Raw genomic sequence first — 56,684 nt, 5'->3', positions numbered from 1 at the left:
GTTGACCCACTGGAACAGTGCGGCCTGCATGAATGTCATCGGGCTGCCGACCGATACGCCTTTCTTGATCGAGGCTGCGGTGGCGATCTTGAATGCAAGAAACAAAAGATAGGCGACGCTGACGATTTTCAGAATCGTGTTGGTAACGGGAAACTGGCTAAAGACCTGCGCAAGCCCGGCCCCGACCAGAACAACCATAAAGGCAAATCCCAGCCCGACGCCCAGCATGTGCGGAATGGTGCGCCGGAATCCGAAATTGGCGCCTGACGCCATCAGCATCAGGTTGTTGGGCCCCGGTGTGATCGAGGAAACAAAGCAAAAAGCGGCTAGCGCTGTGAGGATTTCATAGTTCATTGCGCAACTATTAGTCATTTTTTGACGAATTAAGTTGCATAATTCGCGTGGCAGCGTGAAGTTTAGCAACGAATGGCAAAACTTGACCAAATAAACGATCATATATTGCGAGAACTGTCCCGTGATGGACGGATCAGCAATCTGGAGCTGGCGGATCGAGTCGGCCTGTCACCGTCCGCCTGCCTGCGCCGCGTTCAGGATCTGGAACGCGCTGGCGTGATCAAGGGATACCGCGCCGTGCTGGACCGGTCGGCCATGGGCGGTGGTTTCACGGCATATATCGGTGTCGGACTTGGGGTGCATAACAAAGCGGCGCAGGAAGCGTTTGAAAAGGCCGTCGCACACGCGCCCGAGGTGCGGGAATGCCACAACATAACCGGCACGATTGAATATTTGTTGCGCGTCGAATGTGCCGATCTGCCCTCTTACAAGCGGTTCCACACAGACGTTCTGGGCACCTTGCCGCAGGTCAGATCGCTGACATCCTATGTGGTGATGGGATCCCCCAAGGATGAACGCGCCTGATTGCGGGCATGTACCAGCGCAGGGGTTCAGTTTGAATACGGATCCTTGGCAGAGCGATCATCGGACAAAGACCCCTGTCGCTTTGCAACCAGTTCTTCGATTGCGTCGGCAAGGTGCAATTCCTGAATGTTGTAATCGCCCCGCGCAACCCGAATTCTGTGCGCGGCGATCATCACATCCGCATGGCTGTATCCGAACGGCGGCTCGAACCGGTAACAGGCCAGTTCGATCAGCAGACCCAGCGGATCCTTGAAGTAGATCGAATCCATAAAGCCGCGATCCTTCGGGCCGGAATGCTTGATCCCGCGCTGGTCCAGTCGCTCGACCGCTTGAGAAAAACTCGCCTTGCTGACGGCAAAGGCAAGATGGTGAACACATCCCGCATCGGTCGGGGTGCGTTTCGGATCCGGTTTGCGATCTTCGTTGGTAAAGACCGTGATCAGGCGGCCGTCACCGGGATCAAAATACACGTGCCCTTCGTCGGGATTGTCCAGATTGGGCTGGTCAAACACGAACGGCATGCCCAACACACCTTCCCAAAAATCGATCGAGGTTTGACGATCCGCGCCCGTGATTGTGATGTGATGAACGCCTTGCGTCTGGATTTTTCGCATAATCTTGCCCTCTGAGAGTTCGAAAGGATGTCTGATTTTAACGAACACGGCCGAAAATGTCATTTCGGTCCTGCGCACATCTTCTGTGCGTGGCGCGAGCGAAGGCAGATGTTTCAGTTTTCTGCAATGCTTGAGCGCCTCCATGGCCCAACCGTTACAAGATGCGTGCAAAGCCACTAGGAACCACGCTAGTCTCATCACGAAACGATTGCCAAATTCACAAACCCGAGAGAGGGACTGACATGGTTTCGATTATCTTCATAGGTTGTGGACACTGCACACACATCCAAGGATTTTCCGAATGAAACGTTTTTCTTTTGTCGCTGCCGCCATCCTGTCGATGAGCACAGCCGCCTTTGCTGGCGAACAGTATATTGACGAAACCGGCTTTGCGGTTTCCGGCTATGACGTGGTTGCCTATCGCAGCCTGACGCAAAACCCTGTTGGCAGCGCCCAACCCGAAGGTATTCCGGGACGCGCCGATATCACGGCTGAATATAATGGCGCCAAATTCGCCTTTTCATCTGAAGAAAACCGAGACACGTTCTTGGCCGATCCGGCGAAATACGCGCCACAGTATGACGGTCACTGCGCCTTTGGCGTTGCCAAGGGCGGTAAGGTTCCCGGGAACCCCAATCTGTGGCGGATCGTGGATGACAAGCTGTATCTGAACATTACGCAAAATGTCGTCGGATTCTGGGAAGAAGACATTCCCGGCAACCTGGAACTGTCCGAAGGCAACTGGGTCAGTCTGGATCCGCAAGAGGCATCTGACCGAACAGTGCCTGACTTTATGTCTGCGGCCCCTGTTGCCAACTAACACGCCCCAGAATGACCCGAAGGTCAAACATCCGGCGCACCTGTCGCGCCGGATGTTTGGCGTCGGTCTGGTGTCTGCCGCCGCAATTGGCGCGGTCTGGTGGCGTAAAAGAGATCTGGAAGCAAACGCCAGCGTCAAACTGGATGTTCAGGCCGCCCATGACGCGGCGGTGCGCAACGAAATCCTGTTGATCGATATCCGACGACCCGATGAATGGGCGCTAACCGGCATTCCTGCCCCGGCCGTTGCAATAGACATGCGGCGCCCGGATTTTGCGGCGCAATTACAGCGCCTGAATGCCGAATATCCCGATCGCCCCGTCGCTGTGATCTGCGCGCGCGGGGTGCGTTCGCGTCGCCTAGCGGCCAGTTTGATGGAAGCCGGGTTTGCCGGTGTTCTGGATGTGCCGGAAGGTATGCTGGGCTCTGGTGCAGGGCCGGGATGGATGGCCCGCCGATTGCCGGTGCGCCAGATGACGGCGCAGGAAAAGGCGGAAATCTGATGCGGCTTTTGGGCGTTGTTGCAGGACTGGCGATGTCGCTCGGGTTGGCAAACGCCGCCATGGCAGCGTGCAGTACATCGCCGGACCCCTGCGCAATTGCATCCGGTACCTACCATATCGAATTGCCGGAAACCGCCGCCGCGGGGCGGCCTGCGCTGATGTTTATCCATGGCTATGGCAGCACCGGCGAAGGTGCATTGCGCAACCGCGGGATGGTGGATGTGGCACTGTCACGCGGCTATGCCGTCATCGCGCCGGACGGGATGCCGATGACGGGGCGCAACGGGCGCAGCTGGTCCTTTCACCCGCTTAGAACGCAACTGCGGGACGAGGTTTCCTTTTTGCAATCAGTGCGGGATGATGCCGCCGCGCGCCACGGGCTGAATGCCGAAAACATGCTGCTGGCCGGTTTTTCGATCGGCGGTTCCATGACATCTTATCTGGCATGCGCGGTACCTGATGCCTTTGCCGCCTATGCACCTGTTGCGGGGGGCTTCTGGCGGCCGCACCCGACGACCTGCGCCGGCCCCGTCAAATTGTTTCACACCCATGGCTGGACCGACAAGACCGTTCCGCTGGAGGGGCGCGTGCTGCGCGGGGCTGACAGCAATGATCCGGCGGCCCTGATGCAGGGCGATATCTTTCACACAATGGAAATCTGGCGGGTCGCCAACGGATGTTTTCAACTGCGCGGAGACGATTTCACCGTGACAGAAGCGTTCTGGCGGCGCAGCTGGACCCGGTGCAGCGAAGGCACCGCGCTGGAACTGGCGCTGTTTCCCGGTGGGCATGGTGTGCCGCAAGGCTGGGCAGATATGGCCCTGACCTGGTTCGAGGCACAGTAGTCATTATTCCGCGGCAATCTGGGGCGCGTCGCCTGCGTTGAGCAGGGCTGCGTTTATCCTTGCGCGCTGTATGCGGGCCTGTGCAACGATACCGGGTTCGCGGATCGTGTGGGGGCTGTCCAGACGCCATCCTCCACGGGCCGTCTTGGCCAGGTTCACCGCGCTGAACGCCGACAGGGGAACCGCCAGAAGCAGGCTGGCTATGATCGGAAGCAGCCAAAGCGATACCAGCCCCGCCACGATCCCGACCGCCAGCACTGCGCCGATCAGCGTTTCGAACCAGTGAAACGCGAACAGGGTGCGCAGGTTATAGCTGCTTGGCCCGCGCCGCTGTGGCATCCACCCGCCACCCGCACTGAACATGGCGCGCAATACGGCCTGTGTTTGCTGCACCATCAGAATGGGTGCATAGGCAATCGAAGACGCAACTTCGACGCCAAACGCCGTCAGGAACGCGCGGCGCCCACCAAACAGCTTTTGCGCCTTGGGCGACAGGGCGATCATGATTGCACTGGTCATTTTTGGGGTCAGCAGCATCGAGTACATGATCAACAGAAAAACCAGCGAATTTGTCTGATTGATGTCGGGCCACGCCGGAAACATCGGATTGGTTTCGTTGAAATACCTTATCACGTTCGTTTCGGCGCTTTTGCCCAGTAATGCCCAGACAATCAGCAGAATGAACCATGCCGGCGACAACAGATAGCTGACCGCGCCGTGAAACAGGTGAAAACGGGAAACCGGATGAAAACCACGCGTGGCCAGCAGGCGCAGATGTTGCAGATTGCCCCGGCACCAGCGCCGGTCCCGCAATACGTAATCGATCAACGTGGGCGGGGTTTCTTCAAAACTGCCACCGATGCGCGGCAGAAACCGAACACCCCAGCCCGCACGCCGCAGCAAACCGGCCTCGACGAAATCGTGGCTCATGATCAGCTGCTTTTCCCCGCGCAGCCCCTGAAGGTAAGGCAGACCTGCAGAGGCCGCAAAGGCGCGGGTGCGAATGATTGCGTTGTGGCCCCAGTAATTACCTTCGCGCTGGGCCCAAAGCGCCAGCCCTTCGGCCAGAAGCCACCCGTAAGCGATATTGGAAAATTGCTGGATGCGCGCAAACAGGGTTTCGGCCCCGATCAGCGTTGGAAAAGACTGGATCAGCCCTGCTGCCGGATCCGCGGCCAACTCATCCGCCAGCCGCGTTATGGCGTGCCCGCTCATCAGGCTGTCGGCATCCAGAACCAGCATCGCATCATAACCGGCGCCCCAACCGGTGATCCAATCAACCAGATTGCCAACCTTCTTGTCCGTGTTTGCAAGACGCCTGCGGTAGTAAATATTGAAGTTTTCGGGCGCTTGCGCGCGCAACGCTGTCAGGGCGGTTTCTTCTGTGCGCGCAATCGAAATGTCTTGCGTGTCGCTCAGGATAAACAGGCTGTAACTGTGTTTTGAACGTTTGCGGGCCAGATCGTCAATCATGGCGGCGGCGTTGCCAAACACATCGGCCGCGCTTTCGTTATAGATCGGGACCAACAGTGCAACACTAAGCGGTGTGTGTGCAGCGGCTGGCCCCGATGCCGGTTTGGTTGCGCTGCGCAACGTGCCCAGAACGCCGACAATGACCGTACTGACCGACAGGGAAACCCAGACGAACATCGTTCCGATCAGGAACAGCAAACCGTATTCCAGCCACGTCATTCCGGCGCTCGACAGCCAGCCGTGGATGCCGAACAGCAGGGCGGCAGTTGCCAGAAGGGCCGGAATGAAAACGGCCGCCCGCCATGCTGCAACGGGGTGATTGGGCATCGGGGCAACCTGGCTGGCAGACCGGCGGCGCAAATCCTGCACCACCATTTCCAGCGGAGCGCGGGGAGGCATCAACGGCGCGGGGTTTTCAAAAGCGAATGTCATGGTGTCCACCGGTACAACCACACTTCGCTTAGCGGGGTTCCATCGTGGCGCAATTGCACGCGGAATTCCGCCAGTTGTGCCTCTTCAGGTTCAAATGCAAAGGCAAGCCGGGGGCCACCGGTTTCCGGGTTTGTCTGCAAAACGCCCTCGGACACGGTGCCGGCACTGGTGCGGATCAGTTTTTCGATATTGTCCAGATCGTCGGGTACCCGTGCGCCATCTTCGAAATCAATGGCAATGATAAAGCCGAGTTTCGCGTCCGGGCCAAAGGGCGGACGGGCCCCCATGCGTGTGTTCAAAACCCGCAACGGCGCGTCGGGCAGATCGGGTTCAACGCCCCAATCCATGCGATAGGCGAACTGCGCCTCGCCACCTTGTGGAATGGGATCGGACGGGCGCCAATAGGCTACAACGTTGTCATAAATCTCAAGATCGGCAGGTATTTCGACCAAGGTGACAGCCCCACGCCCCCAATCGCCCTTGGGGGTGATCCAAAGGCCGGGGCGGCGGTGATACAGCGCTTCGAGATCGGCAAAATCACCGAACCGGCGTTCGCGCTGTAACAGGCCGAACCCTTGCGGGTTGATATCGGAAAAGGCGCTGATCTGAAGACTGCGCGGATTGGTCAGCGGCCGCCAGATGGTTTCGCCCGCACCGTTGCGGATCAGCATTCCATCGCTGTCATGTACGGCGGGCCGGAAATCGGAAAACCGGTCGCGCATCGTTTCATCAAACAGAAACATCGATGTCAGGGGTGCAATGCCAACATGTGTCAGGTTGGTGCGTGCGAAAATATGTGCCTGCACATCCATTTCCAGAACAGAGCCGTGGCGGATATCGAACCGGTAAACGCCGGTACAGCTTGGTCCTTCCAGCAGGGCGTACATCACCGTGTCGCCCATTTCGGGGGCCGGTCGTTCGATCCAGTATTCGGTAAAGTCGGGAAACTCCTCGCCTTCCGGTTCACCTGTGTTTAATGCGATGCCCCGGGCAGACAGGCCGTAAATCTGCCCGGTGCCGATACCGCGAAAATAGCTGGCCCCCTGAAAGACCGCATATTCCTGAAAGATCCCGGGCTCATTCAGTTCCGCGCGCAGGCGCAAACCTGAAAAGCCCATGTTGCCGTCGACAGGCAAATCGGGAAACTGATCAGTTGTGTCAAACACGGCCATATCAAACAGTACAGGGCGTGCCGCACCGTTTTCGATCACCGATAGCTTGACCGGTTGCGGGAAATAGAGACCGGGCGGAAACACATCAACGCGCAGGGGGGCATCCGTGCCTTCAAACAGCGCATTGCGGCTGTCAAACCAGATGGCGCGGTACTGGTCATAGGTCAGGTCGATCCACGGCTGTGGAACGTTAGCGCGCGGTTCATAGGCCTGCCCGGCCATGGCGCGCGCACGCGCAATCAACGCATCGTGCGAAAACGGCGTGGCGTCACCCACCTGCAAGCCGGGTTCGCTGGCGAATGCGGCGGTGGGTACGGCGGCCAGTGCCGCCAGCGCCTTTAATACGTCACGGCGCAACATCAGCGCACTCCTGCCCGTTGGCGCCAAGGCTGGGATTTGAACCAGCCCGCACCATACGCAACCCCAATCAGCAAGGCAAAACCAAGCATGTTTACAAAAAACATCGATGCGTAGTTGCGGCCCAGAACATCCAGCAACACGCCCAACAGCCGCGCAAGATACATTGACGCGATGAACACCGCCAGAGATTGCTGGCCCACTTTCATGATCACCTTCAGCACGACGCGCCATATCCGCGCGCCCAAGCTATCCTGCGAGGGCGGCAATAAGCGTGCGCCCTTCGGGCCAACCGCGACCCACGCCAGATAGGCCAGCGCGAGGAAATGGACATATCGCAGCAATCCAAAATCCGTCTTGTCGGTAAAGAAACTCAGGCTGTTGCGCACCTCGCGCAGTTCGGGAAACGTGCCCAGCAGGCGGAAATAGGACAGGGGTACAATGACAAGAACCACAGCAGCGGCCAGCATGATCAAACGGCGGTCCACCGGCGGCACCGGCAACCAGCCCGACATCAGCGCAAACCCGGTGAAAAACACCAGTTGCCAGCCAAACGGATTAAAAAACCATTCACGTTCGGACCAGGGTTCCGCCGGCAGCGCCAGCCCGCCCAGATCCGCCGCCGCCCAAACAAGAACGATAAATCCCAAGGCGGCCAGCGGCGCAAAACGGTAAAGTGCGATCACAACCGGCATCATCGCCAGCACAACCAGATACATCGGCAGGATGTCAAAATAGTTGGGCACATATCGCAGCGTGACCAAGGCGGGCAGGTTTGTCATCGGATCCTTGAAGAAAGGATAAAGATTAAGCTGCCCGACATAATCGCGCGAAAACAGTTCCGACGCATTCAACGCTGCCATCGTGACTGCGATGGCGATGAACAGGCAGATATGGGCCCAATACACCTGCCAGCAGCGAAACGCCACGCGGGCCGTGCCCATGGGCAGGCCCTGATCGCGAAACACCTTTCCAAAGGCGATGGCCGAGGCCATGCCGGAACAGAATACAAATACTTCGGTCGCGTCCGAAAATCCGAACCGCGCCGGGATCCACAGGGTCAGCCAGTTGCCAGGCGTGTGCGCGATCAGGATGATGAACATCGTCATGCCGCGAAAGAAATCCAGTCGCGGATCGCGTATGGTAGGCACAGCACCCCCGGGCGCGCTTTTGGCACGGTCGGGGTTCTGGGCCGTCATTTGGATCGGGTCCGCCAAGGTCATTGCCATTCTGGTCCGTTGCATTCGGTGCTGCTATTGCGCCGGAATTCGGCTGGCGTCCAGTCTTGCTGCGTCCAGTGCGGCAAAACGGCTGGCGGCAAAAGCATCTTCGGCGCCGCCGCGCCGCACCAGCCTGTGCGTCAGGATTGCCTCGGTCTGATCGAACTGACCCGCGCGCAGGCCAGCATCAATGGTGATCCGTTCGAACACATCGCGCTGGGCGTGGCTGCCCCCGATGGTTTGCATCTTGGGACGGGCCGCGGCCAGCTGGCGGAACGCTTCGCCGTAATGCCCTTCGGCAAATGCAGTCAGGCCAGATGCGGCTGCGACACCGGGATCGGCCGCGATCTGGTTCATCTCACCGGGCGCTTGTGCGCTGGAGGCAAAGCGCCCCAAAAGGGCCTGGGCATCTGAGGGTCTTTTGTCGCCGGTCAGGGCAAGCATGTAATGAAGATCAGCAAAAACAACACATCCGTCATCGGTTCGCTTTTGTGCCAGATCAGCAAGCTCGCCCCAGCGGTCGCCCACTGCGATGCCTTCCAGTTCCAGCCGCATCAACAGCGATGTTGCATTGGCAATGTCGCGATAATCATCTGTTTTGTCATGCCGGATTTTCTGATCGTAAAGATCAAGCACCTGATCCTGTTCGCCCAGATCAAGGTGCAACAGCGCCTTGTGCCACCAGACATGATACCGGAAATTGTTGCAGTGCAGCCACGCGCTGTCATAATCCTCGATCAGTTTTATGCCGCCTGCGGAACGTCCGGTCATGTCAAAAACATGGGTGACTGCGTGCAGCCCCCATGCGTCGTCCTTTGCATGTTCAAGCCCGATCAGGCCCTGTTTTTCTGCTTTTGCATATTCGCCGGCCTCTTCCAGCGCGAAAGCATGACAGCCAAGCGCATATCCACGGCAGGGGTGTTCTTCACCGTGCGCGGGCAACACCGCTTCGACAGAGCGCAACATGCCGGGACCGTCGCCCAGAATGAACCGGATCGCGTGGCTGACCTTCATTGAAAGCGTGTCAGCGGGGTTTTGGGCCAGAATCTTTTCCATTTCTGAAATGGCGCCGCTGGGTCTGCCTGCCAGCCAGGCCTCCAGCGCGGTGATCCAGCCCCGTTCGCGGAAAGTACGGCCCGAAATGGGGGCAGCATGGCGCGCGGCGCGCAGCGCTGTGCGGGCGGTGTCCATCAACTCGCGTCGCCCCATCATTATCGAAAACAGCCCGCGCGCGGCATGGCCCATTGCAAAATCAGGTTCGCGATCCAGAACGGCAGCCAGCCGAACGGGGGTGTCCGTGCCATGCGCCAGAAAGGCCAGAACCATCGCGTTCCAGTCTTCCAGCGCTTCCGCTTTCGTCAAAGTCACGTCACTATTACAGATGTCTGTGGCCATGCGGCCCTCCTGACAGAATACCAATAGGGTTTGTGTGTACTGTGTTTATGCCGCAAAAAAAGAGATGGTGCGCACCTCACACGCAACCGTGAAGCGGATCGCGGACTTCGTGAATAGGAGTGAACAGATCGGCGTGATTCAGCCGGTTTTATTACGATCTGCCCAGCCTTTAGGCGTCTTTCGGATCAAGCAGACTGTCCAGTATTTCATCCGTATGCTGGCCAAAATGCGGTGGTGCCATCCGGTATTGGACGGGGGTGCGTGAAAATCGCAAGGGATTGCCCAGCAGGCGCACCTGGCCTCCATCAACTCCGGGACAATCCGCGCTGACGACCATTTCGCGTGCTTCTGCCTGATCCGACGTCAATGCCTGCTCTACATTCAGAATCGGGCCTACCGGTACGCCGACAGAGTTCAACCGCTCCAATATCTCGGCCACCGGCAGCTTTTCCAGCGCAGGGTGCAGATGCCCCATCAACGCTTCGCGGTGTTGCAGACGCATCGAATTTGTCGCGTAATCCGGGTTTGCCGAAAGATCGGTAAGACCGATAACATCGCAAAAACGTGCGAACTGGGCATCGTTGCCGACGGCGATCAGAACATGGCCATCCGCCCCTGCAAACGCATCATAGGGCACGATATTTGGATGCGCATTGCCGCGACGTTGCGGCAACTGGCCGGATGCCAGAAAATTCGTACCTTCGTTGATCAGCCAGGCCATCTGCGCATCAACCAGCGACAGATCGATATGTTGGCCTTGTCCTGTTGCGTCCCGGTGGCGCAGCGCAGCCAGTATGCCGACGGTCGCGTACATGCCGCACATCACGTCCGCGATGCCAACGCCCACTTTCATCGGTGGCCCGTCCGGTGCGCCTGTCAGGCTCATGATGCCGCCATAGCCCTGCGCCATCAGATCGTAACCGGGGCGGTTGCGGTTGGGGCCGGTCTGGCCGAACCCGGAAATGGAACAATAGACCAGTCCGGGATGGGCCGCACACAGCGTCCGGTGATCCAGCCCGTATTTCACCAACCCGTCCGGTTTGTAGTTCTCGATCACTACATCAGCGCGTGCGGCCAGCCTGCGCACGGTCTGTTGGCCGTCTTTCGTTGCAATATCGATTGCCACAGATTTTTTGTTGCGGTTCGCGGCCATGAAATAAGCGCTGAGATCGGTGTCTTTTCCGTCCACTCCCGGTGCATAAGGCGGCCCCCAGCCGCGCGTATCATCGCCATCGGTTTTGGGGTTTTCAATCTTGATCACCGTGGCCCCCAGATCGCCCAGCAATTGCGTTGCAGTCGGCCCGGCCAGAATGCGCGTCAGATCAAGCACAATCAGCCCGTCAAGTGCCATCGGTGTGTCAGATACGTCCGTCATAACTGTTCCGTTCGATGATGGCGGCGATCACGGTGAATGTGTCAGCCGATTGCGCGGTTTCCAGTGCCTCGCGCAATTCAGCCCGCGAAGTTACGGTATGACCGGCCCCTCCGAAAGCGGCCCCCATTGCCGCGAAATCGTGATGCCCGAAATCGACACCCTGATTGGACATCTGGCGCGCCCGCTGTTTCATTTCGATCAGGGAAAGGGATGCATCGACAAAGACGACAAATATGGTGTTCAGGCCCAGTTCCGCGGCGGTGCTCAATTCGCCGGCCACCATCAGGAACCCCGCATCGCCGGAAAACGAAACAACCGGCCTGTCCGGTTCCACAAGTGACATGCCCATCGCCAGCGGCAGGGCGCAGCCCATCGTGCACAATGCGGTGGATTGCACCAATCCGCGCGGTTCGTAACATTCCCACATCTGCGACAGCAAAATACGATGCGCGCCGCTGTCCACACTGGCCAGTGTGTCGCGCGGCAGGGTCTTGCGGCATTCGTTGATGATTGCGGCCGGTCCCCAGCCTTCGTCCTGAGGAAAGGCATTGGCCAATTCGGCCTTGACGCGTGCGACTTCTCCGTCTTGCCAGGTGGTTTGCGGCGACACGTTGTCGCCAATCGCGTTCAGCGTTGCCGTACAGTCGGCTATGAAATTCAGTGTCGCCTGATGCATGTAATGGTGATTGGGTTCGGCAATGATATCGATCATGTTGGTGACCGAGGCATCCCAGACATTGCGCCAGCCCGGGCGCATTTCGATCGGATCATAGCCGACACCGATAATCAGATCAGACTGTTCCACCAGTTTCAGCAGGACCGCGTCAGCCTTGGGGGAAAGGCCGGCACCGCCCAGTGCCAGATCGTGGTCTTCCGCGATCAACCCCTTGGCCTTGTATGTGGTGATGACGGGTGCGCCGAATGTCTCGGCAAAGGACAACAGCGCAGTGGCCGCGTTCTGGTTCATTGCATCGACACCGGCCACAACAAGCGGCCTTCTGGCGTTTGCAAGCATGGCGCGGGCCCGTTCCAGATCGGGGCCGCTTGGGGCTGTCGGGGATGCATCTGTACGGCAGGTTGGCACAATGCCGGTCACAAGCGCATCCGCGACTTCGACGGGGACATCTATATGGACCGGTCCGGGTCTGCCTTCTGTGGCGATGGCAACGGCCTTGTCTGCGATCGTGTGTGCGGCCCCCTGGGACAGCGTAAAAGTGGCTTTGGTAATGGCGCGAAACACGCGCGTTTGATCCAGAACCTGATGCGTATAGGTCTGTGCCTCGTCTGCATCAACGCAGCCTGTCAGCACGATCATCGGAACGCGATCCTGATGTGCGTTGGCCACGACATTCAGGCCGTTCAATGCGCCGGGCCCGACTGTGGCCACCAGGATGCCGGGTGCGCCATCGCGATGATAGACACCTTCGGCCATGAACCCGGCGGCATTTTCATGCTTGGCCAGAATGAACCTGATCCCGGCGCGTTGAAGCGCATCAACAAGGGTCAGCACTTCTCCTCCGGGCATACCAAACGCATGGCGGCAACCGGCCTTGTACAACCGTTTGGCAATGGCATCGGCTGCGCGCATTTTTTCAGGTGCGGAATAAGTCAATGTGAACCTCGGGCTGGATTGCGAATTCAACACAGCTTTCTCATGAGGGCCGTTGGGTCGCAACTCCTATTCACGCAGAGGTGTAGAGCGCGGCAATTCAATCAAAAAGCCCGACCCGCATGAAGCAGGCCGGGCTTTTCCGTATTTTCAGCAAAAAGAAGCGGTTGTAACGCGTGTTAGCGTTTACGGTCGCGTCGCGCGCTCATTGGTTGGAAGGCAACGCCGACATGGGCTTCGCAATAGGGCTTGCCGGCTTTGACCGGAAGACCACAGAACCAGAAATCATCTGTCGCAGGATCACCGACAGGCCATTTGCAGGTCCGTTCGGTCAATTCCATCAGCGTCAGCCGTTTGGCCTTTTTTTCGATTTCGCTGACCTTGGCCAGCGCTTCGGGGCTGATTTCATTGGCGGAAGGTTGTGGTGGCAGGGGCTGACCGGCGGGAATGATCTGCTTGCGGATCGGCAGAACGGGCTTGGGCGGTTCGGGTTGTTCTTCGGTCTGCACGTCTGGCTTTGGTGCAGATTTGGGTTTGGCCTCGGCTTTTGCGGCGGGTTTCGCCTTGGGTTCGGCTTTGGCTGTGCCGCCGCTGCCTGCGCGGTTCGACAGCCCCAGACGGTGCACCTTGCCGATAACAGCGTTCCGGGTAACGCCCCCCAGTTCCTTTGCAATCTGGCTTGCGGATTGGCCTTCGCCCCACATCTTCTTGAGTATCTCTACGCGCTCATCTGTCCAGGACATGGGGCTTTCCTTAGCTAAAAAGCGGCCCCGTTGTGGACCGCCCTTAAAAATCGTGTCAGCGACCTATTCTAATCACTGCGGGACGAGTTACAAGGCGTCTTGCACACGCAATGCCGATCAATGCGGTTTTGCCGATGCCGCCGCAATCTCAGACAGACGGGGCATCCGGCGTCATGGGCAATGCAGGTGCGCGTGGCGGTTCCATCGAAACGCGGGCCTGACCCAGCCGGGGATGCAGGCGCGATGCGATGGCCCACGCCCCAAACATGGCCAGACCGCCAACCAAGAAAATGCCGGACGTGGGGGCGACAATCAGCACCAGCCATGCCCCACCCGGCGTCAGAATGCCCGATACGTCGCGAAAACTGGAATAGACGGCGGACATTTCTGTTCGTTCCGACGGCTTGACTGCCATCAGAAATGGCAATCCGCCGCACACATCCAGAACGATCAGAAAGAAAGATCCCAACATCAGCGCAGCCACACTTATGGCAGGCCAACCGGACAAAACCGCAGCCGCGCAAAACGTGATGCCCGCCAGCGCAAATCCGGTCTGAACCGATTGGCGCAATGAACGCCGCAGCATCCAGCGCAGGATCAGCGGGGCTGAAAACAGACAGGCATTGGTTGCCGAAAGCAGGATGCCGCCCAGTTGGTCGCTCAGCCCGTTCTCGATTGCGAAAATCGGCAGGTAAACGACATAAATCCACCAGCCGCATGACCGGATCACCGCAAACAGCCAACCCGCAACCAGCCTTGGTTGCACAAAAAAGCGGGTCAGGAACGCGACGGGATTGGGGGCCGGCGCGCGCGCCCGTGTGATGAGTTTGCCGTTCCCCAGACGCAAGTACCAGAACATTGCCAGCATCGAGGCGCAGGAAAAAGCCGCGATCAGAAACGGCAGGGCGGGCCACCAAGCGTATAACAGAACGCCGATTGCGGGGCCTGCCGTCCAGCCTGCGGCGCTGTAGAGCATCCGCGACGTTTCACATTTTCCAAGATCAATCTTGGCGATGTAATCCAGCACGTAGGCGTTAAAGCAGACAAAAGTGACAACGATGGCGACTGTGTTCAAACCGACCGCGACAACAACGGCTGCGGGCGTGTCCAGAATAGCTATAAGCGATCCGGAAATATACATGACAGCGCCGCATGTATACATCCAGCGGCGTGGCAGAAACCTGATCAGCCATGGCACCATCAAGCCCACAAGAAGCGAAACAACACCAAAGACAAAATAGATGCTGGATACAAGCTGGGCATCCCCAAGCGTGCGATACATCAAGAGCGGAATGACCGAAATCAGAATGCCGCGCGCCACCGCCTCAAGCCCGGCCAGAACCGCAAAACCGCGCACGCTGGGGGCCGGCGCGTGACGCAACCATTCGGGAATACGACGTTCATGCATTGTTCAGGCCTTGGTGTTTTGCGGCCAAAGTGGCGAAATACTGTGCCGAATGCGCCCTTGTTTGCGACAGGCTTGCGACGGCTTTGAACCATCCAAGGGCCACAAAACGCGATCCGGGCATGGGGAAGTCAGGTTCTTTTGCGCCGCAACTGGCTTTCACGCAGCGCCAAAAGCAGCGCACCCGCCAGAATGATCATAGAGCCCAGAACGCTGATGCCGTCCGGTATGACATCAAACACTGCAAAGTCATAAAGCGTTGCAAACACAAGCGTGGCATAGCTGAACGGGGCGACAAAGCTAGCATCCGCACGCGCCATGCCGTTGACGAACAGCGCCTGTGCCGTCGCCATCAAGATGCCAAGTGCGGCCAGCGCGCCCCATTGCGCGGGTGTGGGCACTTGCCAGACAGACACGACGGCGACGGATGCAATGCAGACACCCAGGGTGTTGTTGACCAGCAATATCTGGAACGGGTTTTCGCGGCGTGTCAGTTTCTTGATAAAAATCAGCTCAAGCCCCATGATCATGGCCGCCCCCAATGCCAGCAATGCCGCCGGTTGAAAACTGTCCGGTGCCGGGCGCAGCAGGATCATGGCACCCGCCAGAGCGATGGCCGCAGCAGACCAGCGAATTTGGCCGACGCGTTCGCCCAACAGCGGAATGGCCAGGATCATCGCAAAGGCCGGATTGAGAAATGTGATGGCAGTTGCATCGGATAACGGGATGAAGGCAACCGATGCAAACATAAGCGTGACGCCCAGCCAGCCAGACAGGGTGCGCCCGATATGCAGCCCCCAATGGGGTTTGCCAAGAACCGGGCGCACAGCGGTTGCAATCATGGCAATGCTGACAAATGCGAACAGGAACCGGCCATGGCTGATCTGCAACGGATGCAGGGGTGGTCCCAACGTGTCGGTGCCCAGCATTTTTGCCAACAGGGTCGTGGACGCGATAAAGGCGGTGGCCGCCCCGATCAGGGCCGCCGCCAGCGCCGGATTGTTCTGTTTGGCTGCATACATTGCAGCGCTATGACAAGGCTTTGCACAGCGCGCAAGCCCCGGATTGCAAGGTGGTTTGAGCGGGTAGGGCAGGGTCGTAGTTTTTGCTTTTCACAACGGGCGTGTTGGGCTAGACACGCGCCATGAATGATCTGGTTTCCCTTGCGTTCTTGCGACGCCGAACCACCCGCGCCTGACCCGCGCGCGATCCTGTATGGCGGCTTGCCAGCCGCCCTGTTTGCATAAATATTGATCCAACTGCACGAATACATTCTGTTCGGCCCGACTTTCAAAAGGACAGCCAAAATGATCCCTTCCGTACTTCCGACCTATTCGCGTGCGCCGCTTTCTTTTACCGAAGGCGCCGGTTCCTGGCTGGTCGAGGCGGATGGCCGACGGTTTCTGGATCTGGGTGCGGGTATTGCCGTGAATGCGCTGGGCCATGCCCATCCTGCTCTTGTCGCCGCGCTCACCGATCAGGCACAGAAACTCTGGCACACGGCCAATCTCTACAACATTCCCAACCAGACGGCGCTGGCGGATCTTCTGGTTGCCCATACGTTCGCGGATACCGTTTTTTTCACAAACTCCGGCACCGAGGCTTGCGAACTGGCGGTCAAGATGGTGCGCAAGTACTGGTACGAAAAGGGCCAGCAGGATCGTGTCGACATTATCACCTTCGCCGGGGCTTTTCACGGGCGCTCAGCGGCGGCCATAGCAGCCGCCGGATCCGAAAAGATGACGAAGGGCTTTGGCCCTCTTTTGCCGGGATTTGTGCATCTGGACTGGGCTGATCACGATGCTTTGCGCGCCGCGATCGGCGATACCACCGCCGCGATCCTGATCGAACCGGTGCAGGGCGAAGGCGGCATCCGCCCGCTTCCCGATCAATGCCTCAAGGGCTTGCGTGATCTGTGTGACGAACACGGCATCCTTCTGGTTCTGGATGAGGTGCAATGCGGCGTCGGGCGCACTGGCAAGCTGTTTGCGCATGAATGGGCGGGGATCGAACCCGATATCATGATGGTGGCCAAGGGCATCGGGGGCGGTTTTCCCCTCGGGGCCGTGCTGGCGCGTGAAAATGCGGCCTCGGGGATGACGGCCGGTACGCACGGGTCCACCTATGGCGGAAATCCGTTGGGCTGTGCTGTCGGACGGGCTGTTCTTGAAATCGTTGCAGACCCGGATTTTCTGGCGGATGTCAGCCGCAAGGCGGGTTTCCTGCGGCAAAGGCTCGAAGGTCTGGTGGCAGCGCATCCCGATGTCTTTGACAGCGTGCGCGGTGTCGGTCTGATGATGGGGCTGAAATGCAGGAAAGCGAACACAGATGTGGTGGCGGCTGCATACGATCAAAACCTGCTGACGGTTCCGGCCGCAGACAATGTCGTGCGCCTTCTGCCTGCGCTGAACATTTCAGATCAGGATCTGGCAGAAGCGGTCGATCGACTGGATCGCGCCGCCGCCACACTTTAAGCCGCTTTTGCTTCACTTTTTCACAAATACTTTGGGGGGCCGGGGGTAAAACCCCCGGTCGTACCGGACGAGCAAAGAGACTGATATGAAACATTTTCTGGATATCCACAAAACTGATCCAACCGATCTGCGCACGATGATTGACAGTGCCGCAGCCATGAAAAAGGCGCGCAAGGGGCGGCTTCGGGGGATGCCCGATGACGATCAGCCGCTGGCCGGGCATATCGTGGCGCTGATTTTCGAAAAGCCGTCGACCCGCACCCGGGTGTCTTTTGATGTCGGAACCCGTCAGATGGGGGGCACCACCATGGTTCTGTCCGGCAATGACATGCAGTTGGGCCACGGCGAAACAATCGCTGATACGGCGCGCGTTCTCAGCCGATATGTGGACCTGATCATGATCCGCACCTTTGACGAGGCGGTTTTGACAGAAATGGCAGAATATGCCGATGTTCCGGTGATCAACGGGCTGACGGATCGCACACATCCCTGCCAGATCATGGCCGACATCCAGACGTTTGAAGAACATCGTGGCCCGATCAAGGGCAAAAAGGTTGTCTGGACCGGTGACGGCAACAATGTCTGCGCCTCTTTCATTCATGCAGCGGGCCAGTTCGGTTTCGATCTGACCTTCACCGGCCCGCCGACGCTGGACCCCGAACAGGGTTTCGTCGAGGAGGCGCGCGCAAAGGGCGTGCAAATCGAGATTGAACGCAATCCCGAGATCGCCGTGGCTGGGGCTGATCTGGTCGTGACCGATACCTGGGTATCGATGCATGATGCGCAATCCGCGCGGGAACGGCGCCACAACCAGTTGCGCCCCTATCAGGTCAATGAACGGCTGATGGGCTTTGCCAAACCCGATGCATTGTTCATGCATTGTCTGCCTGCCCACCGAGAGGACGAGGCAACAAGCGCTGTCATGGATGGCCCGCATTCGGTTATTTTCGACGAAGCCGAAAACAGGTTGCATGCGCAAAAGGCGATCATGCGCTGGTGTCTGGGCGTGTAGGGGGCGTACGGGATGAACGGGGCAGAAACACTGGTGCGCACCTTGTTGGAGAACGGGGTAGACACCTGTTTTGCCAATCCCGGTACGTCCGAAATGCATTTTGTGGCGGCGCTGGATGAAAACCCCGACATGCGGTGCATCCTGTGCCTGTTCGAAGGTGGCACGACAGGGGCCGCTGACGGATATGCCCGCATGACGGGCAATGTTGCTGCTACATTGCTGCATCTTGCGCCCGGGTTCGGCAACGCCTTTGCCAATCTGCACAACGCGCGCAAGGGCGGCAGCGGTATTGTCAACATTGTCGGGGACCATGCCAGCTATCATTTGAAATATGAAAGCCCGCTGAAAGGCAATGTCGAAGGGATCAGTGCTGCCGTATCGCACTGGACACGCACCTGTCAGAATGCCCGATCCGTTGCCTTGGACGGGGCGGCTGCCATAACGGCGGCGCGTTCAGGCGGCGGGCAGATAGCGACCTTGATCCTGCCTGCCGATACAGCTTGGGAGCCGGGCGGTGATGTTGCCGTTTGCGCACCCGTTCCGGAACCGCGTTTGCCGGGGGCCGACCGGATTGCGGCAGCGGCCGAGGTTCTGCGCAATCCCGGCGCCTGCCTGATGGTGGGGCGCGATGCGCTTTACGGCCGGTTGCGTCGGATTGCCGGACAGATCGCGCATGAAACTGGGTGTCGGCTGATGTCCGACACGGCTGTGCCTCGGCTCGAGCGCGGCGGCGGATCGGTGCAGATTGAACCGCTGGTCTATCATATCGACGGAAAACTGGGACAGCTTGAACAGGCAAGCCACATTGTATTGTGCGGCCTTCACCGGCCGGTCGCCTTTTTTGCGTACCCCGGAAAACCCAGCCTGCCGGAACCGGCAGATTGTCAGGTCCATTCCCTGTGTGATCCCGGTATGGACATAGCGGGCACGTTGTACGCGCTTGCGCAGACACTCGGCATTTCGGACGATGCGCCGGCGGACATTGTACCGCTGGAATTGCCCGCGCTGCCTGAAGGAACGGTAACACTGGAAAAGGCGGGGGCTGCGATTGCGGCGCTGATGCCGGAAAACAGCATCATCGTGAATGAAAGCGTCACGGCATCGTTTCCGTTGCTCTCCGCCACGCGTACGGCCCGTCCGCATGATCTGCTGGCGACAACCGGTGGCGCAATTGGCCAGTGTTTGCCCTGTGCGACCGGCGCCGCGGTGGCGTGCCCGGATCGTCAGGTCATTGCGCTAAGTGGTGACGGATCGGCGATGTACACGCTGCAATCGCTGTGGACGATGGCGCGTGAACACCTGAACGTGGTTGTTATCGTGATTGCCAATCGCGGTTATCAGATTCTGCACGGAGAATTGAAAGCTGTCGGTGTGGACAGCGTCGGACGCAATGCGCACCGCATGTTCGATCTGGTTGATCCGGATCTGGACTGGGTTGCTCTGGCGCAGGGCCATGGTGTGCCGGCAGCGCGCGCCACGTCGATGGAGGCGTTCAATAATGCCTTGACCAAGGGGTTGGACACCAACGGTCCTTTTCTGATCGAACTGGTGGTTCCTGCGGATTAAGCGGTGATTTCGCGCGCAGGATTGCCGGCGACAGTGGCACCGGCAGCAACATCGCGGGTCACGACACTGCCCGCGCCTATGATGGCTCCATCGCCGATGGATATGCCAGCAGGCAGGATCGCACCACCGCCGATCCAGACATCCTGACCAATCCGCACAGGGCGCGCCACCTCTAGCCCGGCGCGACGTTTTGCAACCTCTTTATGATGTTCGGCGCAATACACATGCACGCCGGGCCCCAGCATGGATCGATCCCCGATGCTGACCGGGCCGGTATCGAGTATGATGCAACCCGCATTCAGGTAAACAGCGTCACCCAAGGTGATGTTGATGCCGTAGGCACAATGAAACGGGGCTTCGATCATTGTATCTTGTCCGACAGAGGCCAGAAGCGCAGCCAGTTCGGGCGCGATCGCGCCGCGTTTTTCGGGGGCGGTTGTATTGTGCCTGTGAACCGCATTTCGTGCGCGGTCACGCATCCGTTCCAGTTCCGGGTCCAGACAGGTGTACCAGTGGCCGTTTTTCATTTTATCAAGCTCTGACCGGCCCATTTTAAACCCTCTCTATGTTCCGCGCGGTTTGGCCCGGGTCGTCGGGGTGGCAACGGTTGGATCTTCGGGCCAGGGGTGGCGCGGATAACGTCCGCGCATGTCCTTGCGCACATCCTGATAGGAACTGGCCCAGAAACCCGGCAGGTCCATCGTGACCTGAACAGGGCGCTGCGCCGGTGACAGCAATGTCATCTTGAGCGGTGTCCCCGCGATGTCCGGGTGGCGGGTAACGCCGAACAGTTCCTGCAGCTTTATCGCAATTTCCGGTTGCCTCGTGCTATAGTCGATCGCGACTTTGCGCCCCAGCGGAGTGATGAAATGTGCCGGCGCCAGCCTGTCCAGCATTTGAAGTTGATCCCAGTTCAACGCGGCCCGCAACGCAGGCAGCAAATCAAACCGTTTCCAGTCATCCGCCGTGCGCACGCCCCCAAGATGCGGCAACAACCAGTCGTCGATGGATGTGATAAGCCCGTCCGGCGACATGTCGGGCAGGGATGTGCCACCGGCGCGCACCAGTTCCACACGCGCAGCAAATTGCGCCGCGGCCCCGTCCAGAACAATGCCCAGGTCACGCACGCCTTGCAGCATTGCCTGTGCAATCTCGCTTTCCGATGCATCGCGCCAAATGCAGTCTTGCAAGACCAGTGCACCGAACTGTTCCTGTTGTCTGGTCAGAACGCGCCGGTCACGGCGGGACCATTCGCAAAGGTTCTGCCAGGTGATCCGGTCTTTGAAACACGCGCGCACCTCGCCTTCGGTGATCGCAATGGCAGCGCGGATGCGGGCCTCGCGCGGGTTGCCATCCAGATCGGGGGCAACAATCAGACGCGTAGACGCCAGCGGGTCGCCTTCGGGCATGACGACCCCTTTGCCACCGGACAGGATATAGCGCGGCGCATCGCCCGCACGGCGCAATCCGACGCGGTCAGGATAGGCCAGCGCGGCCATCTCGGCATCGCTTTTACCACCGTTTTTTGCCACGAACCGTTCCAGCCGTTTGGTATCCTGACGAATGCGCGCCATGACACCCTGCCGGATCTCGTAAGAACGGGATGTGCCGAACCGGCGCGGATCACGCACCGCTTCCAGACGCAGGCCAAGATCGACGGGGGCGTTTTTTAACACGTCCCGTTCAGCCAGAACCGCCGCAATCGGGGCCGCAGCCCTTCCGCTGATCAACAGCATATGTGCCAGTCGTGGATGCAAGGGGACTTCGGCCAGCGCCTTGCCATGGGCCGTGATGCGCCCCGCATCATCCAGCGCGCCCAGCAGGTTCAGCAAGGCCCGCGCTTCGGCATAGCTGCCCGGATTGGGCGCTGTCAGAAAGGCCAGATCGTCCAGCGTGCTTCCCCAGTTGGCCAGTTCCAGAGCGAGCCCGGCAAGATCGGCCACTTCGATTTCGGCGGGGGCAAATGCAGCCAGTGCGCCGTGTTCGCCCTTGGTCCAAAGCCTGTAACAGGTTCCCGCAGCGACACGCCCGGCCCGCCCTGTGCGCTGTATCGCCTCGGCTTGGCTGACCCGTTCGGTAACCAGCCGCGACATGCCGCTGCCCGGATCGAACCGCGTGCGCCGCGCAAGTCCGGCGTCGATCACTACCTGCACGTCCTCGATCGTCAGCGAGGTTTCGGCAATGGATGTGGCCAGTACGATCTTGCGGGTGGTTCTGTCTGGCGAAATGGCTGCACGTTGCGCGGCGAATTCCATCGCGCCGAACAGCGGGCGCACGGTGTATTCCGGCGGGGTACGACCTTTCAGGGTGGCTTCGACCCGGCGGATTTCCCGTTCACCCGGCAAAAAGACCAGAATACCGCCGTCGGTTTCCTGTGTTGCCTGCAGAACGGCATCGGCCACCAGCGATTCCAACCGCATCTTGGGCGCGGCGGGCCGTTCCGCCCAACGGATATCGACCGGAAAGCTTTGCCCTTGTGACGTGATCACCGTGGCATCCATCAAATCCGCGACCGGGCCGGCATCCAGCGTGGCTGACATGACAACAAGATGCAGGTCAGGCCGCAGGGCGCCGGCGATTTCAAGACACAGCGCCAGTCCCAGATCGGCGTTCAGCGAACGTTCGTGGAATTCGTCAAAGATAACGGCGCTCACGCCGGGCAGATCGGGCTGGCTCTGGATCATCCGGGTCAGAATGCCTTCGGTCACGACCTCGACACGGGTGGATGCCGAAACCTTTGACTCACCGCGCACCCGGTAGCCGATGGTTTGGCCGGCTTTTTCACCCAGGGTTTGCGCCATGCGTTCTGCGGCGGCACGTGCCGCCAGACGGCGGGGTTCAAGCATGATGATACGGCCATCACAGAACCCCGCCTGCAAAACAGCCAGAGGCACCCGGGTTGTCTTGCCCGCGCCGGGGGGCGCCTGAAGAACGACGCGTTTGTCGGTGCGAAGGGCGTCGACAACATCGGGCAACACGTCGTCAATGGGCAATCTGTCTTTCATATGCACCTTATCGGGCAGATTGGCGGGCGGGCCAAGTGCAACTGTGTCTGGACATCACGGGTCTGCTGCCGGACAAAAGGGAAACCGCAAAAGCCAATCACGAGGGCATGACGCAAAATGGATATCGCGCAACTGGCAAAAGGGATCATCGCAGGGCAGCGGCGCGCCCTTGCGCGGGGGATTACCCTGATCGAAAGCGGGCGCGCAGATCATCGTGTTGCGGCCGCCACGCTTTTGGAAAAGGTGAACACAACAGGGCGTCAGGCGATGCGGATCGGCCTGTCCGGTACACCGGGGGTGGGCAAATCCACATTTATTGAAACCTTCGGGACAATGCTGACAGGGCAGGGGTTGCGCGTTGCGGTACTGGCTGTTGATCCCAGTTCGGCACGCTCGGGCGGGTCCATATTGGGGGACAAGACCCGGATGGACCGGCTTAGCCGTGATCCCAACGCCTTTATCCGTCCTTCGCCCAGTCAGACCCATCTGGGCGGCGTGGCGCGTCGGACGCGCGAAGCGGTCCAACTGTGCGAAGCTGCCGGATTTGATGTGGTGCTGATCGAAACGGTGGGCGTCGGGCAATCGGAAACGGTTGTGTCCGAAATGACCGATCTGTTCGTCTTGCTGCTGGCCCCGGCAGGTGGTGACGAATTGCAGGGGGTCAAGCGCGGGATCATGGAAATGGCGGACCTGATCCTGATCAACAAGGCGGATGGTGATCTGAAGCAGGCGGCAATGCGCACCTGTGCAGATTATTCCGGCGCCTTGCGGCTGCTGCGCAAGCGCCCGCATGATCCCGACGGTTTTCCAAAGGCCATGATGGTTTCGGCTGTAGAGCAGACCGGTCTGGCCGAAGCCTGGGCCGAAATGGAGCATCTGGCCGAATGGCGCAAAGAGCAGGGGCACTGGCGCAACAGGCGCGCCGCGCAGGCACGGTATTGGTTCGAACAGGATGTACGCCAGAGCCTGCTTGCCGGTCTGGACAGGCCCGAGATTCAGGTGGAAATGAAACGTCTGGGACAGGCGGTGGCAGAAGGTGTCATGCCCGCGCATGAAGCAACGGAACAGGCGCTGGAACGTCTGCAAAGTCGTGCGGGCGAATAGGGCGGGCCGCATTTTTTCAAACCCGGGGCCGGAACACGACCTACCGGCTTGACCCGCGCCGCGATTCCCCCTAAAGCCAGCAAACGATTTTCCACGGACCGCCCTGCGGACCGTATGTTTTGGCTGCAATATCTGCCTGCCAATATTATGACAAAGGACAATGCCATGTCGCGCCGCTGCGAACTGACCGGAAAAGGCCCCATGTCGGGCAACAATGTCAGCCACGCCAAAAACCGCACCCGTCGCCGGTTTTTGCCGAACCTGAATGATGTTACACTGCAATCCGAAATCCTGAACCGGGGTATCAAGCTCAAGATTTCTGCCGCGGCCCTGCGCTCGGTCGATCACCGCGGCGGTCTGGATGCGTATCTGGCGAAAGCCAAGGACGAAGAGCTTTCGGATACTGCACTGAAAGTGAAAAAAGAAATTCGCAAAGCACAGGCAGCCGCCTGACCTTTGCCTGTGTCCGGCGCAAGCTGGGACGTATTGAAGCAGCTCCGCCCCGGCGGGGCTGTTTGTGTTTGTGGGCTGGGATGCCTGCGCCTATATCCTGAACCAAGATGATCATGATCCGCCATTCAATCAGCGCGCTTGTTGTTGCGCTTTTGGTTCTGACCGCGCAGTCGGCGGCTGTGGCGCGCGGGTCTTCCATGATTGCCGGTCAGATTGTGTTGTGCACCGGCACCGGCCCTGTGATCGTCAACACGGATCAGAATGGAACACCAGTCGGGCCGGCCCATATCTGCCCTGATTGCGTCATTTCATTTGGCGTCGACGTATTGCCGGTACTTGCGGCGGCGCAACCCGCATTTGCAGAGCTTGAATTGCACTGGGCCGGTCTGGACGCACTTGCCACGCAGACGGGTGCACCCGCGCACCGCGCGCGCGCTCCTCCGCTGTGTCGGATGTTGCCAAGCGGTTGATTTACAATCAAAACTACTAACTTTTTTGAAAAGGAGAGACATGATGTCTTTCAGAACCAGCGGCCTTGCCGCTCTGTGCGCGACTGCGGTCGCTTTTCCGGCCTTCGCAGGCGATGCGTCGTCGATCAAGATTGAAGACCCTTACGCTCGGGTGTCTTCGGCCTCGGCCAAATCGGGTGCTGCTTTCATGGTGGTCCAGAACACGGGCGCGACCGATGACAGGTTGATCGCGGCCCAAAGCGATGTGGCCAAAAAGACAGAGCTGCACACCCACAAACAAGACGCCAACGGCGTCATGCAGATGATGCATGTCGAAGAAGGCTTTGCCATTCCTGCGGGTGGCATGCACATGCTGGCGCGTGGCGGTGATCATGTCATGCTGATGGGGCTGAACCAGTCTCTTGCGCATGGGGATGTGGTAACTATCACCCTGACGTTCGATCAGGCCGGGGATGTTACTGTTGATATCCCTGTCGATCTGGAACGCAAACCGGATCATGGCGCGATGAACCATTCCGGCAGCAACACAGGCGGCTAAGTCTGTAAAAGACTGGCCACCCATGCTGGAACTGTTTGGGTGGCCAGACCGATATGTGCTGCATCAAAATGCGGCGCGACGTCTGTTTCATTCAGATTGAACGCGATCAGTTGGGCGCCGGAACGTGCCGCTTCCTGCGCAAATCCGGCGGCGGGATAAACCTGTCCCGATGTGCCGATGGCGGCAAAGATATCTGCGTTCTGCAATTGGGTTTCAATCTGGTCCAGCCCATAGGGCATTTCACCGAACCAGACGATATCAGGGCGGACGGAATGCGCCGCGCAGGATGGGCACCTGTCATCGACCGACAGGGATGTGGATGCGGGCCACCTGTGATCACACGCCCCGCACAAGGCGCTGTCGAGTTGTCCGTGCATGTGCAAGACCTGAGGTGATCCCGCCTTTTCATGCAGATTGTCGACGTTTTGTGTGATCAGAAAGACGGTGTGATCGCGCATGCGCTGCAATTTTGCAATCGCACTGTGCGCGGCGTTTGGAAGGACACTGGCAGCCTTGGCGCGTCGCGCATTGTAAAACGCGTGAACGCTGTCCGGATCACGGGCGAACCCTTGGGGCGATGCCACGTCTTCCAGCCGGTATTTTTCCCACAAACCGCCGCTGTCGCGGAACGTGCTAAGACCGCTTTCTGCCGAAACACCGGCGCCTGTCAGAATAACAATGTTGGTCATTTACCGCCCTCCTGATGTGGTTCTGCCCGGCTTTGGTTTTTCCAAATCTGTTCTCTGTTGTTGCCAAAACCCGGACCTGCGGGCTTGCTGTCGCACCGGGTTCGCCGCTTGATAATGTTTTGCACCCTTGAGCATACCATGACGCGCGCAACCTTAGTGACCAGCCATGTCCGACCAACACCGGCTGCGTTTGCGGCCCTAGCCTTCAAGCACCCGCAATTGCGTGCCCAGCCAGGGCAATTGCGCGCGCGAGGGTGTGATCATCTGGTCTTGTACCAGATGCCGGACGGTCTGCGCCACATCGCGCGGCACCTGATCGGCCCAATCCGAATTCGCGAACAGGGATATGGTACGCGAAAACGGTTTGAAGGGCAGCGGATGGACCGACAATTTATCGTGCAGACGTTTTGTTCGCATGAACCCCAGTTGCGTGGTGATCGTCCATCCTGTCTGTCGTGCGACCAGCGACATCAGGGATGGATGGCTGCCGATTTCAAACCGTTCGGCAAAGGTCAGTTTCTGCCGGGCAAGATGGGCTTCGATCTGGCGGCCGATCAGTTGTTGCCTGTCATAGCGAAGCAAAGGCAGACCGGAAAGCGGGGCCAGAATATCGTCGGCCCCGTCAGGGATCACACCTTTCGGCGCGACAAGCACAAAAGGATCACGAACCAGCGGATATTCCGTGACATCGTCGATCACTTCGCCGGTGCTGGCGGACACTGCGATATGAAGGCGGCGGTCTTTCATCGCAGCGTTGATTTCATGGCTGGGGGCGGTGACAAGTTTGAACCGGCATTTGGTCAGGCTGTCGGCAAGAATGCCAACCAGTCGCGGTGTCAGATCATTGTCAAAGTCGTCGATGATCCCAAGGCTGAGGGTGCTGAGATGGGTCAGATCCATCACTGTTAGTTCACTTTGCGCCACCCGCAATTCGCGCAGAACCGCCTCGGTCCGGATCAGAAAGCTGCGCCCCGCGGGCGTCAGGACCATCGGGCGTTTCCCGTGATCGACAAGATCAGCACCCAACGCCTTTTCCAGGTTGCGCAATTGCTGGCTGACCGCAGGCTGGCTCAGCCCTGTTTGTTGCGCCGCAACAGCGACAGAACCGCTTTCGGCCAGGGCTTCGAACACTTCCAGCCCGCGCAAGGTTACGCCCTTCATTACCACGACAGACCCCTTCCTAGTTTTGAAATTTGTGAAACTAAGGCCACCCTACGTCAACCCTCTTGTTTGTGTGAGACTTGAAATGAAACACCTGAAACCAACAACGGGCCTGCCCGATGGGGCCAGTCAGGATACGGCTGACATGGTCCAGATCATGCTGGCCCGCATCGCCGAAGGCGGGGAAGATGTTGCGCGTGAATATGCGCAGAATCTGGACCGGTGGTCAGGACCGATTTGCGTGGGACGCGACGATATAGAAGCTGCCAAGTCCATGATTTCGGACGATTTGCGGGACGCTATCGATTATGCGCACGCCAATATCCTTGCATTTGCGCAGGCGCAGCGTGCCACGTGCACTGAATTTGAAGTTGAATTGCGCCCCGGTCTGGTGGCTGGTCAGCGCCAAATACCGCTGTCCAGTGCCGGCTGTTACGTTCCAGGCGGGCGCTATGCGCATATCGCATCGGCACTAATGACAATCACGACGGCACGTGCGGCGGGTGTCGGGCACGTCACCGCATGCAGCCCGCCCAAACAGGGGCAGGGCATCGCGCCCGCCATTCTTTATGCGATGGACCTTGCCGGCGCCGATACCATACTGGCACTGGGCGGCGTACAGGGCGTGGCAGCGATGGCAAACGGCCTGTTCGGTGCACAGAAAGCGGATATTCTGGTTGGGCCCGGCAACCAGTTCGTTGCAGAAGCCAAACGCCAGCTTTTCGGGCCGACAGGCATCGACATGGTGGCCGGCCCGACCGATTCAATGGTGATTGCGGATAACACGGCTGATCCGTTGACGGTGGCCTGGGATCTGGCGGGGCAGGCAGAGCACGGATATAACTCGCCGGTCTGGCTGGTCACGGATTGCGCGCAACTTGCGCAGCAGGTGCTGGAGCTGGTGCCCACCTGTATCGCTGAGCTGCCCCAACCCAACCGCGACAGTGCCGAGGCAGCCTGGGCTGCGTTGGGCGAAGTCATGCTGTGCGATCATCGCGCGGAAATGGCCGCAACTGCCAATGCATATGCACCGGAACATCTGCATGTTCAGGCGGCGGATCTGACATGGTGGAAAACGGCCCTGACAGCCTACGGTTCGCTGTTTCTGGGGGAAAACAGCACGGTTGCGTTCGGAGACAAGGCGGCCGGCCCAAATCATGTGCTTCCCACATCCGGTGCGGCCCGTTATACGGGCGGCCTGTCGGTGCATAAATTTATCAAGACTGTGACCTGGCAAACTGCCGATCCTGTCGCGATTCCAGATCTGGCGCGTGCGACGGCCACGATTTCCCGTTTCGAGGGAATGGAAGGCCATGCGCGTACAGCGGATATTCGATTATTGAAACATACCGGCCAGTTGAAACTGGCCGCAAGTCACTAGAGGAAAACCCTGATGAACCTTGCCAAATTTCCACGCGTCTCGCTTGCCCATTTGCCGACACCACTGGAATATATGCCGCGCCTGTCTGCCGCACTGGGCGGCCCTGATATCTGGATCAAACGCGATGATTGCACTGGCCTGTCGACAGGTGGCAACAAGACCCGCAAGCTGGAATGGCTGATGGCAGAGGCACAGGAACAAGGCGCGGATGTGGTTCTGACCCAGGGGGCGACCCAATCCAACCACGCGCGCCAGACGGCGGCTGCGGCCGCCAAACTGGGCATGGACTGCCATATCCTGCTTGAGGACCGCACGGGGTATAACCACGAAAACTACCGCTATAACGGCAATGTTCTGCTGGACGTGCTGCATGGCGCATCCATCGAGCACCGCGGGCCGGATCTGGATATGAATGCGGAAATGGAAGCGGTTGCGGACAAGATGCGTGCCGATGGGCGCAACGCCTATACCATTCCCGGTGGCGGATCGAACGCGACAGGTGCGTTGGGATACGTGAACTGTGCGCTGGAACTGTTGAACCAGTTCGTCACGACCGGATTGAACGTGGACCATATCGTACATGCGACGGGCAGTGCGGGCACGCAGGCGGGCCTGATCACCGGATTAAAGGCGATGAACGCAAATATTCCCCTGCTGGGTGTCGGCGTGCGCGCGCCCAAGGCCAAGCAGGAAGAAAACGTTTACAATCTTGCCGTGAAAACCGCTGAAAAACTGGGCTGCGCAGGTGTGGTTGCGCCCGAGGATGTTGTGGCCAATACCGATTATGTCGGGCCCGGCTATGGGATGCCCGCACAGGATACGCTGGATGCGATTGATCTGTTCGCCCGCACCGAGGCTATTTTGCTGGATCCGGTCTATTCCGCCAAAGGCGCCGCGGGGCTGATTGATCTGTGCCGCAAAGGACATTTCAAAAAGGGTGAAACCGTGGTGTTCCTGCATACGGGCGGGGCCATCGGTCTGGCCGGTTATACCCACGAATTCGATATCGCCTCGAAGGTATGAAGCCGGTCGGCATCCTTGGTGGTATGGGGCCGGATGCAACCGTTCTGCTGATGCAGAAAGTGTTGCGTGCTGTCCCAGCCAAAGATGATGCCGATCATATCCCGTTGATCGTGCATCAGAATCCGGCTGTACCCAGCCGGATTGCGGCCTTGATCGATGGTACCGGCGCGGACCCGGCACCGGTGCTGGCACAAATGGCCCGCGATTTGCAGGCCGCCGGCGCAACGGCTTTGGCGATGCCGTGCAATACGGCGCATCATTATGCGGGGGCGATCTGCGATGCGACCGATTTGCCGTTCCTGAATATGCTGGATCTGACAGCGCAGCATCTGGCTCGGGCAGGGGCCAAACGCATCGGGCTGCTGGCCTCGCCTGCGGTGCGGTTGACGGGCGTGTTTGACGCGGCGTTTGCAAAACAGGGACTGACACAGATTTATCCGGTGGACGATGCGCCTGTTCTGGGCCTGATCCGGGCGGTCAAGGCCGGGCATGTTCTGACCGCAGATGCGCTGCGTGCCCCCGCAGCGGCGCTGCTGGATCAGGACGCTGATCACATTCTGATCGCCTGCACCGAACTTTCGCTCTATGCGGGTGGTCTGGGGGCCGATATGGCTTGGAGTGACAGCCTTGATTGTCTGACCGACGCGATTATTCGGGCGGCCCGATCGGACGTGAACTGCCCAGACTAAAGCGCGCGCTGCTTAACGGATTTGGCAGATGGCTTCGGCGGTTTCGCTGTAATTCTTGTATTTTTGCCAGAAAATCTCGTCGCCCGTGCGGTTTGACTGGCGGACGTCCTGCGCCTTTTGCGGGTTGCCATAGAAACTGGCGGCCAAATTCTGGTCTGACTTGGACAATGTGCGATCTGCCGCAGCCTGAATACAGCCGCACAATTGGCTGTTGCGGGATTTGCGATCAGAGGACAGGCAGGCGCGGCTGATAGGGCCGCTGGCCGCGCGTGTCACGACAGAATAATCATTTGTCCCGCGACTGCGGTTCGAATTGGAACAAGCGGTCAAAACAACCGCCAAAATCAGGATGCCTGCCACTTTCATCTGTCGCGCCCCGTTGATTGTCATGCCGGTTTCCGGCGTCTCTGCTGCTTGCGCCGAATATGCCGCAAGAACCGGATGCTTTCAATCGGTCAGATGCAGTTCGTCACGTCCATCTTCCCTTGACGTCCTGATCCTTGTCCTACTTGGCGCGCACAGGCGTTGTACCGGAAAACGCCGCCGCGCAAATGGCCCTTACATACCCATTGACCAACACACCAAAGCAAATCATATCCCCTGTTATGACAGACCTTGCCCATATCCGTAATTTCTCCATCGTCGCGCATATCGACCATGGCAAATCCACCCTTGCCGACCGTCTTATCCAAGAGACGGGGACGGTGTCGGGGCGGGATATGAAAGAACAATTGCTGGACGCGATGGATATCGAACGCGAACGCGGGATTACCATCAAGGCCAATACCGTGCGCATCAGCTACAAGGCAGACAACGGCGAAGCCTATGTTCTGAACCTGATCGACACGCCGGGCCATGTCGATTTCGCGTACGAGGTCAGCCGTTCCATGCGCGCGGTCGAAGGGTCTTTGCTGGTTGTCGATTCTACCCAAGGGGTCGAGGCGCAGACACTGGCCAACGTCTATCAGGCCATTGATGCCAATCATGAAATTGTGCCGATCCTGAACAAGATTGATCTGCCTGCATCCGATTGCGACCGCGTCGCCGAACAAATCGAAGACGTGATTGGCATCGATGCTTCGGGCGCCATTCGGGTCAGCGCGAAAACGGGGCAGGGCATCCACGAAACGCTAGAGGCGATTGTGCAGCATCTGCCCGCCCCCAAGGGCGATCGTGCCGCGCCGCTCAAGGCGATGCTGGTGGACAGTTGGTATGATGCTTATCTGGGCGTGATCGTTCTGGTCCGGATCATGGATGGCGTTCTGAAAAAGGGCGACAAGATCAAGATGATGCAGAACGGATCGATCCATCATGTCGACCGGATCGGTGTGTTCCGCCCCCAGATGGAAACGATCGAAGCGCTGGGGCCGGGCGAAATCGGATTTCTGACCGCGTCGATCAAGCAGGTGCGCGACACGCGTGTGGGGGATACCATCACCCACGAAAAGGGCGGAGTGACGCAGGCACTGCCCGGTTTCAAACCGTCACAACCGGTTGTGTTCTGCGGTCTGTTCCCCGTTGATTCCGCCGAATTCGAAGACCTGCGCGACGCGATCGAAAAGCTGGCGCTGAATGACGCGTCGTTTTCCTATGAAATGGAAACTTCCGCCGCGCTGGGCTTTGGGTTTCGCTGCGGGTTCCTTGGCCTTTTGCATCTTGAGGTGATCCGCGACCGGATTGAACGCGAATATGACATTGATCTGATCACCACTGCGCCCTCGGTGATCTATCATGTGCATATGCGCGACGGTTCGATGATCGAACTGCACAACCCCGCCGACATGCCCGATATGACCCATGTGGACCATATCGAAGAGCCGCGGATCAAGGCGACGATTCTGGTGCCGGATGAATTTCTGGGCGACGTGCTTAAACTGTGTCAGGATCGGCGCGGTATCCAGATGGATCTGACCTATGCGGGCAGCCGCGCAATGGTGGTGTATGATCTGCCCCTAAACGAGGTGGTGTTTGATTTTTACGACCGCCTGAAATCCGTGACCAAGGGCTATGCGTCGTTTGACTATCAGCTGACCGAATACCGGCAGGACAATCTGGTGAAAATGTCCATTCTGGTAAATGACGAACCGGTGGATGCGCTTTCGATGATGGTGCACCGTGATCGCGCCGAGGCGCGCGGACGCGGCATGGTGGAAAAGCTAAAAGATCTGATCCCGCGCCATATGTTCAAAATACCGATCCAGGCCGCCATTGGCGGCAAGGTGATCGCCCGTGAAACCCTGTCTGCGATGCGCAAGGATGTGACCGCCAAATGCTACGGTGGCGACATGACGCGCAAACGCAAGCTGCTGGACAAGCAGAAAAAGGGGAAGAAGAAAATGCGCCAGTTCGGGAAAGTCGATATCCCGCAAGAGGCGTTCATTTCAGCGCTGAAGATGGACAGCTAGGCGCAGTAACGGCACTGGGCCAGTTCGATTTCCCAACGGATCAGTCGACCCCGCGATGTAGTTTTTTTAGGCTGTCGGCAGCGTTTTGGCGCGTCCATGGCACCGCGCGCGCCGGTCAGGCGATTCGGAATCGTCGTCACGCGCGCGCCATATTATGTTAGCGGTACCTTATTTCAACCATAAGGCGAACACAGTCTTGCCACATTGCCTGTGTGATCGGCGCTTTGCTGACACATTTGCCAGACAGGCAGCCGGTGCAAATTCGGTAAATTGGGTCGAAAGTGGCAAAAAAGGCAAGATTTCGCCAAGCGTTAAATAATTGATTAATATTAATTTAATATGAATTCCGCCTTGAAATTGAGCTGGATTTCCCAAACGGAAACAAACCGTTTCAAGAATTCTCCCTTAAAATGTCTTAAAATTGATCGCAACCTATGGATGTCAACAACGACCACTAGGGAAGGAATACAAAATGACTACCAACTACACCACGATCGCCCGCACCCGCCGCCTTGATGCTTTGGATGCACTGAAACGCCGCCAGTCCGATATGAACGGTGGTATGCCGTCCGGCCTGTCTGTTCGTGAATCCGAAGCCAGAATGCAGGCGCAAATCCAGTTCTCGTCCTGCCGCTCTCTCGGCATCTGATCAAGTTACGACCCAAGACCTTACGTTTTTCCCAGTGAACGAATTTCGGGGTTCGCCCCGCAGTTCCGTCGATACCGCCCGAGGCGGAGGCGCAAGCCCCGCCCGACAGGCCCCCGGCCCCTAAGGCCCGATCGACGCTTTACCCGTGTACCCATCAAAATCAATCAAGGCGCGCAACATCCGGAGATGTTTGCAGGACAAGCGCGCATCTGTCCAATCTCACGGGGACCACAAAATGACACATATCAACGTCGCACATATCCAGAACTCCTACTACGACCCACGCATGGACGCACGCAGCTGTGCCAGCAAATTGCGGGGGCGCAAATGCTCTGCCCTGCCGCGCGGATCGGTCCTGTCGACCCAAACGGCCTGGCAGGAGCCGGCATCCTCGCCCGCGTCTGCGTGGGTGGCCACGCACTAAGTCTGCTGTTTCGGGCGTGGGCGCAATGGTCGCCCCGCCCCGGCCCATCGGGCCAGATCACGAACTCAACTATAGCGAATTCTGAACACTTTGCGCTGTATTGGTGATCGCATCACCGGCTTTTTCAATGTCACGGCCCGCCCCTTTGGCGGTTTCGCAGGCACTAAGCCCCAGAATGGCTATACACAACATGGCAGCGCGGATCATTGCATCCTCCGAAGGCATTTTCTGACAGTTCATTTACGCGTTTGCGGGGGCGTGGTGCAAGGCGATCTGTATCCGCAGCTTGACCCAAATCAACGTCAGATACATTCGGCAAGTCTAATATAAGCGAATTCAGAAACCGCGCCGATTTTTTGGTGCAAGGAGGCTTGTCATGTTGCGTCTTGCTTCCATTCTTTATTCGCTCATTGCCACAACGCTTGCCGGCAGCTTTATCATTGCTGTTCTGACAATGGGATATGGCACGTTGCAACCTATTCTGATGGCGGCGGTCGTGGGTGCCATTCTGGCGTTGCCGGTATCTTATCTGGTCGCCAAAAAGATCACAGCCTGACCCGAACTATCACGACAGGAACGTTGACAGCGCCGCCACGAATTCGCGCGGTTTTTCAGCGTGTAACCAATGCCCGGCACCGGGGATTTTGGCAAAGCGCGCATTGGGGAACAGCGCCTTGATACGCGGGCGGTGTTCGGGGGTGACATAATCAGATGTTGCCCCGGACAGGAACAGGGTTGGCCCGGTATAGGTTCCCGCTGTTTCGGGAAATGACATGATGTGCGGCATCTGATCGGCCAGCGCATCAAGGTTCAGACGCCAGCGTTTTTCCGGCACATCCAGTGACTGCGTGAAAAAGCTTTGCAGCGCAGGCTCGACACCCAAATCGCCCAGTTGCGCTTCAGCCTCAGACCGGCGTGTGACACGGGACAGATCAACCGCCTTCATTGCCTTGATAAATTCGATTTGTGAATGGCCATAGGTTACGGGGGCAATGTCCGCGACAACAAGGCGATTTACAAGTTCCGGATGGGACAGAGCCAGCACCATCGCCGCCTTGCCCCCCATCGAATGACCCAGCACATCAATCGGCGGCCCGATATGTGTGGTCACCTGGGCCAGATCACCGGCCAGATCATCGTAAGTGTGGCTGTCGAACCAGTCGCTTTGGCCATGATTGCGCAGATCAACGGTAAACACCTGCCGGGTTTCCGAAAGACGTTTTGCGATCACCCCCCAATTGCGCGCGGATCCGTATAGCCCGTGCACAATCAGCAAGGGCGGCAGCGCAGTGGGGCGCCCGAACTGGATCATGTTCAACATGGGCGGATTGATACCTGTGCGGCGTGTCAAAAACCACCCCCATTGAGGCTGGATGCACGTCATATTATGCTTGGTCAGGGAGAGCGCCAAGTGATTGAAGAAAAAGACCTATCTGAAAAGGCAGCCAGCCTTCAGGCCGAGTTGCAGCGCGCTTTCGGCGTGAAGGCCACCACCTTGGCCAAGGCCTTGCGCAAGACCGGGCGGCGGTTGCCCGCCTCTTTGGCAGAAAAGGCCGAAGCCATCCTGCAGGCGCAAAGCTATGGTGGCCATCCCAAGTTGATGCGCATGGTGGACCCTGGCGAGGTCGAAAAAGCCCATTCAGACATCATGGCCTATCTGGGCGAAATTGATCCGTCAGAAGCGCGGCGAAACCGGTTGCTGAACCTGACGGCCGAGATTGCACTGAAACTTCTGTTCATCATTTCGATGGTGGTTCTGGTGCTGGTCTGGCGGGATCTTATCTAACGCAAAAGCCCCGCGTCAGACGCGGGGCTTTCGTGAATTTCAACACCGAACCTAAAGGTTCGGGTAAAGCGGGAACTGTGCGCACAATTGCGCAACTTCGGCTTTTACCTTGGCTTCGACCGCGCCATTGCCGTCTTCACCATTGGCGGCCAGACCATCCACCACTTCAATGATCCAGTCTGCGATCTGGCGGAACTCGCCTTCGCCGAACCCGCGGGTTGTGCCGGCGGGCGACCCAAGACGGATACCTGACGTCACAGTCGGCTTTTCCGGGTCAAACGGAACACCGTTCTTGTTGCAGGTGATATGCGCGCGCCCCAGTGCTTTTTCCGTGGCGTTGCCTTTTACACCTTTCGGGCGCAGATCAACCAACAACACGTGGGTGTCGGTGCCATGGGTGACGGTATCAAGCCCGCCTTTGATCAACTGATCAGACAGCGCCTGCGCGTTGATCACGACCTGTTTGATATAGTCTTTGAATTCCGGGCGCAGCGCTTCGCCAAAGGCAACAGCCTTGGCCGCGATCACGTGCATCAACGGCCCGCCCTGAATGCCGGGGAAAATCGCCGAATTGAATTTTTTCGCCAGCGCTTCGTCATTGGTCAGGATCATGCCGCCGCGCGGGCCACGCAATGTCTTGTGCGTTGTGGTTGTGGCGACATGGGCGTGCGGGAACGGGCTGGGATGTTCGCCCGCTGCCACCAGACCGGCAAAATGCGCCATATCCACATGCAGATAGGCACCAACCATATCTGCGATTTCGCGCATGCGGGCGAAATCGATCTGGCGCGGGATGGCGGACCCGCCAGCGATGATCATTTTGGGCTGATGCTCTTTCGCCAACGCTTCGACCTGATCGTAATCCAGCAGATTGTCCTCTTTGCGCACACCGTACTGGATCGCATTGAACCACTTGCCCGACTGGTTCGGTGCCGCCCCGTGGGTCAGGTGGCCTCCTGCATCCAAAGACATGCCAAGGATCGTATCGCCCGGTGTCAATAGCGCCTGAAAAACGCCCTGATTGGCCTGCGATCCCGAGTTCGGCTGCACGTTGGCGAAACTGCAATCAAACAGTTTGCAGGCGCGTTCAATCGCGAGGTTTTCCGCGATATCGACATATTGGCATCCGCCATAATAACGACGGCCCGGATAGCCTTCTGCGTATTTGTTCGTCATCACGCTGCCTTGCGCTTCCATCACGGCGGCGGACACGATGTTTTCCGACGCGATCAACTCGATCTCGTCGCGCTGGCGGCCCAGTTCGGATGTGATCGAGGCCGCAATTTCGGGGTCGCGGCTGGACAGGGATTCTGTAAAAAATCCGGTGGTGCGGTGTGGCACGTTCATTTGGGCAAACTCCGTAAGGCTATGGGATATTACTTGAGGCGTTTCGTATAGGAAACCAGCCCCCCAAGAAAGCCTGTAAAGCGACCATTCCACAGATAAGCGCGTCAATGCTGGCAGTGCGCGGGAATATGTGATTGTTTCGGACCCAAAGGGATAAGACAGGAAACCCATAGCCAATGGCCATCAAGATCGCCTTTGCCGCCAGCCCGGCCCCCGTGGCCCAGACAGCGCGCGCTGCGCTGATCGGACGGTACGGCGATTGCCCTGTGGACGAGGCCGAGGTGATTGTTGCCCTGGGGGGCGACGGGTTTATGTTGCAAACCCTGCACAATACCCAGGACATTCCGGCCCCCGTATACGGGATGAACCGGGGAACCATCGGTTTTCTGATGAACGAATACCGCGAAAGCGGATTATTGCGTCGACTGGAGCAGGCTGAAGAAGCCAAGATCAATCCGCTTTACATGCATGCCACCTGCGTCGATGGATCGACGCATAAAGCATTGGCCATAAACGAGGTTTCCCTGCTTCGTGCCGGTCCGCAAGCCGCCAAGCTGCGTATCAGCGTTGACGGACGCCTAAGGATGCAAGAGTTGGTGTGCGATGGCGCGCTGGTTGCAACGCCCGCAGGATCAACCGCCTACAATTATTCTGCGCACGGGCCGATATTGCCCATCGGATCAGATGTATTGGCCCTGACGGCAATGGCGGCGTTCCGGCCGCGACGGTGGCGCGGTGCATTGCTGCCCAAAACGGCAAAGGTGCGGTTTGACGTGTTAGAGGCAGACAAGCGGCCGGTCATGGCAGATGCCGACAGCCGGTCTGTCCTCAATGTGGCATGCGTCGAAATCGGATCGGATCCATTAATCACACATCGTATTCTTTTTGATCCCGGTCACGGGTTGGAAGAGCGCCTGATCAGCGAGCAATTCTCGTAAGCGCCTGCCGGATCTAACTTTTGGCGCCAGCGTACCCGATCTGTTGAAGCGATGCGCGGATTTCATCCAGAATGGCAGGATCGTCGATTGTCGCGGGCATCTTGAAATCTTCGTTGTCCGCAATCTTGACCATGGTCGCCCGCAGGATTTTGCCTGACCGTGTTTTGGGCAAACGATCAACCACCAGCGCCAGTTTGAAGGCCGCAACCGGGCCGATCTTTTCTCGCACCAGTTTTACGCATTCGGATGTGATGTCTTCGTGGGGGCGGTCAACACCATTTGTCAGGCACAAGAACCCCATCGGGGCCTGGCCTTTCAATTGGTCTGTTACACCGATCACGGCACATTCGGCCACATCGGGATGGCTGGCCAGCACTTCTTCCATGGCGCCGGTCGACAATCGGTGGCCCGCGACGTTGATCACATCATCGGTGCGCGCCATGATGTACAGATACCCGTCTTCATCAATCATGCCTGCATCGCCGGTTTCGTAATATCCGGGGTATTGTGTCAGGTAGGATTTGCGAAACCGGTCATTCGCATTCCAAAGCCCGGGCAGGGTACCGGGAGGCAGTGGCAGTTTGATCGCAATCGCGCCCAGTTCGCCCGCTTTCATCGGATGGCCGCCTTCGTCCAGAATACGCACGTCATACCCCGGCATCGCAACAGATGGCGATCCGATTTTGACCGGCAACGGTTCAATCCCCATCGGGTTGGCCGCAATGGAATAGCCTGTTTCGGTTTGCCACCAATGGTCGATCACCGGAACATTCAGGATGTTCTGGGCCCATTCGATGGTATCCGGATCGGCGCGTTCACCGGCCAGATAAAGAGTATTCAGGCATGAAATGTCGTATTTCCGGACATATTCACCTTTCGGGTCCTCGCGTTTGACCGCGCGAATGGCGGTCGGGGCGGTGAAAAACGATTTCACGTTATGTTCGGAAATCACGCGCCAGAACGTGCCGGGATCAGGTGTGCCAACGGGTTTGCCTTCGAACACGATCGTTGTGTTGCCGTGAATTAGCGGGCCATAACAGATGTACGAATGGCCGACGACCCAGCCAACATCCGATGCCGCCCAGAACACATCTCCGGGGTCGACATTGTAGATCGATTTCATTGTCCAGTTCAGCGCAACCAGATGGCCCGCCGTCGCACGGATCACGCCCTTGGGCGCGCCGGTGGTGCCGGATGTGTACAGGATGTAGGCAGGATGATTGCCTTCAACCGGAACGCATTCGGCGTCTTCCACGCCGTATTGAAAGGCGTGCCAGTCAAAATCACGTCCGCTTTCCAGCTTTGCAACTTCTTGATCCCGTTGGAAAATCACGCAGAAATCAGGTTTGTGCTGTGCCATTTCGATAGCGCCGTCCAGCAGCGGTTTGTAATGGACAACCCGCCCCGGCTCTAACCCGCAAGAGGCGGCGATGATTGCCTTTGGCGTGCAATCGTCGATACGCACCGCCAGTTCGTTTGCGGCAAAGCCGCCAAATACAACAGAATGGATCGCGCCCAGTCTTGCGCAGGCCAGCATCGCCTCAAGCGCTTCGGGCACCATCGGCATATAGATGATGACGCGATCACCTTTTTCCACGCCCTTGGCCCGCAGCGCACCCGCCAGCGACGCAACGCGTGCCTGAAGTTCGGCATAGGTGATTTCGTGTTTCGTACCGGTGATCGGACTGTCGTGAATAATGGCGACACGCGCGCCATTGCCGGCTTTCACATGGCGGTCGACCGCATTGTAGCAGGTGTTGACCATGGCATCGGTAAACCATTCATAAAGCGGTGCATTGTCATCATTCAGGGCGCGCGTTGGCGGGGTGTCCCAATCGATGGCCTTGGCCGCATTCATCCAGAATGTTTCGGGGTCGGATTTCCAAGCATTGTAAATCTCGCTATAGGCCATGATCTGTCCCTTAAATTTTTATATCTTTGTACGACTTTATTACGCAGCCCACCGGGACCGGACAAGTCCCGGGTCATGCGCCATAGAGCCACGGTTGGCGGTAACAGCGGGTCTTAGCCGTAATGCGCGACCGGTGTTCCGGCTATGGCGCTCATGTTCAGAATGCCGCGGGCCGTGATAGAAGGCGTCACGATATGGGCGCGGTTTCCCATTCCCATCAGGATAGGGCCAACCTCCAGCCCGCCGCCCTTCATTTTCAGGATGTTGCGCACACCGCTGGCCGCATCCGCATGTGCAAAGATCAGGCCGTTTGCGGCACCTTGCATGCGATTCCCGGGAAAGACGCGGTCGCGCAGCTCGGGATCAAGGGCCGCGTCGATGTTCATTTCGCCTTCATAGGTGAAATCAAGGTCTTGTCCGTCCAGAATTTCGATCGCGGCCCGCAAGCGGCGTCCGGTGTCACAATCCAGATTGCCGAATTGTGATTGCGCGCACAGGGCAATATTGGGGGTCAGCCCGAACCGCCGGATATGGCGCGCGGCCCCGATCACGGTTTGTGCAATCTGTTCGGGGCTGGGTTCTGAACGCACATGCGTATCGGCGATGAACAGCGGGCCGTCTTCCAGAATCATCAGGCTAAGGGCGCCAACTGTATTCCGCCCGTGCCCCAGAACCTGTTCGATGTAATTCAGATGCCAGCGAAACTCACCGAATGTGCCGCAGATCAGGCTGTCGGCTTCGCCCCGTTCGACCATGACCGCGCCGATGGCAGTGGTATTGGTGCGCATGATCGCGCGGGCCAGATCGGGGGTTACGCCACGCCGCGCCATGATGTGATGGTAGGTTTCCCAGTAATCCCGGTAACGCGGGTCGTTTTCCGGGTTCACGATCTGCGCATCCACGCCCAGTTTCAGCGTCAGACCCGCGCGTTCGCAGCGCCGTTCGATCACATCGGGACGACCGATCAGAATGGGCTGTTCGCGGGTTTCTTCCAACATAGCCTGTGCGGCCCGCAAAACGCGTTCGTCCTCGCCTTCGGCAAACACGATCTTGCGTGTGACCATGCGCGCGGCCTCGAACACCGGACGCATCAGAAGGGCAGATTTGAAAACGGATCCGTCAAGTTGCTGTTTATAGGCGTCCATGTCGGCAATCGGGCGGGTGGCGACGCCGGTTTCCATGGCAGCGCGGGCGACAGCAGAGGATACGATTCCAACAAGACGCGGATCAAACGGTTTGGGGATCAGATAGTCTGCGCCAAAGGTCAGCTGTTCGCCCTTGTAGGCGGCCGCGGCTTCGGCACTGGTGGTGATGCGCGCCAGTTCGGCGATGCCTGCAATGCAGGCCAGTTCCATTTCGTCATTGATCTCGGTCGCACCAACATCCAGCGCGCCGCGGAAAATGAAGGGAAAGCACAATACATTGTTGACCTGATTGGGAAAATCGCTGCGACCGGTTGCAATGATGGCGTCAGGGGCGACTTTGCGGGCTTCGTCGGGCAGAATTTCCGGTGTCGGGTTGGCCAGTGCAAATACAATCGGACGCTTTGTCATTTTGGCGACCATATCAGGCGTCAGCACTTTGGGGCCTGACAGGCCCAAAAACATGTCGGCGCCGTCAATCACCTGATCCAGAGTGCGTAAATCGCTGGATTGCGCAAACGCCGCTTTTTGCGGGTTCATATCTTCGGTGCGCCCTTCGTAAACCAGACCGTGAATGTCGCACAGCCAGACGTTTTCGCGGCGAACACCCAGTTTCAGCAACATGTTCAGGCAGGCGATTCCTGCCGCTCCGCCGCCGGTGGACACGATCTTGATGTCTTCGAACGCTTTGCCGGCAACGCGCAACGCATTGGTTGCAGCGGCCCCGACAACAATTGCTGTCCCGTGCTGGTCATCGTGAAAAACCGGAATGTTCATGCGTTCGCGACACAATTGTTCGACGATAAAACAATCCGGCGCTTTTATGTCTTCCAGATTGATCGCACCGAATGTCGGTTCCAGCGAACACACGATGTCGGCCAGTTTTTCGGGATCGCTTTCGTTCACTTCGATATCGAAACAGTCGATATTGGCGAACTTCTTGAACAGAACGGCCTTGCCCTCCATTACCGGTTTTGACGCCAGAGCCCCTATGTTTCCAAGGCCCAGAACCGCACTGCCGTTCGTGACGACCGCAACCAGATTGCCCTTGCTTGTGTAGCGCGCAGCGTTGGCGGCATCTTCCTTGATCTCAAGGCAGGCCTCGGCCACGCCGGGGGAATAGGCGCGCGACAGATCGCGACCGTTTGCCAAAGGCTTGGTCGCCCGTATCTCAAGCTTACCGGGTTTAGGAAACTCGTGATAGTCAAGTGCAGCCTGACGCGCGGACTGGTTGTCGGACATTTGAAACGTTCCTCCCAAATTTAGTTTAGCGTTAAACTAGTTTTATCACGGGCGCAATCTGCGACATGAGCGGGCATTTTTTTGTCACCCGTTGCCGCCTATTATTGCAAATACGAAAGCAAAGGCACACTCTGCATTTTCAATACCGGAGGACACATGCCCGAGATCAAAGCCGAAATGCGCCTGCCAACCCAGGAACTGCGCAAGGACATCCCGTTTTACACCAAGGTTCTTGGGATGCGGATGGACAGTATCTATCCGGCGGATGATCCGAAGGTGGCCGTGTTTTCGGGCCACGGTCTGCGCATACGGATAGAAAAAGACGCGCAAGAATCCCCCGGCACATTGCGCATTCTTTGCGAGGATCCGGCCAGTTTTGCAGACGGGCAGACCCGGCTGACCGCGCCAAACGGAACGATGATCGAAATTGAACCCCTGAACCCGCCGGTTGTGATGCCGCAAACGGTCCATTCTTTTGTCGTGCGCCGCCTTGCAGATCAGGCGCCCTGGATCATTGGGCGCGCGGGCATGCAATACAGGGATCTTATTCCGGACCGGTTGGGTGGCTCCATCATTGCCAGTCATATCCGGATACCGGATGGCGGGCCGGTGCCGGACATGGTGCATTTTCACAAGGTCGGGTTCCAGCTGATCTTTTGTTATCGCGGATGGGTTGATGTGGTGTACGAGGATCAGGGCCCGCCAATGCGGCTGACTGCGGGCGACTGTTTTATTCAGCCGCCCGAAATCCGTCATCGCGTGCTGCTGGCAAGTGACAATGTGGAAGTTATTGAAATCGGTGTGCCGGCCGAGCATGAAACCGAAATTGATCATGAGATGGAACTGCCGACACAGCATTTGCGGCCGGACCGGGAATGGCAGGGGCAGAAATTCGTGTTCAATCAGGCCGCAGGGGCAGACTGGGCCGCAGCGCGCCTTCCGGGGTTCAAAAGCCGCGACACCACGATTGCGCAAAATACCCGGAATGTGGCGGGGGTAAACGTTCTGCGCAAAGGGCAGGGCGCCGCGAAGTGGACGGCCCATGATACAGACATTCTGTTCACCTTTGTGATGGGAGGAAACATGGTTCTGGAAGGGGAAGGGCGCGACCCCCACGCACTTGAAGCAGGCGATGCCTTTGTGATTCCGCCCGGTATGAAAACCAGATATGCCGATGCTTCGGATGATATCGAATTGTTGGAAGTCGCCCTGCCCGGGGCATTTGAGACCGTGATCGGGGATTAAAATGACACTGAAAGCTTTGGCGACCGCCGTGCGCGCGCATGCCTATGCACCTTATTCCAATTTCAAGGTCGGGGCGGCGATCCGCACGGCATCCGGGCAAACCTATGTCGGGTGTAACGTGGAAAACGTGGCCTACCCGGAAGGAACCTGTGCCGAAGCCGGGGCCATTGCTGCAATGATCGCCGGCGGCGACACGCAGATAACCGAGGTTTATGTGATTGCCGACAGTCCGACACCGGTTCCGCCTTGCGGCGGGTGCCGTCAAAAACTGGTGGAATTCGGCGCAAAGGATGTGCCGGTGACACTGGCAACGACCCAAGGTACCGAACAAAAGACGACGCTCGAGGCGTTGTTGCCCGGTGCGTTCGCCAGCACGCATATGTCCGGGACCTGATGCTGTGGATGCACGTGCTATCATTGCCAAGCTGCGCCGCGGACAGGTGCCTGACACAAAGGAACTTGCGTGGTTTTCTCAAGGTCTGGCTGATGGCGGCGTCAGCGATGCGCAAGCCGGTGCCTTTGCCATGGCGATCTGTCTGAACACACTGGGTAATGACGGACGGGTGGCGCTGACCTTGGGTATGCGCGACAGCGGGCGCATTCTTGACTGGGATCTGGACGGTCCGGTGCTGGATAAACATTCCACAGGCGGGATCGGTGATTGCGTATCATTGCTGTTGGCGCCTGCCGTGGCGGCCTGTGGCGGGTATGTTCCAATGATATCGGGCCGCGGTCTGGGCCATACCGGCGGCACACTGGACAAGCTGGAAGCGATCCCCGGCCTGACGACCACGCCGGATGAACAGCGGTTTCGCGAAATTGTTGCCCAGACGGGGTGTGCCATCGTCGGGGCCAGTGCCGATATCGCACCTGCGGACAAACGGCTTTATGCGGTGCGCGATGTCACGGCGACAGTGGAAAGCCTTGACCTGATCACCGCCTCGATCCTGTCAAAAAAGCTGGCGGCCGGGCTGGATGCGCTGGTTCTGGATGTCAAGACCGGCAGCGGCGCCTTTATGAAATCCAAGGCAGAAGCTGCCGCATTGGCGCAGGCTTTGGTGCAGACGGCCAATGCAGCCGGGTGCAAAACCACCGCGATCCTGACAGATATGAGCCAGCCTCTTGTCCCCAGTGTGGGCAACGCATTGGAAGTTGCGGAAATCATGCGGGTCTTGACCGGGCAGGCAATGGGCCCGATTGCCGAGGTCACATGCGCTCTGGGGGGCGTATTGCTGGCTGATGCGGGGCTTGCACCGGATGCAAAAGCCGGTGCCGATGCAATTGATGCGGCTTTGCGTGACGGGCGCGCGGCAGACCGGTTTGGCAGGATGATCGCGGCGATGGGCGGCCCGGTGCAGTTTGTTGACAACTGGTCGCGTTTTCTGCCCGAGGCAACGGTGATCAGCGAAGTGCGCGCCGGCAGCGACGGTTTTGTCCACAGTATGGATGGCGAAGCATTGGGCCTGAGTGTTGTCGCCCTTGGTGGCGGACGGCAGGTGGAAAGCGACAGTGTAGATCCGGCCGTCGGCCTTTCGGATGTTGTGCCGCTTGGCACGGCGGTGCAGCGTGGACAGACCATTGCGCGCGTCCATGCCGCGCGTGAAGATGCGGCGCGTCTGGCTGTTGATACTGTCAGCAAAGCGATCAGCGTAAGCCCCGAAAAACCCGATGTAGCGGCGCTGATACAGGACAGGATCAGCTGATGGCCCGCGCCTTTCTGATCGTTCTGGATTCTGTCGGCATCGGGGGCGCGCCGGATGCAGATCGTTTTTTTAACGGCGATTTGCCCGATACCGGCGCGAACACTGTCGCACATATTGCGCAGGCCTGTGCTGCGGGTCGGGCGCAAGAAGGCCGCGATGGTACGTTGCACGTTCCCAATCTGGCATCGCTGGGTCTTTGGTCCGCTGTCAAGCTTGCGAGCGGCGAAGATCTGGGCCTAAAGACTACCGACATCGTAGGCCGTTGGGGGGCTGCCACCGAACTGTCCAAAGGCAAGGATACCCCGTCTGGTCATTGGGAACTGGCCGGTTTACCGGTGCCGTGGGACTGGCATTACTTTCCCGACACCGAACCCTGTTTTCCCGATGATCTGGTGGCAAGAGTTTGCGCTGCGGCAGGCACGGATGGCATTCTGGGAAATTGCCATGCCCCCGGTACCGCGATCATTGATCGCGAAGGCGCGGCGCATATGCAATCGGGCTGGCCTATTTGTTATACGTCGGCCGACAGTGTGTTCCAGATTGCAGCGCACGAAGAAACCTTTGGTTTGCAGCGATTGCTGGATTTGTGTGAAGCGCTGGCCCCAGAACTACACGCAATGAAGGTTGGCCGGGTCATTGCGCGCCCCTTTGTCGGGGATGCCGGTGGCGGGTTTACCCGCACGGTGAACCGGCACGATTTTGCGATAGTGCCCCCCGAACCGGTTTTGACCAACTGGGTGCAGGATGCAGGCGGGCATGTATACGGCGTTGGAAAGATCAGTGACATTTTTTCGATGCAGGGCATTGATAGCAGTTTCAAAGGATCCGATGCGACGTTGATGGCGCATATGCACGAATTGCTTGAAACCGCACAGGATCATAGCCTGATATTCTCGAATTTTGTCGAGTTTGACAGCCTTTATGGCCACCGGCGGGATGTGTCCGGCTATGCGCGCGCGCTGGAATGGTTTGATACCGAACTGGGGCACATACTGCGCAAATTACGTTCTGATGACCTTTTGATCATTACCGCGGATCATGGCAACGATCCGACGTGGCCCGGAACAGATCATACCCGCGAACGTGTTCCGGTTCTGGTTGCGGGATGCGGTGCCGGAACAATTGGCCAGATCGGGTTTTGCGATGTGGCCGCAAGTATTGCGCATTATCTTGGCGTGCCGTCACAAGGACCGGGGCGGACTTTTTTGGGCTAAGCAACCTTGCGGGCCTGCGTGTATGGGGCCACAAAGGGCCAACTGCCAAAGGAGCCTGCCATGACCGACCATCTGACCGTTGTTAACCACCCGTTGGTACAACACAAGCTGACGCTGATGCGTGAAAAAGATACATCAACTGCTGTTTTCCGCCAGTTGCTGCGCGAAATCAGCCAGTTGCTGGCATACGAAGTGACACGCAATCTGCCAATGACGACAAAGCATATCGAAACGCCGATGCAAGCGATGGATGCGCCTGTTCTGGACGGAAGGAAACTGGCGCTGATTTCCATTCTGCGGGCTGGCAATGGCCTGCTTGACGGCATGTTGGAACTGATCCCGTCCGCCCGCGTCGGTTTTGTCGGCCTTTATCGGGATGAAAAGACCCTGCAACCGGTTCAGTACTATTTCAAAGTGCCGGATGCGCTGGAAGACCGGTTGGTGATTGCCGTTGATCCGATGCTGGCCACCGGAAATTCATCGGTCGCGGCAATTGATCTGTTGAAAAAGTCAGGGGCCAAAAACATCCGGTTTCTGTGTCTGCTGGCCGCCCCCGAAGGGATCGCCCGCATGAAAGAGGCGCACCCGGATGTACCGATTGTGACCGCATCTGTCGATCACGCCCTGAATGACATCGGCTATATCGTGCCGGGGCTGGGCGATGCGGGCGACAGGATGTTTGGCACCAAGTGACAAAACAGGCGCAAGAATCCGCACCGCATTAAGGATTTTCCAATAGTCTTGCTTTACTCGAAAGCAAGAATCCGGCATCCTTGGTCTATATATTGTGGGGGCAATTATGAAAATTACCAGAATTGTTGCTTTATCTCTGGCGGCCTCGGTTTTTAGTCTGACAGGTGTGCATGCGCAAACCACCGCGAACACCGCCGTTCCGGCAGAATTTCCGCCGGCAAGTTTCACGGGCAAACAATACGTTGACAGCAACGGGTGTATTTTCATCCGCGCCGGCGTCAGCGGGAATGTAACATGGGTTCCGCGGGTCGGGCGCGACCGCAAACAGATTTGCGGGTATCAACCCAGCGCGCAGACCAACAGCGCTGCGGCTGTTCCAACACCGCGTGCCGCGGCACCCGCGCCGGTTGAAATCGTTCCGGATGCTGTCCCGGGTGTGGTTGCCACCGCCCCGGCTGCGCCAGCTGCGGCACCGTCAGCTGTGGTTACCCCTGTGGTGACGGCAAGTACGGCCGCGCCTGTTGCGGCACCCAAGACTGTCAAAGCCAGACCGCTTGTCGTTCCGGCCAGTCCAGGGCGCAACACAACAGGCTATATCAAAGCCATCAACGCAAGCACTGGCGAAACAATATTGTTGCCACCCGACACGCGGGTGGTGCCACGCCATGTTTACGAAAACCGTCGCGACAGCAGAAATCTCAAGGTTCCAAAAGGCTACCGTGCAGGCTGGCGGGATGACCGGCTGAACCCTTACCGGGCGGAACAAACGCTGAGGGGACGTGCCCAGATGAACATGGTCTGGACCAATACCGTGCCGCGGCGTCTGGTTGCGGCAGGTACGGAAAACACGGCTTCGGATGTTCCCGTTGTGTATGAAACCGAAACGCGCCGCATCAATCAGGTGACGATGGCGGTTTCGACACAAAGCAACGCGGTGGTACAAAAAACCGTGCCGGGTTCTGTCAAACGTTCCGGAAAAGCGGATAATCTGCGCTGATCACTGTAATTGCGGCGGACGACTGAAAAACGTGACGGTCAGCCGCCGCAAATGTTCTGCAATCTGATCCAGTCGCTGTCTTTCAGCAAAACCGGTGCAACCTGGCCTGCCATCGGGTCAGCCTCGATCAGGCCAAGTACATTTTCGCCCGTAATATCCATGGCATAGGCGTACGGTGTTGACCGGACACTCGCGGCCGAAAAGCCAGCCAGTGTTTCATCCTCGCTTAGCGTCGGGCGCGGCGCGGTCAACAGATGCTGGGCGTAGGCATCCAGTGTTTCGTTGGTTAGCGTGCCGGTAGTGATCAGGTGGAAGCTGGCCATGACGCCGCTGTCGCGCAGCAGCACTTCCAGTGGATCACGTTTTTTGGCTCGCAGCTGTTCCATGATGATAAATCCTGCAACAACATCGGGTTCTTCGAAATCCTCGATCACGGAACGGTTCAGAACGATGATGTTTCCGGGCAGGACCAGCGCATCACGCACGCCGGAACGAACAACAACCAGATCGCGCGCGCCCACTGCAGTGCCCAACCTGGCAAGGGCGACCTGTCCGGCAGGATCATTGCAGGCGGGGCCGGAAACCCGTTCGATCCGTTTCAAAAGCGACCGCCCGATGGTTGCGCGGTTCACATCGGGAACAACGGAAACGGTGTGGCGCAACATGGCCCCCGGCAGCCAGAACACGACAAGCGCGGCAACGGCAGCAACCGACACCAGAACCGAAGCCAAACGCAACCTGCCCGGATGCGGGCGCGAGCGCTCGATCGCGCGTTGCAACTTGGCGATCGCGTCGATCATTTCCTGCGCGTCCGCCGCCAGTTCAAGCGTTTCGCCCGGATCACCATCCGGAAAATAGACTGCCGGTGTCTCGTCGGGGTTTGCCCGTTCGACCGCGGCAAGCGACCAATGCGCCAGCGCCCTGTCGGCCAAATCAGTGATGACCAGCGTCGCTTCGCCAATCGATACAATAACTTCCTTGCGCTGATCATCCGGGCGCGCGCGCCAAAGCCCGCTGGCCTCAAGCCTGTCATATTGGTTCAGCGCGGTCATGCTTTTTAAGTGGGCCTGCTCTGCCTCGTTTGGTTCAATCTAGCATGGTAACACGGCGGCGGGCAATTCAGACATCACCGGTTTTGACGGATACCAGAACGGGCCGTCAGAACCGCACTAAAGTTCGGCCGCCCGTTTGCGCAATTCGAATTTCTGGATCTTGCCGGTCGACGTTTTTGGCAGTTCCTGAAACACGATCCTTTTCGGGGTCTTGAACCCGGCCAGCGTTTGCCGTGTAAAGGCGATCAGGCCGGCCTCGTCCTCGGCTGATCCGGGCTTCAATTCAACAAAGGCGCAAGGCACTTCGCCCCATTTTTCATCGGGTTTCGCCACCACTGCCGCCAGCGAAACGTCGGGATGATCCATCAGGCACGCTTCGACTTCGACAGAGCTTATGTTTTCGCCGCCTGAAATGATGATGTCCTTGGCGCGGTCTGCGATCTGAATGTATCCATCGGGATGCTGCACAGCGATGTCACCGGAATGGAAATACCCGCCCTTGAAAGCCTCTTGCGTGGCCTCGGGGTTTTTCAGATACCCTTTCATCACGGCATTTCCACGCATAACGATCTGGCCCTGCTGCGTTCCGTCCATCGGAATTTGCGTCATGGTTTCGTCCATCACCGTGATGTGTTCCATCATGGGAAAGGCCACGCCCTGCCGGGCCTTGATTTTGGCCCTTTCCGTTGTGCCAAGACCATCCCAGTGTTGGGCTTTCCACAGGCATTCCGTGACATGGCCATATGTTTCTGTCAGGCCATAAACTTGGGTTACGTTAAAACCCAGTTGCTCGATCTTGCTTAGGGTCGCGGGGGCAGGCGGGGCCCCTGCGGTGAATACCTCAACCGGGTGATCAAAGCTTCTGCGCTCGTCCTCGGATGCGTTTACGATCATGTTCAGAACAATCGGGGCGCCGCCGAAAAAGGCCACTTGTTCGTCTGCTATGGCGTCATAGATCGCGCCCGCATTGATATCGCGACAACATACCAATGTGCCGCCAACAAGCGGCATCATCCAGGTATGGTTCCACCCGTTGCAGTGAAACAGGGGCACGATCGCCATGAAAACAGGATGCAACACCATGCGCCAACTGATCACGGTACCCATCGTCATCAAATATGCGCCGCGATGGTGATACACGACGCCTTTGGGGCGCCCAGTTGTGCCGGATGTGTAATTCAGCGCGAGGCTTTCCCATTCATCCTGCGGCATGATCCATTCAAAATAGGGATCACCGGTGGCAAGAACATCCTCGTATTGCGGGTATCGCCCGCTGGCGGGAAAGCCAGCAGTGTTGTCCGGAACTTCGATGATCTGGGGCTGTGCGCCCTGCATCCGCTCGACTGCGGCTTCGGCCAGGGGCAGGAACTGTGAATCGACCAGAACGATTTTGGCTTCGCCATGTTCGAAAATGTAGGAAACCGTATCGATATCCAGCCGCGTGTTGATGGTGTTCAATACGGCCCCGCAGGCCGGTACACCAAAATGCGCTTCGGCCTGGGCTGGAAGGTTCGGGATCAGCGTTGCAACAACATCGCCGGGTTGAACGCCCATGCCCGCCATTGCGGATGCCAGACGGGTACACCGGTCATAATATTCCGCATAGGTTTTGCGATGGGTGCCATAGATGACGGCAGGGTGATCTTCGAACACATGCGCCGCCCTGCGCAAATGCGATAACGGCGTCAATGCTACATGGTTCGCGGCGCATTTTTCCAGCCCGGTTTCATCTGCCATCCAGCCCATTTTCGTCGACCTCCCCGAAGACGGTTCTTGTTTGTTCTGCGATTAAGAGTATTGCAGGAATAACGGTTTTGGAAAGTGAAATGTCAGACAATTGAGCAGGATGTCCATTCCACATGCGCCCAATCAGGCGCTGCTTGCGGCAGGATTGATGGTAATGGCGATGGTCATTATCGGCTTCATCGACAATTTCATTGTAATAATCGCGGGCGAAATCGGCATCTGGCAGTTTCATGTGGTGCGTTCAACCATGGCTTTGGCGTTGATCGCGCTTATGTCGCATTTCGGTATGGGCACATTGCGCCCGGCGCGGTTTTGGGCTGTTGCCGTGCGCAGTGCCCTGATCGGGCTGGGCATGCTGTTTTACTTTGGTGCGCTGGCCTTCATGCCCTTTGCCCAAGCTGTGGCGGGGCTTTTCACCTCGCCGCTTTTCGTGTTGCTGATCACGGTTGCCGTGCTGCGTCATTCCATTGGGCCATGGCGGATTGTGGCTGTCGGCATCGGGTTTGCAGGCATCTTGCTGGTGCTGAACCCGGATGTCGCCAACCTAAGCTGGCTGACCTTCATGCCTGTGGCTGGCGGTCTGTTCTATGCCATGGGGGCGGTCGCGACGCGCGCATTGTGTGAAGGTGAAAGCACCCTGTGCATGCTGTTCGGGATCATGGCGATACAGGGCGTGTTTGGCATTGTCGCCCTCGTTCTTCTGGGCGTTGTCGATCCGCAGATACCCGATGGTGCGGCGGGGTTTCTGTTGCGCGGGTGGGTTTGGCCGATCTGGAATGTGATGCATCTGCTTGTGTTGCAGGCTGTCGGCTCTGTGATCGGTGTGGCTCTGATCATCCGATCCTATCAATTGGGCGAAGCCAGTCAGGTGGCTGTTCTTGAATATACGGCGCTGGTATTCGGGCCGTTCTTTGCGTGGATCCTGCTTGGTCAGTCGATATCGCTTTGGCAGGCTGGCGGCATCGCCATGATCGCCGGTGCCGGGATCATTATTGCGTTGCGCTCGCGCTGATCTAGAATGCCGGGATGATCATCAGCCGCGGTCGCGCCTATATTTTCGTGCATATTCCGAAAACCGGCGGAACATCCGTTGCTCTGGCGCTTGAGGCGCGGGCGATGAAAGATGATATGATGCTGGGTGATACGCCCAAGGCGAAAAAGCGCAGGCGCCGTCTGAAAGATGCGCAAAGCCGTGGACGGCTCTGGAAACACTCGACCTTGTCAGACATTGACGGTCTGATGTCAGTGCCCGAGATTTCGTCGATGTTCACGTTTACACTTGTGCGCAATCCATGGGACAGGGCGGTCAGCTATTACACCTGGTTGCGGGCGCAAAAGTTCGATCATCCCGCAGTGCACATGGCCCGCAGCATGACATTTGACGCATTTGTGGCAGATGAACGGACTTTGGCGTCTTTTCGGGCCACACCGGCGCGGCACTACATGACCTGCGCAGACGGAGCAGAGCGCTGTACCAGTTTCATCCGGATTGAGGCTTTGGAAGAAGATGCCGCTTCACTGGTTGCCCACCTTGGGTTTCCATTGCACCTGCCCATGCACAACCGGTCTGACCGGAAGGCAGATTACCGCAGTTATTATGACGACAAGACGGCTGACCTGCTGGCACAATCCTGCGCTGAAGACATCGCGCGGTTCGGCTATCGCTTTGAGTAAGGCGGGTTCTGTTTCACGCGACCAGAAAATGCAGAACTTTGCCTAAAATTGCAGGCTCAACGCGAAACAATGCCTCAATTGTGCCATTTTAAAGGCATACAACTAACACGGCACTCGCGCCAATTTGATTGACTGTCACGATTCGCATTGCGCGTGTTGCAGTGCAGAAAGGGATTGGACATGACATGTCGGAATGGAACGCAAAATCAGACACATATGTTCACCGCATGGCAGAAACTGGCGGTGCAATGAACAGCGCTTTGGTTGGTATCACGCATGGTCTGGTCGCGGGAACAAATGTTGCATCGAACCTTGGATGGCGCGCGGTTGATGCGCTGAGTGTCGGCGACATGGTTTTGACATTCGACAATGCAATGCAGCCGATTGTCGAAATCCGCCGCGATCTTACATGGCTGGATGCAAAGGATGTGCCGCCCCAGATGTGGCCCGTCACCGTGCCTGCCGGTGCATTGGGAAACCGATGTGAACTGGCGCTTTTGCCGGATCAGGGCATTCTTGTCGAAAGCGAAGCAGCAGCGGATGCGATGGGCGATCCCTTTGCGGTGGTTCAGGCGCTTTCCCTGAATGGCATACGCGGCATCCACCGTGCACCGCCACAACATCAGATCGAAATTGTCACCCTGTTTTTTGCCACTGATGAAGTGGTCTATGTCGAAGGCGGTACGCTGGCGTATTGCCCGCACCTTGGGTGTCTGGTCACCGAGCAGGTGAACTCCACAAGCGCCTTGTATGATGTCCTGTCACTTCACGACGCAGCATTCCTTGTTGAATGCATGTCGGTAGAAGACAACATGAGCGGGGATGGCGATTGGGAGGCATTGGCTGCTTATGTCGCGTAGACATGAAAACGCGGTTGGATGTCCCAGCGTTTAAACTGAATTTTCCTCTGTACTCGGGTCACAAACGATAACCGGATTGACGCCCGATCCCGAAAACCAGAACGGGCGCGCCGGTATCAGAGGAGAACAAGAGGGGCTGTGGGGACAGCCCCTCTTGCATTTTTGACTAGGCCGCTTTGGCGGTCGTTCCAAAGCGGTCATAAAAGCTTTGGTTCTTGTCTGCCATTTCGCGCAGAAGCGCGGGGCAGGCAAAGCGATCACCAAACGCTTCTGTCAGTTGATCACAGCGTTCCGCCGCATAGGGCGCGCCGATCATGTCCAGCCAGCTGAACGGCCCGCCCGACCAAGGCGCAAAGCCCCAGCCCAGAATCGCGCCAACATCACCTTCACGGATATCTTCCAACACGCCTTCTTCCAGTGCACGCACCGCTTCCAGCACTTGGGCGAACAACAGGCGGTGTTGCACCGTGATCAGATCGGGTTGTTCTTCGGCCGTCGGATATTTTGCCGCGATCCCGTCCCAAAGACCCTGGCGTTTGCCCTTTTCGTCGTAGCTGTAGAAGCCGGCGTTTGATTTGCGACCCAGACGGCCTTCGGCTTCCATCCAGAACACAACCTCGTCCACGGCCCCATCGGGATAGGTATCGCCCATCGCCGCCTTTGTTGCGCGGGCGATTTTTGCCCCCAGATCAATCGAGGTTTCATCGACCAGTTGCAGCGGCCCCAAGGGCATGCCCACCAGACGGGCAGCATTTTCCACCAGCGCGGGCGTGACGCCTTCCGCGATCATCCGCATGCCTTCGTTGATATAGGGAATGATACAGCGGTTGGCATAAAAGAACCGCGCATCGTTCACTACAATCGGCGTTTTGCGGATCTGGCGCACATAATCCAGCGCCTTGGCCACGGCCACATCTCCGGTTTCCTTGCCCTTGATGATTTCAACCAGCAGCATTTTTTCAACCGGGCTGAAGAAATGGATGCCGATAAACTGGTCCGGTCGCTTCGAGGCTTTGGCCAGCGAAGTGATCGGCAATGTCGAGGTGTTGGAGGCAAAAATGCAATCCTCGCTGATGACCTCTTCTACCCTGGCCGTCACGTCGGCCTTGATCTTGGGGTCTTCGAACACCGCTTCGATGATCAGATCGCAGCCCTTCAGGGCGGCGTAATCTGTTGTCGCCGTGATCCGGCCCAACAATTCGGCCTTTTTCTCTTCGGTCGCCTTTTTGCGGGCGATGCCCTTGTCCATATAGCTGGCCGTGTAGGCCTTGCCCTTGTCGGCGGCCTCTTGCTTCTGGTCGATCAGTACAACTTCGATACCGGCCTGCGCCGAAACCAGCGTGATACCGGCCCCCATCATGCCCGCGCCCAGAACGCCCACTTTGCGCACCTTCTGGTCCGCAACATCCTTGGGCCGCACCGCGCCTTTTTCCAGCGCCTCCTTGTTGATAAACAAGGACCGGATCATCGCGGCTGATGAGGGGTTCATCAGCACATTTGTGAACCAGCGCGCTTCAACTTTGAGCGCGGTATCAAACGGAACCAGCGCGCCTTCGTAAACCGCGCTCAACAATGCTTTGGCGGCGGGATAAACGCCCTGGGTCTTGCCGTTGACCATTGCGGAAGCGCCGACAAAGGTCATGAAACCTGCGGGGTGATAGGGTGCGCCACCGGGCATCTTGTAGCCTTTCGCGTCCCACACTTTGACAATGTCGGCGTCTTTCGCAATCAAAACCCATTCTTTCGCGGCGGCCACAGGGTCTGCAACAACCTCGTCGATGATACCTGCACGCTTGGCGGCCTGCGGATCGCTCAACTTGCCTTCAAGCAGGAAGGGCGAGGCGGCCATCGCCCCCATCTTGCGCACCAGACGTGTTGTACCGCCCGCGCCGGGAAAAATGCCGACCATGATTTCGGGCAGTCCGATTTTGGCTTTTGGATTGTCAGCGCAGAAAATCCGGTGCGTCGACAGGGGCAGCTCCAACCCGATACCAAGTGCTGTGCCGGGCAGGGCGGTGGCAATCGGCTTGCCGCCTTTCTGGGTCTTGGGGTCCATCCCGGCCAGTTCGATCTTGCGCAGCACGCCGTGCATTTGCATGACACCCTCGAACACACCGCGCGCCGGATCGTCGCCGGCGTCTTCCTTCATCTTGGCAATGACGTTCAGATCCATGCCACCGGCAAAGGTTCCGTCCTTGCCCGATGTCAGAACGATGCCTTTCACGGCCTCATCCGCCAGCGCCTGATCGATCAGATCGCTGAGATCGTTAAACGCCTGCTGGCTCATCACGTTCATGGATTTGCCAACGGTATCCCAAGTGATCAGGGCCACGCCGTCGGCGTCGGTTTTCATGGTAAAATCGCTCATATCCCTGCTCCTTACACGCGTTCGATAATGGTTGCCGCACCCATGCCGGATGCGATGCACAACGTGGCCAGCCCGACTTCTTTGTCGGCGCGTTCCAGTTCGTCCAGCAAGGTGCCGATGATCATCGCGCCGGTGGCCCCCAGCGGGTGGCCCATGGCGATGGAACCGCCATTGACGTTCACCTTGTCACTGTCGACATCAAAGGCCTGCATGAAGCGCAGAACAACGGCGGCAAAGGCCTCGTTGACCTCAAACAGGTCGATGTCTTTGATATCCATGCCGTTATCCGCCAGAATTTTCTGCGTTACAGGTACCGGGCCGGTCAGCATGATCGTCGGATCTGTGCCAATCTTGGAAGTTGCACGAATGCGCGCGCGTGGTTTGATCCCGTGGCGCTCGCCGAATTCCTTGTTGCCGATCAAAACGGCCGCGGCCCCGTCGACGATGCCGGATGAATTGCCCGCATGGTGAATGTGATTGATCCGCTCCAGATGCGGATATTTCATCAACGCCACCTTATCAAAGCCGGGCATCACCTCGCCCATGGCCTGAAACGCGGGGTTCAGCGCGCCCAGAGTTTGCATGTCTGTCTGCGGGCGCATGTATTCATCGTGATCCAGAATGGCCAACCCGTTCTGGTCACGCACGGTGATCACCGATTTGGCGAACCGGTTGTCATCCCATGCAGCTTTGGCGCGGCGCTGGGATTCCATTGCCAGCTGGTCGGCGTCATCGCGGGTAAACCCGTATTCGGTTGCAATGATATCCGCACTGATCCCTTGCGGCACAAAATACTGTTCCATGGCCAGTGTCGGATCGACCGCAATGGCAGCGCCGTCGCTGCCCATCGCAACGCGACCCATCATTTCGACGCCACCCGC

Annotated in this window: 54 protein-coding genes (2 of these 54 only partly in view); 29 read left to right on the top strand and 25 right to left on the bottom strand. The window is 58.2% G+C overall.

Annotated elements, in window-relative coordinates; genetic code table 11:
- Positions 1–354: the 5' portion of a LysE family translocator gene (locus C1J05_RS16255; protein WP_114871160.1), read on the bottom strand. It extends 240 nt beyond the left edge of the window; 354 of the gene's 594 nt are visible here — the first part of the coding sequence; its start codon is at positions 352–354; its stop codon lies beyond the left edge, outside the window.
- Positions 355–426: 72 nt separating this feature from the next.
- Between C1J05_RS16255 and C1J05_RS16250 the strand changes: the two genes are divergently transcribed.
- Positions 427–879 carry an Lrp/AsnC family transcriptional regulator gene (locus tag C1J05_RS16250; protein WP_114871159.1) on the top strand — a complete coding sequence of 151 codons (453 nt, stop codon included), beginning with the start codon at positions 427–429 and terminating at the stop codon, positions 877–879.
- Between the two features lie 26 nt (positions 880–905).
- On the opposite strand, the gene C1J05_RS16245 is transcribed toward C1J05_RS16250, so the two are convergent.
- Positions 906–1,493: a VOC family protein gene (locus C1J05_RS16245; RefSeq protein WP_114872389.1), complete on the bottom strand. Its 588-nt coding sequence runs from the start codon at positions 1,491–1,493 to the stop codon at positions 906–908.
- Between the two features lie 301 nt (positions 1,494–1,794).
- Here C1J05_RS16245 and C1J05_RS16240 point away from each other — a divergent pair, with 301 nt between their 5' ends.
- From C1J05_RS16240 to C1J05_RS16230, 3 genes are read left to right on the top strand one after another with little or no spacing between them, the layout of a single operon-like run.
- A complete protein-coding gene (locus C1J05_RS16240; protein ID WP_114871158.1) occupies positions 1,795–2,313 on the top strand; it encodes a YHS domain-containing (seleno)protein in 519 nt (172 codons plus the stop codon).
- Entirely contained in the window at positions 2,303–2,815 is a 513-nt protein-coding gene (locus C1J05_RS16235) for a rhodanese-like domain-containing protein (protein ID WP_254684628.1), read from the top strand. Before C1J05_RS16240 ends, C1J05_RS16235 begins: the two co-directional genes overlap by 11 nt.
- On the top strand, positions 2,755–3,660 hold the full coding sequence (locus C1J05_RS16230) for an alpha/beta hydrolase family esterase (RefSeq protein WP_254684627.1): 906 nt from the start codon (positions 2,755–2,757) through the stop codon (positions 3,658–3,660). The genes C1J05_RS16235 and C1J05_RS16230 overlap by 61 nt, the downstream gene beginning before the upstream one ends.
- Positions 3,661–3,663: 3 nt before the next feature.
- Here C1J05_RS16230 and mdoH read toward each other — a convergent pair whose 3' ends face one another.
- The 9 genes from mdoH to C1J05_RS16185 all read right to left on the bottom strand — a co-directional run bounded on the left by mdoH (position 3,664) and on the right by C1J05_RS16185 (position 15,863).
- Positions 3,664–5,565 carry a glucans biosynthesis glucosyltransferase MdoH gene (gene mdoH, locus C1J05_RS16225; protein ID WP_114871157.1) on the bottom strand — a complete coding sequence of 634 codons (1,902 nt, stop codon included), beginning with the start codon at positions 5,563–5,565 and terminating at the stop codon, positions 3,664–3,666.
- Positions 5,562–7,097: a glucan biosynthesis protein gene (locus C1J05_RS16220; protein ID WP_114871156.1), complete on the bottom strand. Its 1,536-nt coding sequence runs from the start codon at positions 7,095–7,097 to the stop codon at positions 5,562–5,564. The genes mdoH and C1J05_RS16220 overlap by 4 nt, the downstream gene beginning before the upstream one ends.
- Positions 7,097–8,317: an OpgC family protein gene (locus tag C1J05_RS16215; RefSeq protein ID WP_441351694.1), complete on the bottom strand. Its 1,221-nt coding sequence runs from the start codon at positions 8,315–8,317 to the stop codon at positions 7,097–7,099. Before C1J05_RS16215 ends, C1J05_RS16220 begins: the two co-directional genes overlap by 1 nt.
- Before the next feature lie 30 nt (positions 8,318–8,347).
- Positions 8,348–9,709, bottom strand: coding sequence for a tetratricopeptide repeat protein (locus tag C1J05_RS16210; protein WP_114871155.1), 1,362 nt, complete (start codon positions 9,707–9,709; stop codon positions 8,348–8,350).
- 169 nt (positions 9,710–9,878) lie between these two features.
- Entirely contained in the window at positions 9,879–11,084 is a 1,206-nt protein-coding gene (locus C1J05_RS16205; protein ID WP_114871154.1) for a CaiB/BaiF CoA transferase family protein, read from the bottom strand.
- Positions 11,068–12,672 (bottom strand): thiamine pyrophosphate-binding protein, encoded by a 1,605-nt coding sequence (locus C1J05_RS16200; protein ID WP_114871153.1) that lies wholly within the window; start codon positions 12,670–12,672, stop codon positions 11,068–11,070. The genes C1J05_RS16205 and C1J05_RS16200 overlap by 17 nt, the downstream gene beginning before the upstream one ends.
- A 200-nt stretch (positions 12,673–12,872) precedes the next feature.
- On the bottom strand, positions 12,873–13,436 hold the full coding sequence (locus tag C1J05_RS16195; protein WP_114871152.1) for a GcrA family cell cycle regulator: 564 nt from the start codon (positions 13,434–13,436) through the stop codon (positions 12,873–12,875).
- A 148-nt stretch (positions 13,437–13,584) separates the two neighbouring features.
- Positions 13,585–14,844, bottom strand: coding sequence for an MFS transporter (locus C1J05_RS16190; RefSeq protein ID WP_114871151.1), 1,260 nt, complete (start codon positions 14,842–14,844; stop codon positions 13,585–13,587).
- 128 nt (positions 14,845–14,972) lie between these two features.
- Positions 14,973–15,863: a DMT family transporter gene (locus C1J05_RS16185; RefSeq protein WP_114871150.1), complete on the bottom strand. Its 891-nt coding sequence runs from the start codon at positions 15,861–15,863 to the stop codon at positions 14,973–14,975.
- Between the two features lie 285 nt (positions 15,864–16,148).
- Between C1J05_RS16185 and C1J05_RS16180 the strand changes: the two genes are divergently transcribed.
- From C1J05_RS16180 to C1J05_RS16170, 3 genes are all read left to right on the top strand, one after another.
- A complete protein-coding gene (locus C1J05_RS16180; RefSeq protein WP_114872385.1) occupies positions 16,149–17,315 on the top strand; it encodes an aspartate aminotransferase family protein in 1,167 nt (388 codons plus the stop codon).
- An 85-nt stretch (positions 17,316–17,400) separates the two neighbouring features.
- Entirely contained in the window at positions 17,401–18,327 is a 927-nt protein-coding gene (argF, locus tag C1J05_RS16175; RefSeq protein WP_114871149.1) for an ornithine carbamoyltransferase, read from the top strand.
- A gap of 12 nt (positions 18,328–18,339) precedes the next feature.
- Complete coding sequence (locus C1J05_RS16170) at positions 18,340–19,893, top strand: acetolactate synthase large subunit (protein ID WP_114871148.1); 1,554 nt, start codon at positions 18,340–18,342, stop codon at positions 19,891–19,893.
- On the opposite strand, the gene C1J05_RS16165 is transcribed toward C1J05_RS16170, so the two are convergent.
- Entirely contained in the window at positions 19,890–20,444 is a 555-nt protein-coding gene (locus tag C1J05_RS16165) for a sugar O-acetyltransferase (RefSeq protein WP_114871147.1), read from the bottom strand. The two genes, C1J05_RS16170 and C1J05_RS16165, sit on opposite strands and share 4 nt — an antisense overlap.
- A gap of 12 nt (positions 20,445–20,456) precedes the next feature.
- Positions 20,457–22,898, bottom strand: a complete 2,442-nt coding sequence (gene hrpB / locus C1J05_RS16160; RefSeq protein ID WP_114871146.1) for an ATP-dependent helicase HrpB — start codon at positions 22,896–22,898, stop codon at positions 20,457–20,459.
- Positions 22,899–23,015: 117 nt separating this feature from the next.
- On the opposite strand from hrpB, the gene meaB reads away from it, so the two are divergent.
- The 4 genes from meaB to C1J05_RS16140 all read left to right on the top strand — a co-directional run bounded on the left by meaB (position 23,016) and on the right by C1J05_RS16140 (position 25,463).
- The gene (gene meaB / locus C1J05_RS16155) at positions 23,016–24,002 is read left to right on the top strand and encodes a methylmalonyl Co-A mutase-associated GTPase MeaB (protein ID WP_114871145.1); all 987 of its coding nucleotides are present in this window, start codon (positions 23,016–23,018) and stop codon (positions 24,000–24,002) included.
- A gap of 165 nt (positions 24,003–24,167) precedes the next feature.
- Positions 24,168–24,455 carry a 50S ribosomal protein L28 gene (gene rpmB / locus C1J05_RS16150; protein ID WP_114872384.1) on the top strand — a complete coding sequence of 96 codons (288 nt, stop codon included), beginning with the start codon at positions 24,168–24,170 and terminating at the stop codon, positions 24,453–24,455.
- 113 nt (positions 24,456–24,568) lie between these two features.
- Entirely contained in the window at positions 24,569–24,925 is a 357-nt protein-coding gene (locus C1J05_RS16145) for a hypothetical protein (protein WP_162798116.1), read from the top strand.
- Positions 24,926–24,968: 43 nt separating this feature from the next.
- Complete coding sequence (locus C1J05_RS16140) at positions 24,969–25,463, top strand: copper chaperone PCu(A)C (RefSeq protein WP_114872383.1); 495 nt, start codon at positions 24,969–24,971, stop codon at positions 25,461–25,463.
- On the opposite strand, the gene C1J05_RS16135 is transcribed toward C1J05_RS16140, so the two are convergent.
- On the bottom strand, positions 25,460–26,152 hold the full coding sequence (locus C1J05_RS16135; RefSeq protein ID WP_114871143.1) for an NAD-dependent deacylase: 693 nt from the start codon (positions 26,150–26,152) through the stop codon (positions 25,460–25,462). The genes C1J05_RS16140 and C1J05_RS16135 overlap by 4 nt on opposite strands.
- 198 nt (positions 26,153–26,350) lie before the next feature.
- Entirely contained in the window at positions 26,351–27,319 is a 969-nt protein-coding gene (locus tag C1J05_RS16130) for a LysR family transcriptional regulator (RefSeq protein WP_114871142.1), read from the bottom strand.
- 79 nt (positions 27,320–27,398) lie between these two features.
- Between C1J05_RS16130 and hisD the strand changes: the two genes are divergently transcribed.
- The 3 genes from hisD to C1J05_RS16115 are packed head-to-tail and all read left to right on the top strand — an operon-like array spanning position 27,399 to position 30,406.
- Positions 27,399–28,694 (top strand): histidinol dehydrogenase, encoded by a 1,296-nt coding sequence (hisD, locus tag C1J05_RS16125; RefSeq protein ID WP_114871141.1) that lies wholly within the window; start codon positions 27,399–27,401, stop codon positions 28,692–28,694.
- 12 nt (positions 28,695–28,706) lie between these two features.
- Entirely contained in the window at positions 28,707–29,717 is a 1,011-nt protein-coding gene (locus C1J05_RS16120) for a D-cysteine desulfhydrase (RefSeq protein ID WP_114871140.1), read from the top strand.
- The gene (locus C1J05_RS16115) at positions 29,714–30,406 is read left to right on the top strand and encodes an aspartate/glutamate racemase family protein (protein WP_114871139.1); all 693 of its coding nucleotides are present in this window, start codon (positions 29,714–29,716) and stop codon (positions 30,404–30,406) included. The genes C1J05_RS16120 and C1J05_RS16115 overlap by 4 nt, the downstream gene beginning before the upstream one ends.
- Positions 30,407–30,418: 12 nt before the next feature.
- Here the strand turns inward: C1J05_RS16115 and C1J05_RS16110 are convergent, their stop codons facing one another.
- The gene (locus tag C1J05_RS16110; protein WP_254684626.1) at positions 30,419–30,796 is read right to left on the bottom strand and encodes a hypothetical protein; all 378 of its coding nucleotides are present in this window, start codon (positions 30,794–30,796) and stop codon (positions 30,419–30,421) included.
- Positions 30,797–31,011: 215 nt separating this feature from the next.
- Between C1J05_RS16110 and lepA the strand changes: the two genes are divergently transcribed.
- The 3 genes from lepA to C1J05_RS16100 all read left to right on the top strand — a co-directional run bounded on the left by lepA (position 31,012) and on the right by C1J05_RS16100 (position 33,884).
- Complete coding sequence (gene lepA / locus C1J05_RS16105; protein WP_114872381.1) at positions 31,012–32,811, top strand: translation elongation factor 4; 1,800 nt, start codon at positions 31,012–31,014, stop codon at positions 32,809–32,811.
- Between the two features lie 472 nt (positions 32,812–33,283).
- The gene (locus tag C1J05_RS21580) at positions 33,284–33,460 is read left to right on the top strand and encodes a hypothetical protein (protein ID WP_162798115.1); all 177 of its coding nucleotides are present in this window, start codon (positions 33,284–33,286) and stop codon (positions 33,458–33,460) included.
- Between the two features lie 235 nt (positions 33,461–33,695).
- Entirely contained in the window at positions 33,696–33,884 is a 189-nt protein-coding gene (locus C1J05_RS16100) for a hypothetical protein (protein WP_114871138.1), read from the top strand.
- Between the two features lie 69 nt (positions 33,885–33,953).
- Here the strand turns inward: C1J05_RS16100 and C1J05_RS16095 are convergent, their stop codons facing one another.
- Positions 33,954–34,091, bottom strand: coding sequence for an entericidin A/B family lipoprotein (locus C1J05_RS16095; RefSeq protein ID WP_114872380.1), 138 nt, complete (start codon positions 34,089–34,091; stop codon positions 33,954–33,956).
- 169 nt (positions 34,092–34,260) lie between these two features.
- Between C1J05_RS16095 and C1J05_RS16090 the strand changes: the two genes are divergently transcribed.
- Positions 34,261–34,440: a CTP synthetase gene (locus tag C1J05_RS16090; protein WP_114871137.1), complete on the top strand. Its 180-nt coding sequence runs from the start codon at positions 34,261–34,263 to the stop codon at positions 34,438–34,440.
- Between the two features lie 9 nt (positions 34,441–34,449).
- On the opposite strand, the gene C1J05_RS16085 is transcribed toward C1J05_RS16090, so the two are convergent.
- Positions 34,450–35,205, bottom strand: a complete 756-nt coding sequence (locus C1J05_RS16085; protein ID WP_114871136.1) for an alpha/beta fold hydrolase — start codon at positions 35,203–35,205, stop codon at positions 34,450–34,452.
- 90 nt (positions 35,206–35,295) lie between these two features.
- On the opposite strand from C1J05_RS16085, the gene C1J05_RS16080 reads away from it, so the two are divergent.
- Entirely contained in the window at positions 35,296–35,670 is a 375-nt protein-coding gene (locus C1J05_RS16080; protein WP_162798114.1) for a hypothetical protein, read from the top strand.
- A gap of 51 nt (positions 35,671–35,721) precedes the next feature.
- Here C1J05_RS16080 and glyA read toward each other — a convergent pair whose 3' ends face one another.
- Entirely contained in the window at positions 35,722–37,017 is a 1,296-nt protein-coding gene (gene glyA / locus C1J05_RS16075) for a serine hydroxymethyltransferase (RefSeq protein WP_114871134.1), read from the bottom strand.
- Positions 37,018–37,193: 176 nt separating this feature from the next.
- On the opposite strand from glyA, the gene C1J05_RS16070 reads away from it, so the two are divergent.
- Positions 37,194–37,955: an NAD kinase gene (locus tag C1J05_RS16070; protein WP_114871133.1), complete on the top strand. Its 762-nt coding sequence runs from the start codon at positions 37,194–37,196 to the stop codon at positions 37,953–37,955.
- Positions 37,956–37,968: 13 nt separating this feature from the next.
- Here C1J05_RS16070 and prpE read toward each other — a convergent pair whose 3' ends face one another.
- Positions 37,969–39,867, bottom strand: coding sequence for a propionate-CoA ligase PrpE (gene prpE / locus C1J05_RS16065; protein ID WP_114871132.1), 1,899 nt, complete (start codon positions 39,865–39,867; stop codon positions 37,969–37,971).
- 113 nt (positions 39,868–39,980) lie between these two features.
- Positions 39,981–42,251: an NADP-dependent malic enzyme gene (locus C1J05_RS16060; RefSeq protein WP_114871131.1), complete on the bottom strand. Its 2,271-nt coding sequence runs from the start codon at positions 42,249–42,251 to the stop codon at positions 39,981–39,983.
- A 156-nt stretch (positions 42,252–42,407) separates the two neighbouring features.
- Between C1J05_RS16060 and C1J05_RS16055 the strand changes: the two genes are divergently transcribed.
- The 6 genes from C1J05_RS16055 (at position 42,408) to C1J05_RS16030 (ending at position 48,103) form a co-directional block, all read left to right on the top strand.
- Positions 42,408–43,496: a cupin domain-containing protein gene (locus tag C1J05_RS16055; protein ID WP_114871130.1), complete on the top strand. Its 1,089-nt coding sequence runs from the start codon at positions 42,408–42,410 to the stop codon at positions 43,494–43,496.
- Position 43,497: 1 nt separating this feature from the next.
- Positions 43,498–43,890, top strand: coding sequence for a cytidine deaminase (locus C1J05_RS16050; RefSeq protein ID WP_114871129.1), 393 nt, complete (start codon positions 43,498–43,500; stop codon positions 43,888–43,890).
- A gap of 4 nt (positions 43,891–43,894) precedes the next feature.
- Positions 43,895–45,199 carry a thymidine phosphorylase gene (locus C1J05_RS16045; protein ID WP_114871128.1) on the top strand — a complete coding sequence of 435 codons (1,305 nt, stop codon included), beginning with the start codon at positions 43,895–43,897 and terminating at the stop codon, positions 45,197–45,199.
- Positions 45,199–46,413 (top strand): phosphopentomutase, encoded by a 1,215-nt coding sequence (locus C1J05_RS16040; RefSeq protein WP_114871127.1) that lies wholly within the window; start codon positions 45,199–45,201, stop codon positions 46,411–46,413. The genes C1J05_RS16045 and C1J05_RS16040 overlap by 1 nt, the downstream gene beginning before the upstream one ends.
- Positions 46,414–46,473: 60 nt before the next feature.
- Positions 46,474–47,106: a uracil phosphoribosyltransferase gene (gene upp, locus C1J05_RS16035; RefSeq protein ID WP_114872379.1), complete on the top strand. Its 633-nt coding sequence runs from the start codon at positions 46,474–46,476 to the stop codon at positions 47,104–47,106.
- Positions 47,107–47,212: 106 nt separating this feature from the next.
- On the top strand, positions 47,213–48,103 hold the full coding sequence (locus C1J05_RS16030; RefSeq protein WP_114871126.1) for a hypothetical protein: 891 nt from the start codon (positions 47,213–47,215) through the stop codon (positions 48,101–48,103).
- 38 nt (positions 48,104–48,141) lie between these two features.
- Here C1J05_RS16030 and C1J05_RS16025 read toward each other — a convergent pair whose 3' ends face one another.
- Both C1J05_RS16025 and C1J05_RS16020 read right to left on the bottom strand, forming a co-directional pair.
- Positions 48,142–49,155: a hypothetical protein gene (locus C1J05_RS16025; protein ID WP_114871125.1), complete on the bottom strand. Its 1,014-nt coding sequence runs from the start codon at positions 49,153–49,155 to the stop codon at positions 48,142–48,144.
- A gap of 117 nt (positions 49,156–49,272) precedes the next feature.
- On the bottom strand, positions 49,273–50,901 hold the full coding sequence (locus C1J05_RS16020) for an AMP-binding protein (protein ID WP_114871124.1): 1,629 nt from the start codon (positions 50,899–50,901) through the stop codon (positions 49,273–49,275).
- A 100-nt stretch (positions 50,902–51,001) separates the two neighbouring features.
- Here C1J05_RS16020 and C1J05_RS16015 point away from each other — a divergent pair, with 100 nt between their 5' ends.
- The 3 genes from C1J05_RS16015 (at position 51,002) to C1J05_RS16005 (ending at position 53,435) form a co-directional block, all read left to right on the top strand.
- Positions 51,002–51,913 (top strand): DMT family transporter, encoded by a 912-nt coding sequence (locus C1J05_RS16015; protein WP_114871123.1) that lies wholly within the window; start codon positions 51,002–51,004, stop codon positions 51,911–51,913.
- 14 nt (positions 51,914–51,927) lie between these two features.
- Positions 51,928–52,575, top strand: coding sequence for a sulfotransferase family 2 domain-containing protein (locus C1J05_RS16010; protein ID WP_114871122.1), 648 nt, complete (start codon positions 51,928–51,930; stop codon positions 52,573–52,575).
- Between the two features lie 185 nt (positions 52,576–52,760).
- On the top strand, positions 52,761–53,435 hold the full coding sequence (locus tag C1J05_RS16005) for a Hint domain-containing protein (protein ID WP_162798113.1): 675 nt from the start codon (positions 52,761–52,763) through the stop codon (positions 53,433–53,435).
- Between the two features lie 166 nt (positions 53,436–53,601).
- Here C1J05_RS16005 and C1J05_RS16000 read toward each other — a convergent pair whose 3' ends face one another.
- Both C1J05_RS16000 and C1J05_RS15995 read right to left on the bottom strand, forming a co-directional pair.
- Positions 53,602–55,803 (bottom strand): 3-hydroxyacyl-CoA dehydrogenase NAD-binding domain-containing protein, encoded by a 2,202-nt coding sequence (locus C1J05_RS16000; protein WP_114871120.1) that lies wholly within the window; start codon positions 55,801–55,803, stop codon positions 53,602–53,604.
- An 11-nt stretch (positions 55,804–55,814) separates the two neighbouring features.
- Positions 55,815–56,684 carry the 3' portion of an acetyl-CoA C-acetyltransferase gene (locus C1J05_RS15995; protein ID WP_114871119.1) on the bottom strand. Its footprint extends 342 nt past the window's final position, so the window shows 870 of its 1,212 coding nt (coding positions 343–1,212); its start codon lies off the right edge, out of view — the gene reads right to left on this strand; it ends in the stop codon at positions 55,815–55,817.

The sequence above is a fragment of the Sulfitobacter sp. JL08 genome (assembly GCF_003352045.1).
GTDB lineage: Bacteria > Pseudomonadota > Alphaproteobacteria > Rhodobacterales > Rhodobacteraceae > JL08.
The sequence above is the reverse complement of the archived record's forward strand: the minus strand, read 5'-3'. Positions and strand labels throughout refer to the sequence as shown.

Excerpts from the sequence above, each read along its gene's own strand:
- C1J05_RS16250 (WP_114871159.1), top strand. The coding sequence starts at position 427 with ATGGCAAAACTTGACCAAATAAACGATCATATATTGCGAGAACTGTCC.
- C1J05_RS16245 (WP_114872389.1), bottom strand. The coding sequence starts at position 1,493 with ATGCGAAAAATCCAGACGCAAGGCGTTCATCACATCACAATCACGGGC.
- C1J05_RS16240 (WP_114871158.1), top strand. The coding sequence starts at position 1,795 with ATGAAACGTTTTTCTTTTGTCGCTGCCGCCATCCTGTCGATGAGCACA.
- C1J05_RS16230 (WP_254684627.1), top strand. The coding sequence starts at position 2,755 with ATGGATGGCCCGCCGATTGCCGGTGCGCCAGATGACGGCGCAGGAAAA.
- mdoH (WP_114871157.1), bottom strand. The coding sequence starts at position 5,565 with ATGACATTCGCTTTTGAAAACCCCGCGCCGTTGATGCCTCCCCGCGCT.
- C1J05_RS16220 (WP_114871156.1), bottom strand. The coding sequence starts at position 7,097 with ATGTTGCGCCGTGACGTATTAAAGGCGCTGGCGGCACTGGCCGCCGTA.
- C1J05_RS16215 (WP_441351694.1), bottom strand. The coding sequence starts at position 8,317 with ATGACCTTGGCGGACCCGATCCAAATGACGGCCCAGAACCCCGACCGT.
- C1J05_RS16210 (WP_114871155.1), bottom strand. The coding sequence starts at position 9,709 with ATGGCCACAGACATCTGTAATAGTGACGTGACTTTGACGAAAGCGGAA.
- C1J05_RS16205 (WP_114871154.1), bottom strand. The coding sequence starts at position 11,084 with ATGACGGACGTATCTGACACACCGATGGCACTTGACGGGCTGATTGTG.
- C1J05_RS16200 (WP_114871153.1), bottom strand. The coding sequence starts at position 12,672 with ATGCGCGCAGCCGATGCCATTGCCAAACGGTTGTACAAGGCCGGTTGC.
- C1J05_RS16195 (WP_114871152.1), bottom strand. The coding sequence starts at position 13,436 with ATGTCCTGGACAGATGAGCGCGTAGAGATACTCAAGAAGATGTGGGGC.
- C1J05_RS16190 (WP_114871151.1), bottom strand. The coding sequence starts at position 14,844 with ATGCATGAACGTCGTATTCCCGAATGGTTGCGTCACGCGCCGGCCCCC.
- C1J05_RS16185 (WP_114871150.1), bottom strand. The coding sequence starts at position 15,863 with ATGTATGCAGCCAAACAGAACAATCCGGCGCTGGCGGCGGCCCTGATC.
- C1J05_RS16180 (WP_114872385.1), top strand. The coding sequence starts at position 16,149 with ATGATCCCTTCCGTACTTCCGACCTATTCGCGTGCGCCGCTTTCTTTT.
- argF (WP_114871149.1), top strand. The coding sequence starts at position 17,401 with ATGAAACATTTTCTGGATATCCACAAAACTGATCCAACCGATCTGCGC.
- C1J05_RS16170 (WP_114871148.1), top strand. The coding sequence starts at position 18,340 with ATGAACGGGGCAGAAACACTGGTGCGCACCTTGTTGGAGAACGGGGTA.
- C1J05_RS16165 (WP_114871147.1), bottom strand. The coding sequence starts at position 20,444 with ATGGGCCGGTCAGAGCTTGATAAAATGAAAAACGGCCACTGGTACACC.
- hrpB (WP_114871146.1), bottom strand. The coding sequence starts at position 22,898 with ATGAAAGACAGATTGCCCATTGACGACGTGTTGCCCGATGTTGTCGAC.
- meaB (WP_114871145.1), top strand. The coding sequence starts at position 23,016 with ATGGATATCGCGCAACTGGCAAAAGGGATCATCGCAGGGCAGCGGCGC.
- rpmB (WP_114872384.1), top strand. The coding sequence starts at position 24,168 with ATGTCGCGCCGCTGCGAACTGACCGGAAAAGGCCCCATGTCGGGCAAC.
- C1J05_RS16145 (WP_162798116.1), top strand. The coding sequence starts at position 24,569 with ATGATCCGCCATTCAATCAGCGCGCTTGTTGTTGCGCTTTTGGTTCTG.
- C1J05_RS16140 (WP_114872383.1), top strand. The coding sequence starts at position 24,969 with ATGTCTTTCAGAACCAGCGGCCTTGCCGCTCTGTGCGCGACTGCGGTC.
- C1J05_RS16135 (WP_114871143.1), bottom strand. The coding sequence starts at position 26,152 with ATGACCAACATTGTTATTCTGACAGGCGCCGGTGTTTCGGCAGAAAGC.
- hisD (WP_114871141.1), top strand. The coding sequence starts at position 27,399 with ATGAAACACCTGAAACCAACAACGGGCCTGCCCGATGGGGCCAGTCAG.
- C1J05_RS16120 (WP_114871140.1), top strand. The coding sequence starts at position 28,707 with ATGAACCTTGCCAAATTTCCACGCGTCTCGCTTGCCCATTTGCCGACA.
- C1J05_RS16115 (WP_114871139.1), top strand. The coding sequence starts at position 29,714 with ATGAAGCCGGTCGGCATCCTTGGTGGTATGGGGCCGGATGCAACCGTT.
- C1J05_RS16110 (WP_254684626.1), bottom strand. The coding sequence starts at position 30,796 with ATGACAATCAACGGGGCGCGACAGATGAAAGTGGCAGGCATCCTGATT.
- lepA (WP_114872381.1), top strand. The coding sequence starts at position 31,012 with ATGACAGACCTTGCCCATATCCGTAATTTCTCCATCGTCGCGCATATC.
- C1J05_RS21580 (WP_162798115.1), top strand. The coding sequence starts at position 33,284 with ATGACTACCAACTACACCACGATCGCCCGCACCCGCCGCCTTGATGCT.
- C1J05_RS16100 (WP_114871138.1), top strand. The coding sequence starts at position 33,696 with ATGACACATATCAACGTCGCACATATCCAGAACTCCTACTACGACCCA.
- C1J05_RS16095 (WP_114872380.1), bottom strand. The coding sequence starts at position 34,091 with ATGATCCGCGCTGCCATGTTGTGTATAGCCATTCTGGGGCTTAGTGCC.
- C1J05_RS16090 (WP_114871137.1), top strand. The coding sequence starts at position 34,261 with ATGTTGCGTCTTGCTTCCATTCTTTATTCGCTCATTGCCACAACGCTT.
- C1J05_RS16085 (WP_114871136.1), bottom strand. The coding sequence starts at position 35,205 with ATGTTGAACATGATCCAGTTCGGGCGCCCCACTGCGCTGCCGCCCTTG.
- glyA (WP_114871134.1), bottom strand. The coding sequence starts at position 37,017 with ATGAACGTGCCACACCGCACCACCGGATTTTTTACAGAATCCCTGTCC.
- C1J05_RS16070 (WP_114871133.1), top strand. The coding sequence starts at position 37,194 with ATGGCCATCAAGATCGCCTTTGCCGCCAGCCCGGCCCCCGTGGCCCAG.
- prpE (WP_114871132.1), bottom strand. The coding sequence starts at position 39,867 with ATGGCCTATAGCGAGATTTACAATGCTTGGAAATCCGACCCCGAAACA.
- C1J05_RS16060 (WP_114871131.1), bottom strand. The coding sequence starts at position 42,251 with ATGTCCGACAACCAGTCCGCGCGTCAGGCTGCACTTGACTATCACGAG.
- C1J05_RS16055 (WP_114871130.1), top strand. The coding sequence starts at position 42,408 with ATGCCCGAGATCAAAGCCGAAATGCGCCTGCCAACCCAGGAACTGCGC.
- C1J05_RS16050 (WP_114871129.1), top strand. The coding sequence starts at position 43,498 with ATGACACTGAAAGCTTTGGCGACCGCCGTGCGCGCGCATGCCTATGCA.
- C1J05_RS16040 (WP_114871127.1), top strand. The coding sequence starts at position 45,199 with ATGGCCCGCGCCTTTCTGATCGTTCTGGATTCTGTCGGCATCGGGGGC.
- upp (WP_114872379.1), top strand. The coding sequence starts at position 46,474 with ATGACCGACCATCTGACCGTTGTTAACCACCCGTTGGTACAACACAAG.
- C1J05_RS16030 (WP_114871126.1), top strand. The coding sequence starts at position 47,213 with ATGAAAATTACCAGAATTGTTGCTTTATCTCTGGCGGCCTCGGTTTTT.
- C1J05_RS16025 (WP_114871125.1), bottom strand. The coding sequence starts at position 49,155 with ATGACCGCGCTGAACCAATATGACAGGCTTGAGGCCAGCGGGCTTTGG.
- C1J05_RS16020 (WP_114871124.1), bottom strand. The coding sequence starts at position 50,901 with ATGGGCTGGATGGCAGATGAAACCGGGCTGGAAAAATGCGCCGCGAAC.
- C1J05_RS16015 (WP_114871123.1), top strand. The coding sequence starts at position 51,002 with ATGTCCATTCCACATGCGCCCAATCAGGCGCTGCTTGCGGCAGGATTG.
- C1J05_RS16010 (WP_114871122.1), top strand. The coding sequence starts at position 51,928 with ATGATCATCAGCCGCGGTCGCGCCTATATTTTCGTGCATATTCCGAAA.
- C1J05_RS16005 (WP_162798113.1), top strand. The coding sequence starts at position 52,761 with ATGTCGGAATGGAACGCAAAATCAGACACATATGTTCACCGCATGGCA.
- C1J05_RS16000 (WP_114871120.1), bottom strand. The coding sequence starts at position 55,803 with ATGAGCGATTTTACCATGAAAACCGACGCCGACGGCGTGGCCCTGATC.